The sequence below is a fragment of the Catenulispora sp. GP43 genome (assembly GCF_041260665.1).
In the GTDB taxonomy this organism is placed as follows: domain Bacteria; phylum Actinomycetota; class Actinomycetes; order Streptomycetales; family Catenulisporaceae; genus Catenulispora.
The window spans coordinates 114,040-171,413 of the sequence record NZ_JBGCCT010000022.1 but is presented as its reverse complement, the minus strand read 5'-3'; the positions used below and the strand labels follow the sequence as shown (position 1 = coordinate 171,413).

Genomic DNA, 57,374 nt, shown 5'->3' with positions numbered 1-57,374 from the left:
AGCTGCTGCCATCGGACCTGTATAGGTGATAGCCCATACTGACCGTGTTCGCAGCCCAGGTGAAGTTCCCGGTGTTGGTCACCGTCACCCACATCTCACCGGGCGTGTCGTACCGCGGATTCACATCGAAACCGGACGCCGGCGCGTACGTCGCGCCGTAGACCGCACCCGCCGGCGCCGCCTTCGAATCCCCGATGTTGTCCGGCCCGACCTTGAACCGCGGAGCCTTGATACGACCGTTCGCCGGCCCGTTGCCGACAAGCCAACCCTTCGCACGCGCCGCCGCCAGTTTCGCGTTCTGCGCCGCGATGTCCGCTCGCGGCGGAGTGCCGGCGGCGTTGACCGGCACGTGGTTCTGCGCCTCCTTGATCTTCTGCACCGCGTCGTGCATCGGCCCGCTGGACGGCGCCGGCGGCTGCGTAGGCGGCAGCTGTGGCGTTTTATGTGCCGCCGACACGATGCCCGGCGGCAACGGCGCGGAGTTCACCCAGTGCGCCTTCGACGCTTGCTTCGCACGCGCCGGACCGTCCGGCAGCGCGGTGGCCGCCAGTGCGAGTACCAGGATGAATGAGACCAACGACCAGCCACGCCACCTAGTCATCGATGCCCCTTGTCAACGAACTGGCGCGAGCGAATCAGCACACGTATTCGATGACAGTGACGCGCGACCTTGAACTGCGGCCGAATGCGACGTATAGGGTCAGCGAGCAAGGCGATAACGCCAACTACGCGGAGGATGTACTGCTTGACCGATTCAGGTCGTCACCGCCATCACCAGGCTTAGGTGCGCACGTCGCGATCGGCGTGGGAGCCGTTGGGGGATTGACGCTGTTACGTCGCGGTCTCCCCCACCGGCGCACCGCCTTCTTAGCGCCTTGCCTCATTGATGATGTTGAGAACCTCGTCGACAATTCGCTCGCGAGCGCTGGCGTCTGTCAGCAGAGTTGCAACGCGCACAGCATGCTGCTCAACTTCGGAGCTGGTGGTTTGCGTTGGATCGTCGCTGTGGAAGATGGCTGTAAGCACCTCGAATACGGCGGCTCGCGGATCCTCGCCCAGCGCGACGCGCGCTTCAACCCCGGCGATAGCTTCTTCTGCCAGCGACAGCAGTGCGGCATCTCCGGCATCGGTGATCACCAAAGGTGCACCGGCGTCAAGATGCGCCACGACCGGCGTGGATTTTCGACCAAGCGGCCGCTCAACATACATCTCGTACCAAACCGGGTTCGTCCGCATCGCCGTGAGCACCCGCTCGACGTCCTCGGCGACCCGGGACTGGCTGACATCGTGGCCGCCGGCGACCTTGGCACGTCGGTCAGCCCAGGCGCCGAGCGGCCACAGCCCACCAACCATTCCGGCCGGCACACCCGCCCAGGTCAAAATCTGCAGCGCGAGCTCAATCAACCACGGATCGCCGCCGAGCTCGTCGCGAAGCCAACCGGGCACGCGTGGACGCTGCTGCGCGCCCCGCTCCCCGCGACGCCTCCGGTTGGCGTCGACGGTTACCGGCACCAGGCGCGCCGCCAGCCATCCCCGCACATTCTCGATCGGCCGGTGGGCGTGTCGCAGCAAGTCGGCCCGGACCGCCTCAACGTCGTCCTGGTACCGGTCGTGGCACTCAGGCAGGAGTCGTGTCATCGACGAGGCACAGCCGAGGTGCCCCCGTCTCCGTTCAACGTGCCGGGTGAACCGTTCGTAGACGAGATCCGCGACGCATCGGTAGAGCACCGCATTCCCCGTGACAGGATTCGCTGTCAGATACTCCAACAGCCGGCCTTCCCGAAGCGCTTCGAAGAAGCGCAGTTCGGCCTCGATCTCGGGGTCCTCTCCAAACTCGAGTCCCTCCAGAAAAGTCCGGCCTCTTGTTCCATGGTCGGCGCTGGCAATCATGGCTGACGGCGCGGCCGCCGGCGCCTTAACCCGAGCAAGTGTGGCTGGAACATCTAGAGCCTGAGCAACGGCGGAGTCGAGGTCTTGGCTGGCACGCGTCATCCACTGCCGGAACTGCTTGTTGGTGCCACCGGATGGCTGTGTCACGGCATCTCACCATCCTTCAATGAAGGGTTCTGTTCACATGCGAGCTTCCGCAGTGCCTTAAGGGCGTGGCGGCGGTGAGACCTGACCGTTGACGGATCGACGTCCAGAATTTCGGCGATCGTGGTGACGTCGAGATCCGCCAGATCCAACGCGAGTACCTTCCGCTGGTTCGGCGGCAGCCTCCGCAGCAGATCCAGCAGGAGAATGTGGTCGTCCTTGTACGCCACGCCGTCGAAGAGGTGACGGGGATCACCTGACACCGCCCGACTCGCCGCGTCAAGGCCTCGGTCGCTGCGTCGCCGCTCAGCCACGGCCTGGTTGAGCACGGTTCTGTAGACATACGCGATGGGGTTGGTCACCTGGCTCCAGCGCCTGTACACCTCGGTCATCGCCTCGTTGGTCGCGTCTTCCGCCTCCTGCCGGGTAAAACCGAGTTTGATCAGATACGCGACATAGCGACTGTAGTGCTGTCGGAAGAACCCGTCGAAGCCCATCTCGGTGCTGTCCAATCCGCCGGCACCCCGTTCTTCACGTACGGTCCCAACGGCGCACGACGGCAAGCACCGCGACTGCCACCGCACCGACCACGGCTACCACCGGCGTGGACCGTGTCGCGACGTACAGGCCGCCCAACCCGGCAACCACAGCGTTGAAGACAAGCACCACGATCGCCGAACCCGCCTCGGCCGGGCCGGGCTCCGTGTTCCGTTTCCTCGTCATGCAACGTAGAGCACTGCCGAGTCCCAAGCGTGCAAAGCCATGCTGAAACTTCTCGCGAAGCATCGAAGATCTGCGGCTGGGTGGCTGCCGACGCGGGCCAAACATCACATTGACCGACGCGGTCCTCTGACGGGTTGCAGCGAGGGAGCCAGCGACCGAAGTCGCATCAGCTGATCTTCCTGATCACGCGCGACGTTGACGCCGTGAGTGCCGCGCGGAACGGCACCGTCCGCCCTCGCCTCCTGACCCTGCCTGGCCCGGGCGAGTCGGGCTACCTCGTGTGCTCTTGCCTGAAGTGCGGACGCGTCCATGCTCTGAGGCGCCACGAGGCCGGTGGCAAGCTTGCCGGCCGAGACCTCTGCGGCCGGTACAACATCTGGTCCAGCGCTCAACGCTTGGTTGGTGCTCGCGCGAAGCGCGGAGGCATGATGTTCAGCCGCTCGGGCGAGATCGGTGATCGTGCGCGTGGCGCCGGCTTGACCGGCCTGGTGGAGCCGACGGCTAAGCGCGTCCGCGTGGTCGGAGATGGCGTCGGCAGTTCGCGCGACCACCGCGCGGATTCCCGGATCTCCGACCTGCCGGGCAAGCGTGTTGACCGTGCCCCACAGAGCCGCGATGCGTTGCCATTCGTGGGTGGCGGCGTGAGCCCGGACCTGGCTTCGCGCGTTGATGTACGCCCCACGCAAGCTCGCCAACGAGTCGACGCCAGGCTGCCGCAGTGCGCCGCGCAGCTCGAGGCGGTTCACCGCGCGGCCGGCAATGGTCGCAATACCGCGGGCAGCTCGGGTGGCGAGGGTGTTCAGAGGACCCATTACGCGAATGTCTACGAACAGCTCGGCCCAACGTCGGCCAGAGACGGCTCGGATGGTGTCCCACAGGTTGCGGATCGCGCCGCGGATGGTGCTCACGCCCGTCCACTCCAGGCTATCGGTGGCGAGGCCCGCTGCCTGCGCGTCTGCGTACGCATCGTCCACTGATTGCACGAAGGCGGGAGACTCGTCGCGAACGGCTTGGTCGACAGAGGCGGTGTTGCGCGAGTCGCCAACCACCAGTCCGCCGTCGTCTCGACCGCTCGCGACAGCGGCTTCTGCGATAACCCTGGACGCCTCGTCCAGCGCAGGTTTGAGATCGTCGGCAGAACCATCGTCGGTCCAGTCGAGCAAGACCTGATGGGCGTGGTGGAAGCTGGAGCGAAGATCGCCCCAGACGCCCTCGTCGCGTTCCATAACTGGCTCTGGTTCGCTGACCGACTCTGCCGGAACGTCCGGAGAAATCTCGACAGCGGAGGCAGCCGGTTCTGCCGAAGGAAGCGTCGTGGTCTGATCGACTGGTTCGGGGTTTTGGGATGTCGTAGTGGTCATGTCGCTGTCCTTCAACGGTCGGGGGGTCGAGGAAGGGGATCGCGGTCTGGAACGGAGCGCGGGCGGCTGGTGCCGGCGGACAGGCCGGACGCGATGGTGTTCGCCGCTTCGCCGGTCGGAAGTCCGGCGTGATGCGCTGCGCGGCCCAGCTCACTCTCGACGTCGTCTCGCTGCAGGACACCCCCACCGACGAGACGGCCCATGCGGAACGCCTCCCGGTTGAGCGTGTCGTTGCGCACCCCTTCCGGTGCGGTCGCTACAGCGTCTGCAGAGCGGTTGAGGGCTGTGTTGGCGTAGGCGCTACGACGACGATCAGTGATGGGCGCACGCGGAAGCGCTGGCGCCGGAGCGGGCTCAGCAATGCTCTTTCTGCTGCCAAGCTCCTCGATGATCCAGTCGGGTACCTCCGCAATGGGCGCCTCGTGTTCGATGCCGTAGCTTCCGCCTTCGAAGACGGAGCCCGGTGCGACGATGGAGCCGCCGTGGCCGCGGGTGTCGATCAGCGGTCCGAGGCCGGCGGTGTCGCTGCCGACGGTGTTCCGCAGCGCGACGCCTTCGGGCTGGCGGAAGTAGAGATGCCTGCCACCGCGGGCGCTGGCGACGGTGAAAGTGCTGGGCAGCTCACGGCCGGCCGCCAACGCCGTGAGCGTTTGCTGGCCGTGCTGCGGTCCACCGGGCTTCTTGGCTTTGTCCAAATCAATGACGAGTAGGTTCGACGGCCCGCAAGCGATGGCGATGTTCGCGTTCGGCGTGGCGTTCCACCAGCGGGTGATCAGCTTGGGGTCGGTGGTCGCCAGGCTTTCCCACGCCTTGAACATCGGCCTCTTGGTGCCTGGCTTGAGCGGGAAGACGTGGAATCCCTGATTGGCCAGTGCGATTGCTCGCTCCAACATCTGCGGTGGCTCCTTTGCTCTGGGCTCCTGGACGGCCGGATGCACTGTCGGAGGCGAGGGCCGCAGGTCCGGACCTGAAGGAACGGTGCGCGGCTCGCGCGCCAGCTGGGGTTCAGACTCGGGCCGTGTCGGTGTCGAGGCGGTGGCCTGCTCTGGCTGGGCCGGCGATACCTCACCTGCTGCAGGCGGCGTTTCCACCAACGCGGCTTCGTGCGCGACCGACTCACCGCTGTCAACGTGTGCGGGCACGTCAACGACGCCAGCTGGGACGAGCGCGCGAGCGGCTTCGGCGCCGTTGAGCACCACCTGCTCGTGTTCAGCCTCCGCGCGCGAGGCGACGGTGGATATCGCTGCAAGCATGCGGGTAAGCAGCGCAGCCCGCTCATCGTCCACGTCGGCAACCGTGGACTTCTCCTCTGTACGCGCGGTCCGATTGCGGCGTGCTTCTTCATCCTTGGCGGCCTGTTCGCGGATCGCCGCGTCGAGTGCGGCACGCCGTCCGCGGGCCTCGTCCAGAGCGGCTTGGTCGGCGAACGGCTGGCCCATGGCGGCTTCGTTCTCAGTGATCCGCTGCTGAAGCACTTCGATGTTGGCCCGCGTCTCAGCCGCTACTTCGTGCGCTCCGTCGACTGCGGCTGCGATAGCGTCCCGGATGCGCCAGTGCTGGCCCTTCGCCGTCCAGGCAGCATTGAGCGGGACATCGACCCGATGCCGGTTGTCGCCGGTGATGACGCGCGCAGAGAGCAGTTCCTCCCGCCCCTTCCTCGCGCATGTGAAGTCGATGGTCATCCCGCGCCAGACCACTTCACGGTCGCAGTAGCCGTTGGCGATGGTGGACTCGGCCAGACCCCCGAGAAGCGCGGGGACGTCTTCCGAGGAGACCACGTTTCCATCGGGGTCTCGCCATGGCGAGTCGACGCTGTGGGCAGCGGCAAACTGGGCAACGCTGTCCAACGCCTGACAGGTGGTCGCCGCCGCGGCAGCCTGCATGGTGAAGGTGTGGATGTCGGCACGCAGGCGGCGTTGGTTGCGCTGGTGGCTGGCCGCCAGGCTCGCGAGGCTCTTGACCTTGACGTTCAGTTCGTTCAGCTCTGCGAGCATCGGATTGCCCGTGGCGACCGCCTTGATCTGGCCGTAGTCAAGGGCCACATCGCCGATGTCCTCGATGCTGCGCGCTGCGACCTGGCCGGACAGGATCGGGCGCATGGCCTTCTCTTTGCGCTCCAGGGTCTGCCACATGAAGGCGTCGAAGGAGTCCTTGGTGACGTAGCGGTAGATGTTCACGTGCGGGTTCAGGTTCTTCGGCCGCCATACCCGGCCCTCGCGCTGCTCGACCTGATCAGGCCGCCAGGGCGCGTCGATGTGGTGCAGGGCGATCGCGCGCCGCTGGACGTTGACGCCGACTCCGAGCTTGTCGGTGGACCCGAGCAGCACGTTGACTTCGCCCTTGTTGCACTGGTCGAACAGCACCAGGCGCTGAGCATCAGTGGCAGCCTCATGGATGAAGCGGATACCTCGCAGCGGGACGCCGGCGGCGGTCAGCTGCTGGCGGATGATGCCGTAGGCCTGGTTTCCCTTGTCTTTGTTCGGCGTGCCGAGGTCGCAGAACACCAGCTGAAGCCGGCCCGTGATGCCGGCGCTGTCACCGGCGAGTTCGAGGTTCTTGGTCTCGTGGTAGATGCGGGCGACGTTCGCCACGACGGCGCCGATCTTGCCGGGGCCCTCGGATTCGAGGCCGACGAGCGACTCGTGAAGCGCCACCTTGCGGCCGTCCGAGCAGATCTTGAGCATGTTGTCGAAGCTTGGCGACACTCCGCCGGCCCGAATGTCGTCTGCCCGCTCCCCCAGCTCGCGCACGTAGTCGCGCACGGTGTCGGAGGCGTCGACCACCACGATGTGCCGCTGCGCCTCGGGCCGCACCACGGGGAAGGCTTCGGGTGCCCGCAGTTCGGCGAACTCGGCGACGGTGTGCATCAGCTCGGGGATGTTGATGATCTCCACCGGCCGGCGGTTGAGCCGGAACCCGCCGTCCGGGGTGATCTCGACTCCCGTGCCGAAGCGTACGAACAGCGCTGCCCAGGCATCTGCCGAGGCCAGCCCGAGTTCCTCCAGCCGTTGCGGCTGGAGGTAGTGCTGGAGGATGAACATTTCGAGCAGCGTGTTGGAGACCGGGGTGCCGGTGAACCCGGTGACCACGCCTTGGCCCGGATGCTGGCCCCGCTGCCAGCTCAGCTTCATGTCCAGGTCCTGGGCACGCTTGGAGCCGTTGATCGCGAAGCCGTCGGTGTGCACCGGCACACCGAGGTTCTTGAAGTAGTGCATCTCATCGACGAGCAGATAGTCGGTGCCCAGGTGTTCGAAGAAGACCCCGTCGTCGGTGGCGTGGTTCGGCAGCGCCTTGGCTTGGGCGTCGAGGTTGTCGACCATCTTGGCGATCTGCTTGATCTTGCGCGGCTCAGCGCGATCCGCCTTGGCTGCGATGAGCGCGGTTCTGTAGTCGGCAGCGAGCGTCGACAGGTACTCCGCCTTCACCGTCGGATGGACAGGCAGCGAGGTGAAGGAAGGGTGGGACATGACCACCGCGTCCCAGTCCTCCATCGCGCAGCGCGCCGCGAACAGCTTGCGCCCGCGGGCGGTCGCGAGGTCCTCCTTCCCCGCCATGAGAATCCGAGCGTTGGGAAACAGCCGTTTGCCGTCGCGGGCGATCTGCTCCAGGGTCGAGGGCACCACGATCATCAGCGGTTTCGACGCCAGCCCGAGGGCCTTGAGCTTGATGGCGGCCATGAACATGGTCGCCGTCTTGCCGGTGCCGACCGGGTACGGACACAGGGCGTCGTCGCCCGAGATCATGCGGGCGACCATGTCGCGCTGATGAGAGTAGGGCTCAAACTCTGCGTCCAGGCCCGGGAAGGTCAGGTAGCTGCCGTCGTACTTTCTGGGCACGACCGCGTTGAAGGTCTGGTTGTAGTCGTGCGTGAGGCGATCAGCGCGATCGGGGTCTTCCCGCCACCAGTTCGCGAATCGCCCGGCGATGGCGTCGAGGCGGTCGTTCGCGGCGATCGTCTCGTCCTGGTTGCGAACCCGCCTGTCGTCGATGACGTCGTAAACCACAGGCGCCTTGCCGTTGAGACCGTATTCGAGCAGCTGGTAGGCGTTGAGTCGATGGGTGCCCCAATCGGCTGTGGCTGCCGCAGATTCCTCCGCGCGCCGGCTCGCGGTCACGCTCCAGGTGTTGGTCCGTGGCTCATGCCAGATCTTGACTGGGAACCCAAGTAGTTCTCGAGCGAATTCGCTCACGTCAGTGGCCGGTATCCACGGCGCGCCGAGGTTGGCCTCGATCTGCTCAGGTTCGAGGTCCGCAGGGATGACGGCTTCGAGGGCCGGGACGTTGCGTCCGAAGCGGTCGCGGTCAGCAGCGCCCGCGACGCGCGCTCGCGCCAGCTTGGTCCGCACATTCCCGCTCAGGTACTCGTCGGCCGGTGTCCAGGCGTTTGTATCAGGGTCGATGAACGCCACGTCCGCGAGTTGCCGCGCCGCCTCCTCCTCAGCTACTCCCAGTAGCTCGACTACGCGCTCGACGTCGAAGCGGCCCAGCTCGTCGCGGCACAGTGCGACGGCCTCCGCTGGGCTTTCAGCATGGGTAGCGCGGGACCGCGGCCGGTTGACGCGGCGGGTGAGCAGGGCAGCCTTGGTCGCGCTGCGGGTGTCGTCGTCGAAGTCCTCCAGGGCGAGGACCGTGACGAAGTCCGGGTCCCGGCGGAACCCGCCCATCGCAGGTCGGCGCCGTGAGGTGGTCACCGAGCCGTCCTCGTCGGGCTTGCCTTCTACGACCGTGTATCGGTTGAGGTATCCGTGCGCCTTGACGTAGGCGTCATAGCGACGCGCCGCTTCAGCCCGGAGCGGGGCAAGGTCTTCATCGGGGCGGCTGTGGTCGGTCTCGGCGTCCAGCAGGGCCAGTGCCGCGTCGCGGAGGGCCACCAGCTTCGGCAGTTCCTTGCCGGGTCGCCCGACCACGGTGAGCGCGCCGTCGACGACTTCGTGCACGACGCCGTCGACCAGGTGGAACGATCCCTCCTTCTTCCCGTCGGCGCGTAGCTCGAAGGGCGCGGTCTCGACCGTGATCGGCGAGGCGCCGGCGTCTACATCCCATCGCCGACCTGCCTCCGTGGCTCGGCGCACGATCTCACTTCCGGCCGCTGCGATGGCGAGCTCAACCGGCGGGTCGTCCGGCCGGACATCGACACGCAGAGTTCGGCCCCAGCGCGGCGCCTGGTCCTCGGCCAATTCGCCGAGCACCATGTTCGGGTTCGTCAGAAAGTAGTTGTTGACCTGCTGCCCACCGACAGACGCGCCGGTTGTAATCCATTGGTCTTGGTCGGGAAGAGACGCCTCGCCGGTGCGACGTCTGCGCAGCACCAGTACGTCAACAAGGGGCTCTGTGCCGCCCGAGGTAAGAGCTTCGTTCGGTAGACGAATCGCGCCAAGCAACTCGGCCTCAAGCGCTATCAGATACCGGGCCATCTGGCCGGTGCTGCCAGCCGCGTCCATGGTGTACCGCGAGGTGACCAGCACGGCGATGCCTCCGGGGCGCAACGCCTTCACCGAGCGGTAGATGAAGTAGTTGTGCAGGTTCGCAGATACTTCGCGCGGTGTGGTCGGGTCGTAGACCTTGGTGTCGCCGAAGGGCACGTTACCCAGCACCGCGTCCATGCTGTACGACGCGAGCGGGGTCTCCTCCAGCCTCTTGGCGTGGATGGTGGCGTCCGGGTTCAGCATGCGGGCGATGGCGGCCGTGGTGGGATCACGTTCGACGCCGACCCAGGCCGCGGGAATCTCGTCGGGCGTGTTGGCGATGAATGCCCCAGCGCCGCAACCAGGTTCGAGGACCCTTCCACCGGAGAATCCGAGATCGGCGAGGATCTGCCAGCATGCCGCCGTGATCTGCGGCGGCGTATAGAAGGCGTTGTAGGTCGCCTGGACCCCGTCGTTGTAATGATCGTCTGGCAGCAAGAAGGCGATACGCTCGCCGATCTCCTTCCAGCTTCCGGTTCGTGAGCGTTCCAGAGCCGGGGCGAGCGGTCCCCATCCGGACCAGCCGCGCAGCGTCGTCAGGTCTCCGGGCGCCGGTGGTGTTTGCGGCGCCTGGTGTAGCCGGTCGAGTGTTTCCAGCGCGGCCAGGCTGGCACGGGCGCGGCTGATCGGACCGACGTCCGTGGTCTTCGTGAGAAGGGATTCGGCCATGGTGCGGCCTCCGTGTGGTGCGGGCCGGCGGTGAGCCGGGGCTGTGCGGGCGGCTCAGATCGCGTAGAAGGCCAGGGAGGCTTCGAAGGCGGGATCGTCGGTCTGATGAGAGCGGTACGGGCCGTCGTCCTGGCTCGGAGAGACCCCCGGCATGGTCAGCAGGACGGCGAGCCAGGCGCAGATCTCATTGGCAGGAAGGACCGCCCCGAAGCCGGGCCGCCAGATGGTCGGCAGGCACCTGTCGCCGCTGGTGTGAAGAGCCAACAGGGACCAGCCGTCTTCCTCGGTCCAGCGCAGTTCCACGCGCTCGGCGCTGGCGAAGGTGTGGTGCCAGGGCTCGTCGAAGTCGTCATCGGGCGCGAGCAGCGTCATCGTCGCCGATCGCACGGTGCCGGTGTTGAAGGCCGCGTCGCCTACGCGGATGCCCTCTAGCAGCAGCGCAACCCGCACTGACTCGATGTACGCCCGGTGGTCTGCACGGCAGTCACGGGATTCAGTGATGGTCATGGGAGTTCTCGCTTTCGGTGTTGGTGTCGAGGTCCGCGTCGTCTGCGCGGAACCACATCGCGGTGCCGTCCTCGCCCTCGGGTGGCCCGAAGGCCCACCAGGAGCCGTCGTAGTAGGTGAAGGCGGCGATGGTCTCGTGCTGTGGGTGGGCCAGCCCGGCGTCCGTCAGGGCCCGCATCTGCTCGGTGGTGATGACGTTGAGTTCGGTTGAGATTGGGTGCGGCTGCCGCGGAATACCGACAAGTGGGCTGGCGTACTTCCAGCTGCGGACCTGCTCGGGGCGGAGGTCGGTGTTCGGGCTCGAATGCCCGGCACGGCAGCCACCGGCCCACCAGACGGAGACGTGTCCGAGAAAGGCAACAAGGGCCTGGTGCCAGTAGACGGCTGACTGTCCGGCGCCCTCGGGACCGTAGGCCTCCATCCGCCAAGCACGTAGCGCCCAGAGCTCCTCGATCAGTTCCGGATGCTCGGGCCAGCAGGCCGGCAGCCGGTCTTCAAGGACCAGGCGGTAGCGGCCAACGAGCCACACGGTCCAGTCGCGAAGCTGCTCCCAGGCGAGCGTGTACTCCGGTTCGGTCATCGAGTGCCACTCGGCAAGCGGCACAGGAGCGTCACCGGTCGCCGGCCGACCCCGGCCGTACCCCACGGGCTCCGGCGTCGGCCGCGGCCTACGCGTGAGCCGACTGGCGGTCTGCCGCGGACGTCCGCGGATCCGTCGCCCGGCGCTCGGGCCTATGGTCGGTGGTCTCGCATGGCGTTCCTCGAAGGCGCTCACGGAATCTGCTCCTCCAGGATCGCGTACGCAGCCTTTTCCGCACGGGCGTAAAGCGCCGCGTCAGGGCCTTCGTAGTGGCGCGTCATGCGGATCTTCACGGCGGGAGTGGTGGCGTGGATGACCAGCGCTTCGCGCTCGGCAGAGCTGAGTGTGCGGATGTCCTCGGCGGTCATGGTCTTGTGTTGCTGAACCGAGGTTCCGGTGGTGATCGAACCATCGTCCGAGCGCTGGTAGGTGGTCATGTGCCGGTCGTATTCGCCGACCAGGTTCTCCGATAGGTCTCGCAGCTCGGCGCCGGACAGACCACCGAGGATGAGCTTGACGGTGGCAGCTCCCCAGAGCATCGCGGCCTGTTCCGAGCCCCAACGCGCCTCGGCCTGCGCCCGGGACTGGAGGATGGCGGCGATGAAGATGCCGGAGCCGCCGGCGAACGACATCAGGTCGGGCAACGACGGGAGCGGGACAACGTTCGCGATCTCGTCGAGGAACAGCGCGAGCGGCGGATCGAGCCGCCCTCCCGGCATCGTGTCGGCGATACGCTTCGCGGTTTCTATCAGCTCGTCGACGAACACTGCGATCAGCGGTGCCAGAGCGCTGGCCTGCTTCCGCTCAACCAGCAGATAGACGGTCCCCTTCGACCGTAGGAAGGACTCCAGATCGAAGACGTCGGACTCGTCTTCGGGGCAAAACGTGGCCTGCGCAGTCGGCGAGAGCAGCGGCGCCAACGCGGTCTGGACGGTGGTCCACAAGCCGGACTTCGTCTCCGGTGGCGTCCGGTAGAGACCGTCCAGCAACTGAGCACTGCCGGGCGCAGCCGCCGGGTGATCGCGCAGGAGTTTGACTGGGGTGTCGTCGCGGTCGTTCAGAGACCACGTGAGAACGTCGATCATCGAGCGCCCGGCGAGCGCCGCGGCGTGCAGCCACAGGGTGAGCAGGTTGGTGGCGTTGGCGCCGAAGTACCCGGCGTTCGACGAATCCTGCTTCTCACTACGGCCGACGGTGACCATCACCTCGGCACGCTCGCGGGCTTTGTCGAGGTTCTTGCAGCCGGACGTCGGCGACCACCGGACCAACGACGGCCACGACGTCATCCCCGTCGGTGCCATGACCGCGACCGGGCCTTGCTTCTCGCGAAGGGCCGCGGTGGCCAGCAGCACGTCCATCCGCATCGACGTGACCAGCGCAGAGCCGGGCCAGCGGTGTACCCACGGAATCACGACCTGCGAGGACTTACCCTGACGAGGAGCGGCGATCACGACGACGGAGTCCTCCGTCGACACCGCCAGCCTCACCTTGTCCGGGACGGAGCGGCCAAGCGGCAGGCCGACGTCGGCAAGGCCGAACGATGCCTCCTTCAGGCTCGGGCGCACCACCGGCCCACGCTTCATGACCGCCGACTCAGCCAGGTGGACCGTGAGGTCAGAGCGGGCAGCGAACCCGTCATCGCGCCGCTTGAAGCGCACCCAAAGCCGTAGCCCGACGAAGCTCACCGCAGCGCAGCCAGCGAGCAGAAGACATCCCGCGCAGTAGAACGACACCGGCCCCGGTAGCACGGCGGCCGCGTCGGCCGGCCAGGCCATGCGGGGATCGCCCAGATGTCCCAGCAGGCGCGTGGCGATCGACAGACTCCGTGAAGGCGAAACGCCCGGGAGACCGCCGCGCGCCAACAGTCCCGCCAGTTCGCCCCACGCCCAGGTGCCGATCCCTGCCACGGCGAAGAGGCCGACGGCGAGCGTGAGGACCAGGTCCTTGGCGTCGTGCACCAGGTACCGGGCCGGCGAAGGGCCCGCAGAACGGGTAGCCATCACGCCGACATCCGCTGGTTGGTGTAGAACCACTCACGTTCGAGCGGCGTCAGCTCCAGACGAACCGCGGCTGAGTGGTGCCGACCGACCTTCCACAGGGCGTGGCCGATGTGCGCGGCTCCCCAGGAGGCTATGTGGGCGCATTCGGCACCCGTGAGCCCGATGGCGTCGCGGGTCATCGCAAGCGGAGCGACGTCCTGGGCCAGGCAGACTCGCACGTCGCAGCTGGCGATGAGGTTCGCCGCGATCGCCGCTTCCGGAGTCCCGGCCGCGCCAACCGTCTCGAAGTCAGCCAACCTGTGCGTGGCGAGAACCTGGATCGTGCCGGTGGCTCGGGACAGGCGCAGGTCGCCGTCGAGCTTGCGCACCATCGCGGGGATCCTCATTGCGCGCCACAGTTCATCTCGTACGACAAGGCGCACCGGGCCGGCCGGGTCGTCGATCGCGGACTGGCCCCAGGAGGAGACGCACGCAAGGGTCATCGCGATCGTCTCGTCGCCCCGGCCGTCGAGCCGGGACAGGTCGACGGTTTGGATCGGCGCGGTGAAGTCGAGGGCGACGGTGGTCGGGCCGTCGAACAGACCGGAGAGCGAGCCGCGGACCATCGCGCGTAGAGCGTCGGTGACGTCGCGCACGAGGTCGCGGAGTTCCTCGGCGTCCCCGCCGCGGACCCGGAGGTCTCGGGCCATCTCGTCGGTCGGGTCCCGAAGTACGCCCCACACCTGCGGCAACGTCGGATCGACCAAGGTGGTGGCCCCGCCTGCCTGTCCCGTCGCCTCGTGGATGGCCAGAGAGACGGCGGCCTCCTCAGTCGGCGAGAGCGGACGCCCGAGTTTCGTGGCCAGCAGGGCGTTGAGCAGGGTAAGCCGTCTCCGGTGGATCTCGGCCAGGCGCTCCTCCAGCTCGACGGGGTCGCTGGGCAGGTCCTCACCGAGAGGGCCGGCATCGAGGGGGTTGAGCCGGGCCGGGAGTCCTGGGCCCAGCTGCACGGGCTCGACGCCGAGCCCGTGCGCGAGCTCCTTGTACTCGTTCTTCAGGTCGCCGAGGACGAGAGTCTTGACGCCGTACGACATCAGCCGCAGTGAGAGAGCCTTGATGTGCGCGGACTTGCCAGCCCCGGGGATACCGGTGAACAGCACGTTGGGATTGGTGATCAGCCCGTTGTTGAGCCACGCGATCGGATGGCAGGAGAACGCCGCGCCGCTGAGCAGGTTCGTGCCGATGCAGGGTCCGATCGCGGGTACGCCGCCGCCGTACAGGAACGGATAGAGCCCGGCGAGCTGCGACGTCGCGGCCCGGTAGACCCGAGGCTGCGGAGCACGGACCGCACGGCCGGCATATGGCCTGTTGATCCCCCGCCGCGGAGCGCTGCTCGGGGAGCGCAGCTCAGCACGACCGGTCACGGCAGATGCGACGGGAGGATGAGCAGCGGGGACCGGCGGTCGGAGCGTAGTGATCGCGACGGCCGGAAGGCTGGTAGAGGCTACGAGCTCGCGCCGCCTGTTCAAAGGGCTACGCATCCCGCTCACCACCGCTTCGCCGGAAGGCCGAGACCCACGGGAAGGGTCATGGCGAAGCCTGTGTCTTGGGCGCCGTACATCCGCCGCAGCTCAATCCCGATGAGAGCTGCGCCGGCCTCTGCCTGCGCGCAGGCGTCCGGCAGCTCGTTCGGGTCGTCGACCGTCACTGTGAGGTAGCCGGTGAAGCGACACAGGCCAGACCCGTGTGCGTGCTCTGCCTCTTGCGCCGCAGCGCGGTCGAGCGCGACCTGCTCGAAGGCGGAGACCGCTTGGCCGGTGCGGGCTCGCAGCCTGATGCCGACCTCGCGCTTCGTCCGTTCGACCATCACCGCTTTCTGCGCCGCACGCGGCCCGAGCGGCTCGACGACGAATGAGAACGAGCGTCTGTGGGTCGCATCGGCCAGCACCGATGCCAGCGCGGTCGCGTAAACGGGCGAGATCGGCCAGGCGTGGATCGCGTAGGTCACCGATACGGCGCCGTCGTGCCGGTACGACGACCACGAGTTCTCGGCCGCGGCCGGGCCGGCGGCAGACGGGTCGAGACCGGCCTGGACCACAGGCATCGCGCCCTGGCCGATCTGATCGTCAGCCTCCGCACGACGCTGATCCAGCAAGGCCGCAGCGTGGGGGTCGAAGCCAGTACGGATGGCTTCCGACATCTCCGGGGTGTCCAGCCAATGGGTGACCTTGATACCTGCACCCACGAGCTGAGGGCTCAGTGCCCGTACCTGCTGCCCGAGGATCCGGAAGGCTCCCTTGTCGCCGCCACCCGCCCCACGTATCGCGGCCAGGGCACGGCGGGCGTCCAGGGATATCGCCAGCCACATCTGGCGGCGGCACGTGGCCGACGTAGCGGCCAGCAGTGCCTCATTCGCCATGACCGAAGCAAGCGGAGCAGCGGGGTCGAGGTGAGCGGTGTGCCAGGTGCGCAGCGCTCCCCCGGACTCCGGCACGGTGCGCGAGACGAACTGGAGCCGGGCAATCGGCTGCTCCTCGGTGCACAGCGAGGCAAGCACCTCACCCCAGGCCTGCACCATCGCCTCAGCCCGATCGGCATCGAGCAGACCCAGCCCGGCCGGGTCGACCACCGCTACCGCCGTATACGTGCAGGCGTGCGGGTGATGTAGTACCGCGATCTCTCGGCCCACACCGTCATGGGATGCGAGGATGCGCAGGGGTGCCAGCACTCCGGGCAGGTCCAGCCGGGAAGGCTCAACACCGCGCTCCGGAGCGAAGGCTCCAGACAGGAAGACCGTCTTGTTCCGAAGCTTCAGAAGGCTGTAAGAGACCACGGTGGTTGTCCATTCATCAAGGGTTCGGCCCGCTATGCGCACGTAGGCACATCCGGCCAAAAGCAGGGCCAGTGGCCAGAACAAGACGGCGCCAGCGAGGTGGCCGGAAGCGAGCGGTTGCAGGCCCAGGAAGACTGCGAGACCGGCAAGGGCGGCTCGGCGGCCAGAGAGTCCGAGCAGGAAGTGCACCTTCTCGTACTGCCAGCCGGCATAGGTTCGGGCAGGAACTCGGGTGGTCACGGTGATGACGCCTCCTTACTCTTCGGAGCAGATGAGATGGCACCGCGTGGCATGCGGACAGCGCCGTACATCGGATATCCAGCGGGGTACGCCGAGGGATTCGCGCCTTCCAGCCCGGCGTGCCCGGCTTGCTGCTCCATGCGCGAGCCGACCGCGTTGATGGTCTTGTGCAGCGCCTGGAGCGCGGCGACCGCAACTCCGGCGGGCCCCGCGGACGCCGCCCCGATTCCCGCAGCGCCACCCGCGCTGGCCCCGGCGCCCCGTGCCGCGTTGGCCGACATGGCCTGGCGCTCGGAGAACTGCCCGAACGCCGCCGGATCGGGGCCCGGCCCGCCGGAAGCAGTCCGGTTAGCGACGGCACCGACCAGTGCACCGGCGCCCATCGCTCCGCCCATCGACACCGATGTGAAGGTGAAGAAGCGTCCGATGGCCGGCCAGGCGAACACGGCCATGAACAGCACAGCCATCCCGGAGATCACCCCGGTGATGCCGGTCGCGTTCCCGGCCGTGTCGAAGCCGATGACGAAGACGAGCGCGATGACCGGCTTGACCAAGGCCAGCTGGACACCGGCCTTGACGAGCTTGCGCCACCACTCCGTCGTCGCTGAGCCGATCTGGCCTGCCGCGGCTATCGGTGCGGTCGCCACGAGGACGCAGAACACGGCGTTGCGCAGCACGAGTTCCGACCACAACACCAGCACCAAGCCGATGCCAATCAGGCCGAACAGCAGAAGCAACACGGACGGAATCGCAGGCCCGGCAGGCGTACTCAACGCGAGCAAGACCGTCAGCCGTTGGGAGAACCCGTCCATGCTGCTGCCGCTGGACGACACGATCCACTTCGCCACGTCGTCCGAGGCAGCCATGATCTGTCCCGAGACGGCGAGAGTCAGCAGCGAGGCGAGCGCCGCTTTTGGCAAGCCGGTCAATGCTTGGGCCAGCGGTGCACCCGAACGTGTCCACATCACGGAACCGGCCTGCAGCATCAGCAGGAACATCGCGACGATCATGCCGAGCGTCAGGCTGATCGCGTACACGCCATGGATGGAACCCAGGTCCGGATCGGGCATCGAGGCGAACACTCCGCCGAACCACTTCAGCACCGAGGTGAAGGCGTCGGCGAAGGAATGGCAGATCGAGTCCCAGGCCGAGCTGGCGACGTCACCCACCGCGCCACCGACCGCGGACTCAGCACCGGATACGACTGCGTCGGCCGCCTTGCCCGGCAGCGCGGTCACATCGGTCAGGCACTTGCCTATGTCTCCGTCCAGGCATCCCGTGCCCGATCCGGACGGCTCGAAGACCGCTCCGGCGAGGATCATGACGCACCGCCGCTGGCGGCGACCAGGGCCTGCCACCCCTGATTCACAGCAGCCTGAGTGTCAGGGGTAGCCGCCAGCGCGGAGTAGTCCTGACCGCCGCGGCCGATGGCCCCGATCTTCCAGTCACCGGCGATCCATCGCATCTGTACCGGAAAGACTCCGGTGGTCCGGGCCATGCCGCCGCGCGAGTTGATAAACGTACTGTCGGTCAGCAAGAGGACCAGGACGTCGTCCGGCGCGATGTTTCTCAGCTGGTACATCTGCGCCGTGGTCTGGAATGTCGTCGGCGGATCCAGTGGCCCGTCGGACCGCAGCTGCAACTCCGCCCGCAGCTTGACGATGCTCGCTGCGAGATTCGCCGGCAGCGCCGTGTTGCCCGGATCGCCGGCCACGCGCATCACCGACGCGGCGTAGTCGGGATCGAGCGTGGATGCCGCGGCGTCGACGTACTCTGACGCCGCGCTGACCGCGCCGGCGGTCGTGTGCGGGAAGCCGACTTGGATGCCGTCGGCCGTACGAGCACCCGGGACCACACGAAGCGGGTCCGAGGGGACTGCGACAGGCGGCGCTGCCGCGGATTTCTTGCCGGCGTGCCGACCGTCGTGGCCGCCGAGCAAGGGAACGGTGATCACCCCGATGACCAGCACGACACCGGCAGCGAGAGCTCCCGGAAATAGGCGCTTTGCGCCGATAAGGTTGCGCATTGTGACTCCTGGTGGTGGCGATACGTGCGGGATCGGTGGCGGCCCTAACTCAAGCCGTACGAAGCGGTGATCAGCGTGACCGCTACGCCGACAATGACCGCTCCGATGACGGAGCTGAACAGGGTGACCTTCCCGCGCTCGGCCATCTCCGCCCGGCGCGAGGTGTTGCCGAGGGCGATCATGCAGCCGCCGGTGACAGCCGCCCCTCCACAGCAGGTCAGGGCTCCCCACTTGAGCCAGGAGAACAGGGTGGCGATCGCACCGGATCCGACCGGCGCGGCCGGCGGCGGGTCAGGGATGACGCCGGCGGCGTGAGTGAGCACCTGACCTGCGGCCTGCTGGATGAACATCGCGATCATGTCTTTCACCTGCTCCTTAGCTGGTTGGCGAGGGTCCAGCTGTTCATCTCTGCGAACAGCATGAAACCACCATAAGCTGTGCCATATCGGACACGTCAACCGGAGCGAACGAGGTACCCTGAAATGACCCAGCGGTGTTCACCACAGCAGACAGCGATCGAGCAGCAGCCACGCCGAGAAGGGACCGTCGATGAGCAAGCAGGGCAAGGGAGCGGGCGAGGAGCCGGCGACACCTGCTGCGCCCGACGAACCCACTTCACCGCGGGCCGGCACAGCCGACCCGGGCGTCATCGCCGAGCGTCTGCAGTACCTGTTCGAGAACAAGCGCAAGCCCGACGGCAAGAAGTACTCCTACCGGGAAGCCATCCGAGCGATCGAGGACTCCGGCGGAGCCTCGATCTCGGTCGGCTACCTGTCGCAGCTGGTCAACGGGGTCAGAACGAACCCGATGATGGATGCGATCCAGGGCCTTGCGAAGTTCTTCGGTGTCCCGCTGTCGTACTTCGACGAACACGAGGACACCGAGGAGACGAACGAGCAGCTCAAGCTGGTCGCCGCGCTCCAGCACGCCGGAGTCCAGGACGTGGCCATGCGCACGGTCGGCCTGCCGCCGGAGAGCGTAAAGCTGGTCTTGAGCATGATCGACCGAGTCCGCGAGGTCGAGGGGCTACCTCCGGCCGAGTCGCATACCGACGCGGACGAGTAGCTATCGAACATAGGTTCGTGCCGCTTCGAGCCCCTGGTGCACTCCGGTGAACCGGGACCAGGCGCGCCGCGAGTGCTCCGCGCTGGTCGCCGACCTCGACCTGCCCGACCCGTTCGACCTCGAAGACTTCTGCACGCGGCTCGGCCGGCACATCGGCCGAAGTCTCGTCCTGATGTCGCACTCGATGGCGATCGGCGGGCTGTGCGGCGCCTGGATGAGAACGGCCAAGGCCGACTACGTCTTCTACGAAGAGGACACCTCACAGCTGCACCAGCAGCACATCGTCTTTCACGAGATCGGGCACATCCTCCGTGCTCACGTGCCCGGCAAGGAACTCAGCAAAGACCTGGCGCGGACCATCGCCGCCGGCATGAAGATCACCGATGTCTTCCGGGTACTCGGCCGCGACTCCTACGCCGAGGACGACGAGTTCGAGGCCGAGCTCATCGCCACGCTGATCCTGCGCCGGATCGGACGCCAACCGCTTCGAGAATTGCCGCGGGCCACTGATCCCGGCGCTCATGACGTCATCGCGCGCATCGCGACCTCCCTGTCGCGAGGTGAGCGGTGAACGCCACCTTGTATCCGCTGGCCGCGCTGTTCGCCTGGATGGTCGTGCTCTCGAGTGCCAAGCACCTCGCCGCCATTCGCAAAGAGCCGACACGCCTGGCCACCTGGTACCTCTACTTGTGCTTCGCGTTGATCTTCACGGTCAGTTGGGCAGGGGTCTGGGACCGGATCGATGCCTGGACCGGCCTGCGCGGCTCGAACGCACTCATCTCGATGTGCTTCGTCATGTGCTACACCGCGAGCCAGCTTGCCCTTCTGCAGGTATGGTCCTACGCCCCGGATCGGGCGCGGCGCCGTGTCAGGGTCACGATCGCAGCCGTCGCTGTGGTCGTCGCCGTGATGATCGCACTGTTCATTCGCAGCGACTCCATGCACGCACTCCAGCAGTCGTTCAAGGCGCACCACCTCCAGCATTCGTTCTCCGAGTGGTACGGCGCATCGGCCGCGTACGAGGCCTACCTACTCATCTACCTGCTGACCTTCACGATCGGCGAGGTCGAGGTCATCCGTCTGTGCCGCCGGTACGCGAAGGTGGTCAGCCCAAGCTGGCTTCGGACCGGCCTGATCACCACGAGCATCGGTGCGACGTTCGGGCTGCTCTACAGCATCACCCGGCTGGCAGACATCGTCGTCGCTCGCGTCAAGGTGGACATCGGCCCGTGGGAGAACGTCGCCGAAGTCAGCGCTGGGTCGGGCGCGTTGCTCGTCATGGGCGGCCTGACCCTGCACTGGTGGGGGCCACGTATCTCCGGACTCGCGCAACGGCTGCGGCGATTGGTCGCCTACATCAGGCTGCACGCACTGTGGATGAGCTTCTACGAGTTGGACGCCTCCATCGCGTTCGATGACCAACTGGCCACTGGGTCCGGGAGCGTCTTGGGCAGGATTCGCGCCGCGGCACGTGTGCTGAGCGATGTGGAGTACTACGTCGCGCGCCGCGTCGTGGAGATCCGGGATGGGATTCTGACGCTTCGGCAATATCTGGACCCTGTGAACGCGGAACGCCTCAGGGCGCACTTCGTCGGCCGCGGTTTCGTGGGCGACGACCTCGACGCAGCTGTCACCGCCGCACAGATCCGTGCCGCGCTCGAAGCCGGTGAAGCCGCGACACACAACGACAATCCCTTGCCACGAACAGCCGGGAACATCCCCGCAAACCTCGACGCCGAACTGGCATGGCTGCTGAGAGTGACAAAGTACTTCACCGAGCAGTCGACAGCCCCCGCCCACGAGCTCGCCGAAGCCGACCCGACACCGACCGGAGGAATCGCGTGAACCCCAGCCAGCCCTTCACCGAGCCGATCGAGATGGTCCCCCATCTCTCCGGATGCCCGTACGACGCGTATGCACAGCTGCGCGAGGCCGGCGGCGTCCACCAGGCGATCCAGGCCAGCGGCGGGCCGGTCTGGGTGATCAGCCGTCATGCCGACGTCAAGGCGCTGCTGTCCGATCCGCGCATGTCCATCGAGGCACGCAACTCCCAACACGGGTACCAGGGCTTCGGCCTGCCACCGGCCCTGGACGAGAATCTGCTGAACATCGGCGACGAGGCGCATGCCAGGCTTCGCCGACTGGTCTCCTCCGCCTTCACCCCGCGCCGCGTCGAGGCCCAACGCGAGCGCGTCCAGGCCACCGTCGACCGGTTCATCAGCACCATCGCCCCGAACGGCCACGCCGACCTCGTCGCCGACCTCGCCGGCCCGGTCCCCATGGTCGTCATCTGCGATCTGCTCGGAATCCCGGAGTCGGACGGCGCGATCTTTCAGGCCTTCACCCGATCGCTGCTGACACCCAACGATCCGAATCGGCCCTCCGGCCGCGAACTCGTCGCCGGCATGCACGCCTGCCTGGTGAAAGTGATCAAGCGCAAGCGCGCCGAGCCGGCCGACGACCTGCTCTCCGCGATGATCGCAGCGCGAGACGGTGACGACCGGCTGACCGAGAACGAACTGACCTCACTGGCCTTCCTCATCCTGTGGGCCGGCTTCGAGACCACGGTGCACCTGATCTCCAACGGCATCGCCGCCCTTCTCCGCGAACCCAACCTGGCAGACCTCGTCCGGGAAGAGACCGATCCGCACACGTCCCGAATGGCCGCCCTCGTCGAGGAACTGCTGCGACGCGACGGCCCCATGCTTACCGCGATCCGGCGCTTCCCCCTCGACGACCTCCGCATCGGCGAGCGAACCATTCCCGCCGGCGACACAGTCCTGCTGGCACTCGCCTCGGCCAACCGCGATCTCGAGTTCGTCACCAACCCCGACGCCATCGACCTCGAACGCCCCAGCAACGGCCACCTCGGCTTCGGCCAGGGACCGCACTACTGCCTCGGCGCCCCGCTCGCGCGTATGGAGGTGCGGACCGCCCTGTGGACCGCTCTTCACCGGCTGCCCAATCTCAGGCTCGCCATGCCGGAACAAGAGCTCGCCTGGAACCCCGACCACCGTCACCACGGTCTGACCACGCTACCCGTCACCTTCACGGCACAGCCCGCCTGATGAGGAGAGCACCATGCCTATCAAGCTCGCCATAGGCACCGCCATATCCGCGCCCTTGTTCGTCGTCGCCGCGATCGCAGCCATAGCGGGAGCCATCGCCGCCACACCCGACTCGACCACGACATCCATATGCGCGGCCGGCTTTGGCCGGGGCTCGGCCCACATCGGAAGCCTGAGCGCCGCTCAGCTCGGAAACGCCCAGGTCATCACTGAAGTCGGCATCAGCATGGGTGTCCCGGCGCCGGGCGAATCGATCGCCATCGCGACCGCCCTCCAAGAATCCGGCCTCCAGAACCTCAACTACGGCGACCGGGACAGCCTGGGGCTGTTCCAGCAACGGCCATCGCAGGGCTGGGGCAGCCCCGCGCAGATCCTGACTCCGGCCTACGCCGCCAGGCAGTTCTACAGCAGACTGCTCCAGGTCCCGGGCTGGCGGTCGATGTCCACCACCGACGCCGCCCAGGCCGTCCAGCGAAGCGGCTTCCCCGACGCCTACGCCAAATGGCGGGACGAGGCCCAAGCCCTCGCCACCGCCTTCATCGGTGGAGTGAACTGCACGCCAGGTCCAGGCGATCTGACAATCACCGCAGCAGCGGCCAACGTCACCGGCTACCACATCCCGGCCGGCATCCCCGCACCCATAGCGACAGCCATCAGCTTCGCGCTCGCGCAAATCGGCAAGCCGTACGTCTGGGGCGGAACCGGCCCCGATGGCTGGGACTGCTCCGGCCTGATGATGATGGCCTACCGCGCCGCCGGCATCGCGATACCCCGCGGCAGCATCGCGCAGTCCACCGTCGGCCTACCCGTCTACCACACGAACCAACTGCGCCCCGGCGACCTGCTGTTCGTTCCCGGATCGGACGGGACCGTGACCGCACCGGGGCACGTCGGGATGTACCTGGGCCAAGGAATGTTGGTGGAGGCGCCACATACCGGGCTCACCGTCCAGCTGAGCTCATTGGCCGGTTACTGGAGGGAGAACCTCGTCGCGATCCGGCGTGAGATCTATTGACTGTAGGTTCCCGTTGAATCTTTCGCTTTCCCACGGAGTTTGCGCCTGAGTTGCGCCTGTACAAGATCGGCGGGACTGCTGTTCGGCGGGGCCTGAGTAACGTGACCCTATGATCTCTCGCGAGTGGGCGGTTGAACTGGTCGAGCGGCGACTACTCGCCGAGTGGGAGTCCAGCGGGTCGGCGGCTTACGATGAGCCGTTTGTCATAGCCCACGTCAAGCAGCATGAGCTGTGCTGGTACATCGTCTACAACACGTGGCAGTTCGTGGAGACCGGCGACCGCACGTACGCGCTAGGTGGCAATGCGCCGTACGTTGTCGACGGGTTGGATGGCAGCCTGCATCGGGTGTTTCCGTGGATGTGTGAAGGCTTCCAGTGGGCTGACCAGTACCACGAAAAGGTCCGGGGCGAGGTTCCGCCTCGCGCCTTGGATGTGGAGATCGGACGCCTGGTGGAGCTGGGCCGGCGGGCCGAGGCGTTAAAGGCTGTCTGTGTGGCCGGGGATTTCGGGCCCGTCAATGCTCAGCGTTACGTCGATGCCGTGGCTGCCGGGGCCGAGCCAGACCCGGGGTTGCTGGCGCGGCTGCCGCGGGCTGAACTGTCCCGCGTCAAGCTTGTGGCACAAGATCTCCGGTTTGATTCTTGTGGATCGGGTGTAGCAGCGGGTCGGCCAGGACCTCGACCGGGCGGTGGAAGCCCAGGGCCTCGTGCGGCCGGATCTGGTTGAACACGACTCGGTAGGCCTCGGCCTCGCGGTAGAGGTCTTCGACGGTGGCTATCTGCTCGTGGACGCGGTAGAGGTGCTCGTACTTCAGCGAGCCGAAGCTGCGCTCGCGCACCCCGTTCTGGCCGGGTGACTTCGCGCGAGTGCGGATGTGCAGCAGCTCGGGGCGGGAGGCGATGAACTTCGCGAACGCGACGCCCTTAAAGGCGCCGCCGTTGTCGGTGACCAACTTGATCCGATGTGTCTGGCCGGTGTCCGGATCGGTTAGCAGCAGCTGGGCCAGCGGTGCCCCGCCGAGGCGTTCGGCCTCGGCGATAGCGATCCGGACGGCTTCGATCGCGTCGGTGCCGGTGCAGGTCGGCGCGATATGCCAGCCGTGCTCGTACTTCGTGAAGTAATCGGTGACGCCGGCCAGCCGCCAGATCCCACCGGTGGTGGTCTCGTATTCGGAGAAGTCCAGCTGCCACACCTCGTTGGGCCTGGTCGGAGGCTGTGCGAACGCCGCTTTACGGGCCTTGGCCAGCTCGCGACGCTCGCCCTGGTAGTCCACCGGCTGCAGCAGGCTGCGGCGGCGCAGTGCCCGCTCGACGGTGGAGGCCGAAGCGGCGTGCCCGTCGACCATCATCAGGGCGTGGATCTTCCGGTGGCCCCAGGCCGGCCAGTCCGCGGCGTACTTAGCCGCGATCGGCTCCACGGCCTCGACCGCCGGCGCCGGCCACGGACCCTTGACGCCCTCCTCACCGGCGCGGTGCCGCGCCAACTGCCGGTGATAGGTGCGGCGCGGGATGCCGATCAGGGTGCAGAACCTCGAGACCGGCATCGCCGCGTCTTGGCGGATCACCTCGAGGTCCTGGAAGGGGCCAGACGCTCAGCGGACTTCTTCCACACCCGCAGCTCGACCGTGGCCTCGCCCAGGGCCGCCTTGAGCTCCTCGACCTCGGCCTCCAGCTCGGCCTCGCGGCTGGGTGCCCCGGAGGCCTTCGACTCCAGCCCGGCACGGCCGCCCTCCATGAACTGCCGCTTCCAGGTCTCGATGCTCTGCTCGGACACCTTGAGCTGCCGGGCCGCGTCAGCGGCGGTGATCTCCCCGGCCAGGATCGACAGCACGATCCGCATCTTCTGCTCCGCCGGGAACACCGGTGGACGACTCATCATCAGCTCCTTGCGTCAGGGCTCAACTTTGCCCTGTGCCACAAAGTCTGACGCGCGACAGACGACGGTGCAGTGGCCACCCTCAGTGGGCCGAACCCGGAGCCCGAGGGCTGGCCCGTTGGCTCTGGTGATTGAGGGGCTGAGCGCTCAACGCTGAGGAAAATGAAGAGTCGGTGGAACAACCCGGACGAAGAACCGATGGGAATCAGCCGACGCCACGCAGGTCAACGCCGCCTCGGGCGAAAGATCGACCGGGAACCTACATTGAGGTGATCTCAGCAGGCATCTCGGGCTGATCGGATGAACCATGATCTTCGGGACGCGAGACGCACAGACGTAGAGCCCCGCGGTAGAAGAGGACTGATTCAAGGTTCACTTCATCGAAGGGCTCCACGTGACCGCCTATTGTGTCAGCCTCGGCGTGCCCCGCGCCATGATCTGGTTTGTCGCCGGCCTGCTGCGGGACCAGCTCCGCGAGATCGGGACCCGCAAGGGCACCCGCATCCTGACCTGTTTCCGTCAGGCCGTTTTCATCCTGGCGTGGCTGCGGGACGGCGGGGACATCGAACGACTTGGCGCCGGCTTCGGAATGTCCCGCGCCACCGCCTACCGCCGGCACCGCGAGGCCCTGGACGCGATCGCCGCGCAGGCCCCGACGCTTGCCGAGGTGCTCGCCCAGGCCGTCCGTGAAAAATTGCCGTACCTCATCCTGGACGGCACCCTCGTTCCGATCGACCGGATCGCCGAGACCAAGACGTCCGTGAAAGGGAAAGACATCGACGCCTGGTACTCCGGAAAGGCACGCGAACAGTGCGCCAACATCCAGGCTCTGGCCTATCCCGACGGGATCCCCGCGTGGACTTCCGACGCCCATCCCGGTAGCGAACACGACCTCACCGTCGCCCGAGCCGAAGTCCTTCAGATCGCATACCCGTATCTCGGCGACCTGGTATTGCTGGCCGACGGCGGGTACGTCGGCACACCTCACGACGTCAAGACCCCCGTGCCCCAGCCCGAAGCCGGCCGGCCGGAACTGTCCGAAGACATCCGCACCTACAACAGGATCCTGCGCGGGCTGCGGTTCCAAGGTGAACGCGGATTCGCGCTGCTGTTCGGCCTGTGGAAGGCGCTACGGCACGTCACGATGAGCCCGCGCCGGATCGGCGACCTGATGCGCGCCACCCTCGTCCTCACGCAATTCGAGCACAAGATCATCTGGCGATAGTCGGTGAGATCACCTCATTGACCTTTATTGCGTCGAATGCGGAGGGTCGGCGGCCCGCTTTGACCTTCCCATTCAAGGGACCCGCCAGGCAAAGGATCAACACGAAACCTCAATTTCGCTTCAGCGTCTCAGCAGCTCCCAGGCCGCAGCTGGGAGCCGAAGCCGAGGTCCGAACCAGTGCTGCGGCGCGTCGTGAAACCATTCGAGTTCTCGTTCGACCGCAATTGCCAGCAGCCTGAACCCAGCAAAGGCGTTGCCGGAGGTCTTCCCCGAGACACGGGAACAGCGCTGCTGGGTGCAGAAAACCACGAACGTCTTGGATGCGCTTCCGAAGTCAGCGCACCCAGCGGCCAAGGCGGCCGTCGTCGAGATCTACAACGCGGAGGACAAGGAAACGCGCTCGCGCGGAGGCCGTGGCCGGCGACACGCCCAAGCGGCGGTTAAGGCGTTCGCGCGGTCTCACGGTGCGAAATTTCCCAAGGCCGTCGCGAAGATCGCCGATGATGAGGGCGTGCTGCTGACCTTCTTCGACTACCCGGCCGAGCACTGGATCCACCTGCGCACCACCAACCCGATCGAGTCCACGTGCGCCACCGTCCGGCTGCGCACCCGCGTCACCCGCGGCGCCGGATCCCGCACCGCCGCGCTGGCGATGACGTTCAAACTGATCGAATCCACGCAGGTCCGCTGGCGCGCCGTCAACGCCCCGCACCTGGTCGCACTCGTCCGCGCCGGTGCCCGCTTCGAACGCGGCGTGCTCGTCGAACGTGCCGAAGGGCAGGTCGCGTGATGGCCAAGAACCTGCTGCGACGCATCATTCGCTGGGCGGCCGAGATGCCGCACCCGGCCGAGCAGTACTACAGCCCGAAACTGAGCCTGTCCGAGGAACGCGCGCTCCTGCGCCGCAACTACCTGCTGCTCATGACAGGCCATGCCGCCCTCGGGCTGATCGGACCCGAGATCCGCGGCATCGCCATCGAGACCAGGCCCGACGACATCATCCTCCACATCGCCGCGACCGCCGACACCGAGACGCTCCGCGAGGATATCAATGTCATCACCGACGATCTCGATGCCTACCTCGTCAGCGGACCCGAACATCTCACACCGATCAGCACCCAGATCCACGTCGGCCAAGCCGACACCAGCTGGTCCGGTCGCGCCCACGATCTTCTCTACCTGGCCAAGACCGAGCCGCCTAACCACAACTCTTGACAATTACGCTTCATGCGAGCGCGGATGACGTATCGCCGCCTTCGCCACCCCCGGCGACATCGTCGAGAACAACTGCCGGCAAAGCACGCGCGGGGTTCGCCGAGTCGACCAGGTCCACGACCTCTGCCAACCCCATATAGACGCGACGAGCAAGGGCCCTGTTGAACCCGCTGAAGCCGATCGCGTGGGTGCGCATGCCGAACAACATGGCGATGACCTTGGGCCCGGACAACCGAGCCTCGACCAGACCGCTCGGCGAGCTGAGGACCGTTTCTGGCACGCTCCAGCCCTTAAAATGCCGCATAAGCTTACATATCTCGTTCCAGGTGTCCTCGTGACAGCGAAGTATTACCGTAGAGATGCCTGCAGCGGTTGTCAGACGCGTAGCGTGTCCCGTCCATATCGACGGCCTCCTGCCCTTGACCGGACGTTCGTAAGCGCGTTTCGAACGCAGCAAAGCCATGCCCCTTTCGGATCTCCTCGACGCGACCTGCAGCTGTCGCTACAGACGAGAAACCGTTCGACTTCCCCGTGCCGTCACGCCTGCGGCCTATGAACCTCGTCGAACCTCTTGAGCAGGTCAGAGTTCTCGTGATCACGGATACTGTCCCGGAGAGTCGAGATCAATGCCTGGACAGCGCGAGGCGGGAGGCTGTCAAAGTGGTCGTGCAGAATCTCCGCAGTCGCGACCCACTTGTTGACCGATGACCATTGCCGAACTTTCTCGGCAACAGATTCCAGGTCCTTGAGACCAACACCAAGGACCTCTCTACCGCGTTCGATTTGCTCTGCGAGCAGATAGAGCCGGACGGTCGCCGCGTCGCGGACCACTTCCCTTTCAAGGAACGTCATTCGGGCACGTAGTCTGTCCTGCTCGATAGCTTGCACCTTCATACGCTGTCGTTCGGCGGCCAGACGCCTGGCCAGTTCGGCTGTCTCGCGGTCGACTCGGACGGCGACCCGAGAACCCGTGACAACGACTCCTGTATCGCCCCTCGGCAACACACGTGACAGGTGGCCGTTGATGTCCTGCTCCGCCGCCCGCGGACGCAGAATGTCGCAGCCGGCCAGCGCGGGCTCGACTATCGAACGCACGACGGCGCAGGCACTCTGGTGCTTGCACGATGAGCCGGCATCCGTACGGCGAACCGCGACGTGGTATTCGACATCGAAGGCGAAGCCGTCCTGCCCACAGACTCGATCGCTGAAGGAATCGAGCCAGACCTGGCGGCCTCTCCCCCGCCACCTCATCCGGCACGGACTTCCTCGCTGGGGCTTGTTGGGATGCCGACATCCGAGCCACGCTCCGCGAGCCGCTCGACTTGACGGACGAAGCGGCCGGCCGGGCTCTCGTCGGCAACTCCGGTAGACCCGAGCCAAAGGTAGACGCTTTTCTCAAGACGTCCGTGGGCCCGCCGCCCGTCAGCCGTGGCCCGTCCGAGTACAGACACCACGTCAGCGGCGATACCCGGAGCCCTCCCCGCGGCCTCGAACCACGGGCGCAGCGCCGCCATCAGATCTTCGCTCGCCATCTCGGCATCGAGCAGGCAGCGCCACCCAGTGGCGACGAGATTCAGAATCTCCTCATCCGCCGTCGCCCGAGCAAGCAGGTCCGGCCGGTCAGGATCCGTGGGCGAGGGCAGCGCGGCGATCTTGGTGAAGATGCCACGGGCAGCCCTGATCCGGTTTGGCAAGCCATCCGATTCCCAGGCGACCAGCTTCTCAAGGAGTTCCCGGCCGATCGCCGGCTGCGTCCAGAGGGCAATCACTGCGCGCTCGGCTTCGGCGACCACCTCCGGCTCTCCGCTGTCGATGAGGTGGCTGAGCCGTACCAGCGCCTTGTCCGTACTGAGCCGACCGAAATCGCTACCACAAACAGCCGCGACTGCTCTGCGCCGCTGGACGTCCTGTGCCTTCGACCACCGGAGCATCATCTGGGCGACATCACGACCCAGCTTCGGGTGCAACGAGGCAGCGTCGAGAAAACTCCACGCCACCGGCATCGATTCCTTCTGCGCGCTCCACAGGTCGATGACGTGCCCGAGTTGACCCATCCGCTCCGGCGTCACGATCAGGTCGAACATGACTTCGGAAACGCGTGCGGCCACCGTTGCCCGGACCTGCGGCGCGAACGTGTCGCTGCGCGGCAGGCTCAACAGCCAGCCGATGAAGGCGTCGTGGTCGTCGGGCCGGTCCAGCCAGTAGTAGTCGAGTACCGCCTCGGCCCAGCGCGGACGAGGGAACCGAACGCTGCCGTCGCCAGCCGTGTCGGCACGGATCGTGTTCAGTAGCTCAATGACTCCCGGGCCGCCGTGGCCCCGCACATGCTCGGCCTCATCACCGAATGCCCCGCACAGCCGCTTCGCCTCCCGGTATGCGGCGCCCACCGGAAACCCGCGCAGCACGGCGTTCGCGAGCAAGAAATTGCGTTCGAAGGCCGTCCGACCCGGCGTCATGTGCCATTTCAGAAGCTGCGGACGCCATTGCCCCCTGGTCGCCACCACGCTTTCGACCCGTAGCTGGAGGTCGGTTTTCTCGGTGCTCGTATCCGAAGCCGAACCAACAGTGTCGGGCGAGGGAGTGAAGTCGGGAGAGACCGCCGTTCGCATCAACTTGGCGATTTCGACAGCCTCCCGCGGAGTCGCCGCGTCCAGCAGCCTCGCGATCTGCGGGTCAGCGAACCAGTCCACGAAGTCGTGCTCCGGTACGCGGTACTTCAGCCATTTCAGGGCAACCAGCTCCGGCCTCGGCGGCTGCAGATCGTGCACCAGGACGCCCGGCGCGTACCTGCCGATCCGGTCCCACTCCGTGGCATCGGTGATCACGATCAGGAAGGAGCCCGCGCTCTTCAGGACAGTCGATACGGCCTTGAGTTCGAGACCGAAGTCAGGGGACAGATCCGACTCCTCACCGTGAACGGTGAGGTCCATCAGATACGCCTGGTACTTCTCAGCAGCCAGCGCGGCCGTGGGCAGCCCCGTCGGCCCGCCCACGCGCAGATAGTGCGGCTGTACGCACTGTCCCTTCGCCAACCGGTCGATCATGGCGACGGCTGCGGTTCTCGTTCCGCTGTCCGGGCTGGCCCTCAGAACGACAAGTCGCTGATCGCTCCGCAGCGTGCTGAACGCCGAGTCGAACTTCTTGCCGGGTTCGGCGAATGTCCGTCGGACCTCGGTGAGGAAGCCCGGTTCGAGCTTCGACCGCCTCAGGGCCTCCAGCACCACCACCTTCACCAGGTTCGTCTCGCCCACGTTGTACTCGACGTGTTGCTGTATCGGGGGCAATTCGGGGATCCCCAACGCCTCGATCATCTCAGCGGCTGGTGCGGCGTCCTGCGCCACCACGTCTGTCTCGCCCTGAATTACCTCGTCAAAGGTGTGCAGTAGGTCCACCGTCGCCCCAATCCGGATTGGTCGTGAAGTCGTGACGTGGTGCCTGACCGATCAGGCACGGAGATCGATGTCGATACCTGTCAGTTCGCCGCTCTCGTGGACGGTCTTGACGCGCTGTACGACGTCGCCGGCAGCCTTGACGTTGGTGCCACGGAGCTTCATCCCCGTGGTCCGGCCACGAACGTCGTCAACGGCTTGGCGAACCCGTTGTGTCGACCGCTGTTCACCCACGAACGTGAACTGCACGTCATAGATGTCTTCCAACACTTCGCGTAGGTGGCCGAAGCAGGTTCGCAGCGTTTCGTCGGTGCCATCGAGGTCTGCCGGCGGACAGGTCGCGAACGGCTTGGCGATCTGGAGAAGCATCACGAGGTCGCGAGCACGTGCGGCGAGGGCTGCCGGGTTGGGCTGCAGGGCGATGTTCTTCGGCTCGAAGGCTCCGGGGACCGTGAGGGTCGTCTGTGGTGCGGCTTTGCCCTCTCGCTTGATGCGAAGCACCTCGGCGGCCTGGCCGTACAAGAACGTGATTCCCTGGGCGAGCGCTGCTCCCGCGAGCACCGGGATCGCCACCGTGTCCGGATCAGGCATGTGTCCCCCAGATCTTCAACAGCGTCGGCCGGCTGTGTCTGTCTCACGCAGGCAGCACAACGTAAATAGTTGTCATTGCGAGAAGCCGATGCGAGACCTGCTGCAGGTCAACGGGCCCGCAGCCTCATACGAAGGGCCGGCGATCAATGAAACTAGCAAGGCAGACACGGCCTGGGAACTGTTGCCTGTTCACTCTCGGCCTCTTGATTGCTCCGGAGCGTTGCGCAGAGAACCCCCATCGGGCCGATCTCTCAGTACTTTGGGACTTATGGCGACATCGAGCAGGGACGGCCAGACGCTGCGAGCGCTCCGCGAGGGAGCAGGCGTGAGCCTGGGACAGGTCGTGAAACTCACCGACTACAGCCGAGGTCATCTGAGCAAGGTCGAGAACGGGCTCAGGCCGGCTTCACCACGCCTGGTGCGGGTTTACGAGACCTTACGAGGCGGACCGACCGAGCTCCCCGCTCAACAACGCTCACGACAAACAACCAAGCCGCCGCGGCCGGTCGCCGTCAGCTACGGCGGTGAGATCCTCCGCGCCAGAAACAACCTCAGCCTTTCGCAACGAAGCCTGGCCAAGCTGGCAGGGCTTTCACACGTCTACATCAGCAACCTTGAGAACGGGAAGTCGCTCGGGTCGCCGTACGTGGCGCGGCTGCTGGACAAAAGGCTTGGACAGGACGGCGCGCTGATCGCGCTGTTCACCGCAGAATCAAGGCACTCCCCCGGATCGCCGACAATCCCCAGCACCGCCTGCCTCTCGGGGATAGAAGGATGCCGCCCGTCTGAGGATGCAGAGACAGTTGCCGCCGAAGCAGCCGCGCAACTGGAGCAGGTCCGGGTGCGACGGCACCTCTTCGGGCCGGCCACGGTGGTAAATGACGTTGTCGCGCAGATCAACGCCCTACACGCTGCAGCGGCTTCGGTATCCGCCGGCCAGGCCCGCATGTTCCGCTACTTGGAAGCGCGCTACGCGGAGTACTTGAGCTGGCTCGCGGAGGAGATGGCCGATCAAAGGGCCATGCATGAATGGTTGGCCCTCGCTGTAGACCTCGGATCCGACAGCGGCGACCCCGCCATCGCGGGATATGCCGCGATCCGCCGAGCGGCGACAGCGTTACGAGCCGACGACCCCGACGCCGCACTCCGCCACGTCCGATGCGCGCTGTCGAATCCGGAGCTGCCACCGCGGCTCCGAAGCATTGCCTTGCAACGTGAGTCCAGAGCCAGAGCACGCCACGGCGACCGCGAGGGGTTCAAGCGAGCGATTGACGCCTTCTACGAGCTCTCCGACGACACATCCGCGCCGGTGACGGAGGACTGGGAATGGGGCCCGAAGTGGGACCCCCTGCTCGGTTCGTCGCGCCTGACCGAGGCCACGGGACTCATGGAACTGGAAGAGTTCCGCACGGCGGCTGAGGTATTTGCCAGCACCATGCCACACACGTTTCCAGAGGGGCAGGAGGCAAGCCCGTCGCTTCGGCACGCACGAGTCTGTTTCGCGATCCGCGAAGCAACCGCCTACGCGCACGTCCACGAAAGTGATCGCGCAGCGGATGTCATCGAGTCCTTCCTCCCCAGTCTGCCAGATGCATCGGTGACAGTACGCCACGATCTGCGACGACTCGCATCGATCTTGTCGCGACGGCGCGCGTCCCGACTGCGTGCCCTGACCCCTGACATCCTCACGTTGGCGCAGTCCGCGCTCCCGAATCCCCGCGTCAAGCTGCTGGAGGCCCGCCATGCCTGAGCACGGACCATATGTCTTCATCAGCTATCGCGGTGGCGATGCCGCATGGGCGCCTGATCTCGTCTACACGGCGCTGAAAGCCGAATTCGGCGAGGAAGCCGTGTTCAAGGCCGGGTTCAACCTGCGTGCCGGGGATGAGTATCCGCCGGTCCTGGAGGACAGGGCCGCTTCATGTCCCGTAATGCTTGTCTGTATCGGACCTCGCTGGGTCGCGGCACAGAATGCTGACGGCACGCGACGCTTGGACGACTCCAACGACTGGGTCCGCCGGGAAATCGAACTGGCGCTGCGGAACGGCAACGTGGTAATCCCGCTGCTGCTGGGAAACCCCGACGAGATCTCCATCCCGGCACCGCAGAACCTACCGCCGGACCTCGCGCCGCTGGTCAACCGCCAGGCGTTCCGGCTGGAGCCCGGCGGCCGGCTGCGGATGACCTTGCCCGATCTCATCGCCCAGCTGGTCAAGCTGGTCCCCGAGCTGGGAAGGCGCTCAACCGATACCAGAGGCGGCACAATCACCGCCAAGATGCAGATCGGCAACCTGCGAGGCAAAGCGGCCGCTGTGCGCGCACACGAAGGCATATCGCATCAGATCGACGCCGAGATGAAGGTTGACGACCTTGCCGAGACCGGCGACGCGACAGTTGTGGACCTGCTCGCGCGGGGCCACGCCCCCGCGCGATGAGGTTGTGGATCGAAGCCACGCGCTCACGGTCTACTGCCGTCGCCCAGTTCCGGGGCGACAATTCTGCTCAGAGCACGAAGAGCACGGTGGCTCAGGACTCGAACGACGTCTTCGCTCTCACCCATGATCTCCGCGGTCTCCTCGGCAGAAAGGCCCCGGAGAAAGCGAAGTGCAACGCACTCGCGCTGCTGGTCGTCAAGGCGATGGACGGCTTCCAGCAGCGTCTCGTTGGAAAGTCGGTTCAGCACCGAGTCCTCCGGGGACGCCTCGACCTCGTTGGAGTCGAGCATCTCGCCGGTGGAGACCTCCATGCGGTGCCGGCTGGACCTGAGGTGGTCGGCGACCAGGTTGCGGGCGATGGCAACCAGCCAGGCCCCGAAGTCCCGGCCCCGCCAGCTGAAGGTGGTGATGCGGCGCAGCGCGCGCACGAAGGTCTCGCTGGTGAGGTCCTCGGCCAGGGCGCGGGTCGACACGCGGTAGTAGATGTACCGGAAGACCGTGTCGCAGTAGATGCGGTAGAGCTCGCCGAAAGCGTCCGCATCACCCTCTTTGGCCTTGGCCACCAAACCAACAACGACGTCGGATTCGTCCACGGGAACGTCAAAGCGCTGGTCCCGGTCATCGGAGCTGCTCGCGGATCCGCTCTCGACGTCGGCGTCGGGGCCCGTCCAGGCGTAGTCAGAGATCGTTACAGCTCGAACCGCCTTATGCAGGAGAAGCAGGCCAGCCGGCGCGGCAGGCTCTGGCCCCGACACGCCGCTGTAGACCTGGTCGAAGCTCCAGGCCTCGGACGGAACAGACTCGGACTCGGCCCTGTCGTCAGCCTCCAACAAGGTCAACAACAGTCGAGCCTGATCTGTCTTCGCCGCGGCATACCTCAGAAGGTCGGCGTCGGTGACGGCCAGCAGAGCGTCAAGCTCAGAATCGGACAGCGCCCCGCGCTGGTTGGGACTGGGCAGGTCAGTCATCACGCAGTCCTCCCTTCGACACTCTCCGCCAATGCCGAGCGAAGCACCGAACGCGTCTTCTTCAGCATGTCGGTGACCTTCTGAGCGTCCGTGTCCAGCCATTGCGCGATCTCGACGTTGGTGAAGCCGTCGCGATGGTAGGCCCAGACGACTCGAGCGATCTCGTCGATCTCCGCGAGAACGTGCTGGACAGTGAGCGTCAGCGCGGTCAGCTCACCGACTTCGTTACCGGGATTCGAGCGATCTGGAAGCTCGCCGACTGGTGATTCGGAAACTCGCCTTCTCGGTCCAGGAGGACGTCTCCATCGTTTGATCGCGACGACTCGAATCCACCCGCCGGGCTTGTCGACCGACTGCCATCGCTCAGGGTGGGTCGTGAGCTCGGACCACGCGGCGCAGAACGCCTCCTGGGTGGCATCCTGGGCATCGGCCAGCGTGGCTCCGCACCGCATCATGAACGCCACCACCTGGGCATGCTGCTGCTCGCAGAGTTCGAGGAAAGCCTCACGCATCCTGACCAGAGTGGCACAGGGGAGCGGAACGGAGCCAGGGGCGCCGGTACTCGCTTCGTCCACGCTGAAGCCGGGTTCATCAGGCCCCGTCGACACGGTCGCCCCAAATGCTGGACGGTTCGGCACCGAACTCAATGAGGATTCCGTTCTCACCGAGGTCGACCAATCGACTCCCCGGCCCCAGATTGCGAACGTGGTCAGCCCTGGCCTCCTCCCGGGCTCGGTGCCGCTGTATACGCGCCCTGAACCAACTGCCGGCCAAGGCCAAAACGGCGCCGGTGACGGCAGTCACGGTCGAGGCAAAATCCATGGTGTCCTTCACAGTCCCAGCCACGGCTCCCGGGGACGGTCCCCGGATTCACCGCTGCTGTCTCACTGGGAAGTGGCCATGGATCGCATGATCGGGAAACCGGGTTTTACCGCGGCCACGAAGTCTCCGTGGCGCCCTAAAGATCCTGCTGCCGCCGACGCCGACACTCCCTGAGGGACTCTGTTGTCCGTTGTGATGACTTTCTCCCGTTTCAGAGAGACGCTGTCGAGGTGGATGAAGACCTCTGATACGGGGTGAAGGAGCTGGTCATCGTGTCGATGCGTCCGCTTCCGTCCCCGCCGGTCCCGGTGGCGACGGCGGCCTTGGCCCGGGCGGTGTTCCCAGCGGGGTGTCTGGCGATGCGGCTACGTGATGAGCTGGGCGAGGTTTTCAGCAACGCCGACTTCACCGGTGCCTATCCCCGCCAGGGTGGGCCGGCCCTGTCGCCGGCGATGCTGGCGCTGGTCAGCGTGCTGCAGTACGCGGAGCGGTTGACCGACCGGCAGGCCGCGCACGCTGCGGCGGCCCGGATCGATTGGAAGTATGCCGTGGGCCTCGAGCTGGCCGATCCGGGGTTCGATCACAGTGTGTTGTCGCAGTTCCGGGACCGGTTGATCGGTAACGGCTTGGAGGCGCGGGTGCTGGAGTTGGTGCTGGACCGCTGCGCCGAGCTGGGGTTGTTGCGGGTCGGCGGCCGGGTGCGCACCGATGCCACGCACGTGGTGGCCTGTGTTCGGGCGTTGAACCGGTTGGAGTTCGTCACTGAGACGCTCCGGGCGGCGCTGGAGGCCCTGGCGGTCGCCGCTCCAGGCTGGCTGGCCGAGCACGATCTGGTGTCCGAGGCGTGGGTTGGGCGTTACGGGGCCCGTGCGGACTACTGGCGGCTGCCCAAGGGCGAGGCGGAGCGGACCGCGTTCGCAGTCACCGTCGGCACCGACGGCTTCCGGGTGCTGGACGCGGTGGCCATCGAAGCTGGCCAGGACAACGGCTTCACGTGGCTGGCCAAGGTGCCCGCGGTGGCGCTGCTCGCCCGCGTCTGGGAGCAGCAGTACGTCCGGGACCGGCGGCGCACGGTGCGTCAGCGCACCGGCAAGGAGTTGCCGCCGGGCGCGCAGCGGATCATCTCGCCCTATGATCCGGACGCCCGGGTCGGGATCAAACGCTCGACCCGCTGGGACGGATACAAGCTGCACTTGACCGAGACCTGTGATGCCGATGGCGCCACACCACACCTGATCACGCACGTCGTCACCACCGCTGCGCCGGTCGATGACGCCGCGCAGACACTGACCGTCGAGCACGATCTGATCGCCGCCGGCCGCGGCCCAGCCGAGCACCTGGTCGACGCCGGCTACATGGGCGCCGAGCTGATCGTGGAGGCCGCGCACCTGGGCATCGACCTTCTCGGGCCGGTCCCGATCGCCGGTGGCCGCCAGGAACGCGAGGGGCGCGGCTATGGGTTGGGCGACTTCACCATCGACTTCGATGCGCATACCGCGACCTGCCCGCAGGGCAAGACCAGCACCCGCTGGATCGACACGAAGATCGACGGCCACCCCCGGATCCACGTCGACTTCTACAATGCCGGCTGCCCGGCCTGCCCGGCCAAACCCGACTGCACCAAAGCCCGCTACCGCGGCCTAACCCTGCACCCGCGTGAGCAGCACGAGGCCCTGCAACGACGCCGCCGCGAACAAGACACCGACCCCTGGCGCGAACGCTACGCCACCCGCGCCGGCGTCGAGGGCACCATCGCCCAGGCCGTGAACGCCTGCCACGCCCGCCGCGCCAGATACAAAGGCCTTCCCAAAGTCCGGCTCGAACACATCCTGCTCGCGGCAGCGATCAACCTCATTCGGCTCGACGCCTGGTGGACCGGCACACCACTGGGGCCCACCAGAACCAGCCACTACGCACGCCTCGAACTCGACCTCGCCGCATAACACATCACAACCGGCAACAGAGTCCCTCAGGTTCGGCCGGCGGACGGCTGGCGTGGTTTCGTGAGCTTGGGATGTTCGTGCCGTCCGCCTGTTCCGCCTGGTGACCGGGCGGAACAGGTGCGCTCGTTGGCCGGTGTCCCGACGCCGGGCCGGTAGCGAGCAAAGGCCGGGGTGAGGACTGCCGCCGAAGGCGTTCTTTACCCCCGGCCCCATGATCACGCTGGGAGATCCGCGACGACATCTCCAGGCCCTCTTTGCCCTGGCTGCGCCATCATCTGGTGGCGACGACTCTGTACCCAGTGTCCATTGCTTCGCGCCCTGAGCTGGTACGGGCCTGGGCGGCTTCACAGGCGTCGTAGGCATCGTCTGCTTCAACGCCAGCAACCACCAGGGATGTATAGCAAGTACGAATATTGGGCGAGTGGCAACCCTCGATGATTCGGCCCCTATCGGCGTTTGGAGCGGCCGCCACAGCAATGGCAACGCATTGCTGCGGCGTTGCGTTCGCGACCGGAGCTAAGAAAATGGCACCCCCGAGGGAAAATGCGAACACGCATGTGGCGACGACAAGCCGCCTTACCAAGGTCGCCGGAATGGTCGCGATCGCCATTTACGCTCCTCGTCAAGTAAAGAGGTTGTGCTGCTCGGGATGTCACCCGAATCTTGTCATGAGGGCAACTGACAAGCATGCTGTCAGCGGACACGGCAAGATCCCCAGTGGCGGACGTGAGGGCTGGTTCTGGCGCTGATCTTGTGATCCGCCGCGTTCGTGATCTTGGTTGGTCTCTGCGAGGATCGCGTGGTGCTTATCACAGTGTTCTGATGAACTTCTGCCGCACCTTGCAGGTGTTGTCGTGGAGCAGATCGAGCGCGGCGTCGGGTCGGTGGTGCTGGGTGCTCGTGCTCGCGGCGACTCGGCGGCCTGTCCGAACTGCGGCGATGCCACGGGGCGCGTCCATGGCCGGTACGTGCGCAAGCTGCGGGACGTCGCGCTCGGCGGCGTCGGCGTTGTGATCCATCTGACGGTCCGGCGGTTCCGCTGCGGGAACCCGGATTGTCCGGCCGTTACGTTCGCCGAGCAGATACCGGGGCTGACCAGCCCGCACTCCCGGTTCACGCCGCTGCTACTGGGCGAGTTCGACGCGATCGGCTTGGCGCTGGCCGGCCGGGCCGGAGCGCGGCTGTCCGCAAAGCTCGGCATCGCGGTGAGCAGGCACACCCTGCTGCGGCGGATCCGCGCGCTGCCCGAGAGCCAGTCGGCGACCGGCCCGCAGGTTCTGGGGATCGACGACTTCGCCCTGCGCAAGGGCCACGTCTACGGCACGGTGCTGATAGACATGACGACGCGTCGGCCGGTCGAGCTGCTGCCCGAGCGCACCGCGGACCCGGTTGCGGGGTGGCTGCTGGCGCATCCCGGCGTCGAGGTCATCTGCCGCGACCGGGCTGGCGCCTACGCCGAGGCTGCCCGACTCGGCGCCCCCAACGCACTTCAAGTGGCTGATCGCTGGCACTTGTGGAACAACTTGTGCGAGGCCGTGGAGAAGACGGTCGCCCGGCACCGCGGCTGCCTGCGCGAACCGGTCGCGGAGCCCGCTGCGGCGGCGCTGGACCTGGCCGCGACCGAAGCGACCACCTCGCCGCTGGCCATCCGCACCATCGAACGGCACCGCATGGTCCACGAGCTGCTGGAACAGGGCGCGACCCTGACGAAAATCCAGCGCAGGCTCGGCTGGGACGCCAAGACCGTGCGCCGCTACGCCGACGCCGACGACCCGTCCCAGCTCATGGGCGGGGTCACCCGGCCCAGCGTGCTGGACGGCTTCAAGCCCTACGTTATCGAGCGCTGGAACGCCGGGATCACCGATGCCGTCGTCATCACCGCCGAGCTGCGCGACCTGGGCTATGAGGCCACCGACCGCACGGTGCGCCGGTTCCTGGCGCCCTACCGCAAGCAGGCCGCGAAGATCCCGGCGGTCCCGGTGCCGCCGACGGTACGGGACGCCACCGGCTGGCTGACCCGCCACCCCGAGGGCCTGTCCGCCGACGAACAGCAACGGCTCAAAGGCGTCCTGGCTCGCTGCCCGGAACTGGACGACCTGTCCGGGCTGGTCACAGACTTCGCCAAGATGATGGTCAACCTCGACGGACACCTGCTCGACGCCTGGATCGCCGAGGTCCGCATCGCCGAGCTGCCCGACCTGATCCCGTTCACCAGGGGTATCGCCCAAGACCACGCCGCTGTCACCGCCGGCCTGACGCTGCCTTTCAGCTCCGGCGTCGTCGAAGGCCACGTCAACCGCATCAAGATGCTGAAACGCCAGATGTATGGCCGGGCGAAGTTCGACCTGCTGCGTAAGCGAGTGATCTGCGCCTGAAGATCACGAACGCGGCGGATCACAAGATCAGCGCCAGAACCAGCTCATCTGTCCGCCGTTGGGGATCTTGAACTGTCCATTGACACTGGCGGGTATGGAAAACGGCCGTGTCATCGCCAAGCTCCGGATAGCGCAGATTCGGCCCCTCGAAAACGACCGCTTTCTGGCGTCGGGTCACCGGTTCGAAGCAGAAGTGGCAGCAGCCCGGAAGTGGAAGTGCGTCACTCACACCGATGCCCTGCCCGCTAGCTCGCCAGCTACACGGCACTTCACACCAACGTGGTGCAGCAGCTCGACGACAGTCAACCGCACCTGCGGATCGCCTAGCGCCGACGATCGAGTCCTACGGCGGGTGGCAGCGTTGACGGTGATTGAGACACCTGCGTCTGCGCCGGAGCTCGCCGCTCCGGGCTGAAGAGGCGCCGCCCACCAGCGGGTGATTAGAACGATCTCCACGCCACTTGATGCATATATGCATCACACTTGAGGTCATCTCGCATCTTGCCGGACCGATACGGAATCATGTCGAGGAGGAGACAGTGGGCGAACGGATTCCTGGGAGCGACGTGCGCGGCGACAAGGGGCCCATGACCTACACCGAAGGAGCCTGGCCGCATAGCGCGGTGCCGGCTCCTGAGGCACCGGTCGGCGTCCACTACGCCCTGGCCCTGGCCCGCGTGTTGGACAACACCGCCGCTGCCCGCGGCCTGTCCCACCGGGCCGTCTCCGCTGAGGCGGGCCTGAACGCGACGGCGGTCGGTCGGATTGTCCGGGGCGAGGTCTACCCGGACCTGGCAACCATCGCACGCCTGGAGAGGGCGCTCGGCACGCTGCTGCTGCCGAACGATCGGCTGCGCCTGGCGGGGTCCCCCGCAGCGTCTTAACTCTCGACGCCTTCGCCCGCCTTCCAACGGGGCTGTGGCAGCGTCGTGCCTTGCCTGCGGGCCCCGAGGACTTCCATGGATCAGGAATCGCCATGAATTCTCCTTTTGGACCACCTATTGATCTGTCGGACCTGCCCGGCTACAGCAAGGCCGACTCCCGTCCCCGACGTTCAGCGTTCGTCGAGCGCGTGTCCACCAAGGACAACCAGAACCCCACGACGTCCATCCCCGGCAGGTCCGCCTACACGGAGAGCACACCTCGCTGGGCAACCCAAGGACGGCGTCCGACGAACCACCTCCGCCTGCACGGAGAGCACGCAACGGCGCCGGCCGCGCGCACGTCCTTTCGCGAACCACCTCCGCCCGCGCGGAGAGCACGCCGCGCACTCCGGGCAGGAAAGCACGGACGGCGAACCACCTCCGCCTGCGCGGAGAGCACACCACGGCCTACGCCAACGCCTACGGCAAGTACGAACCACCTCCGCCTACGCGGAGAGCACTGCTCGCCCTTGATGTGGAACCAGACACCGGTCGAACCACCTCCGCCTGCGCGGAGAGCACCTCGGCGACGACAGCCCGGCGCCCTACGCCGCCGAACCACCTCCGCCTGCGCGGAGAGCACTGGGTCTGGGCGACGCCGTCGTGCGCGGCGTGCGAACCACCTCCGCCTGCGCGGAGAGCACCGCCGCTCGACCTCGGCGGCGAACTTCGACATCGAACCACCTCCGCCTGCGCGGAGAGCACGTGGGTACGGTGCGCGCGGTCAAAGCAGCCTCCGAACCACCTCCGCCTGCACGGAGAGCACCGCACAGCATCAACGAGACCTCCGGCATCGCGCGAACCACCTCCGCCTGCGCGGAGAGCACGCAATCCTGCTGATCACGTCGCCATGAGAGACCGAACCACCTCCGCCGGCGCGGAGAGCACCGGCGAAGCCGTCTCCGACGAAGAAGGGGGTTCGAACCACCTCCGCCGGCGCGGAGAGCACTGGAAGCCGGCCATCCCGTGATCGGCGGCTTCCGAACCACCTCCGCCTGCGCGGAGAGCACGTGTCCACGGTGGTCCCCGGCCCGCTGCACTGCGAACCGCCTCCGCCTGCGCGGAGAGCACGGTCGGCCCGCTCGGGCAGGATCCGCGTCACCGAACCACCTCCGCCTGCGCGGAGAGCACGCGATCGCCGCCGGCGCCGACCCGGTCCCGTACGAACCACCTCCGCGCAGGCGGAGGTGGTGCGCGCGGCCTGCTGGGCCGGATGTTCGGACGCAAGTTCTCTCCGCGCAGGCGGAGGTGGTGCGATCTGGATCCCGCGATCGCACGACGCGTCGCGATTCTCTCCGCGCAGGCGGAGGTGGTGCGACGATGACCTCGTGGACGAAGCGGCTCGGGTAGTTCTCTCCGCTCAGGCGGAGGTGGCGCGGAAAACGCGCTGGCCGACGCGCGCAAGATCAAGTTCTCTCCGCGCAGGCAGAGGTGGTGCGGGCATGGGGCTGACCTGGCGGCTGAACCCCCCGTTTTCTCCGCGCAGGCGGAGGTGGTGCGCCCCAGTGGACGCGGGCAACGTCCCGCAGGTCGTCCTCACCGCATAGGCGGAGGTGGTGCGCCAAGCGGTCGGTCGCCCGCGGCTGGTCTACGCGTTGTAGTTCGGTAGACGGCGGTCGCTGCGCATGCATATATGCAGCGCGGCACATACGCGGCACAACCCATCCGCATGCCGCCCGCGAGGCCACTTAGCTGCAGCTCGAAGGCTGCCTGAAACCAGAATATACAGGGGACTCATAATCCCTTGGTCGTGAGCTTGAGTCAGAACGGGGAATAGTCTAGGTCGGCGAGCCGGTCACGTGCCTTCTCCACCTCAGCTTCGAACTGGGGTGCTCTGAACTTTCTGGACAGATCGTGATGTAAGGTCTGTTTCGGAAGGTGAGGCAGTACAGGTGGCGAAGGGTTACAGGCACTTCACGCAGGAGTTCAAGGACTCGGCGGTGCGCGAGGTGGTGGAGCGGTCCCGGCGGGTCGACGAGGTTGCGAACCAGGTCGGGATCTATGAGGGCACGCTGCGGCGCTGGGTGAAGGCGTGGCGCGAGCAGTACGGGGACGAGCGTGCGGCGGCGGCCGGTACCGAGCAGACAGGCCCGGCGGCTGCGGATCTGGCAGCCCGGGTGGCCGAGTTGGAGAAGGAGAACCGGCGCCTGCGCGAGCGCGAGCTGATCTTGAAAAAAGCGGCGGCCTTCTTCGCGCAGGATCACCTGTAGCCCGCTACGAGTTCATCGACGCGGAGAAGACCAACCATGCCATCGACCTGCTGTGTGACGTCATGCAGGTCTCGCGCTCCGGCTTCTACCACTGGCGGGTGCGGCCGGCCTCGGCTACCGCACAGCGGCGCCAGGAACTGGCGGTCCTGATATACGAGGCCTTCCACATCGCCGGAGACGGCGCCTACGGCTACCGGCGGGTGCACGCCCACCTGGCCAGGCAGGACATCGAAGCCTCGCCGGAGTTGGTCCGGCAGATCATGCGGGACCTGGGTCTGATGCCATGCCAGCCCCGGCCGTGGCGCACCACCACCATCGCCGACCCAGACGCGGTGCACACCCCGGATTTGGTCGGGCGGGACTTCGACGCCGACGGCGCGGCGCCGGGGGCGGTGATGGTCGGCGACATCACCTACATCCGCACCTGGGCCGGCTGGGTCTACCTGGCCACCGTCTTGGACTGCGCCACCAAGATGGTGCTCGGCTACGCGATGGCCGACCACATGCGCGCCTCGCTGGTCATCGAGGCGATCGACATGGCCGCGGCCCGACACCGTCTGCCCGACCAGGCGGTCTTCCACGCCGACCGCGGGGCCCAGTACAGCAGCGCCGAGTTCCGTGCTCGGCTGCGGCAACTACGGATCCGGCCGTCCGCCGGGCGGACCGGGGTGTGCTGGGACAACGCCATGGCCGAGTCGTTCAACGGTGCACTGAAGAATGAATGCGTCTATCGCACCGTCTACCCGACCCGAAAGCATGCGGAGCGTGACATTGTCCGATACATCGAACTCTTCTACAATCAACGCAGGCTGCACTCGAAGCTGGGATACCGGCCACCGATCGAGGTATACCGGGAACGGCTCGAGCTGACCGCAGCATAGGCTCCGACCAGCGGATCGACTGTCCGAAATTCGTAGAGCCCCTCAGTGGAAGAAGTCGGTGGCCAACAAGGTATCGGCCTGGGCCCGCAGGAATATGCGCCAGGAGTCGTCGCGGTGTTTCGGCGGCGGGATCCGGTGGGCGCGTAGGACCTTGCGGATCGTGGCCGCGGCCACGCGGTGTCCGAGGCGGCGCAGCTCGCCTTGGATCCGCACCACACCCCAGGTTCGGTTCTCCCGTGCCATGGTGACGATCAACTGGACGAGTTCATCGCTGATCGGCGGCCGGCCCGGCGACCTCGGCTGGCGCCACTTCTTCGCGACCAGGCGGCGGTGCCAGCGCAACAGCGTGCCCGGGGTGACGATCCGGTGGCCGCGCAGTGTCTTGGGCAGAAGCTTGGACAGCGCAGCAAGCACGGCCCGGTCGGTCCAGGAGATCCTCGGCTTCGGATTCGTGCGGCGCAGCACCGCTACCTCCTGCCGCAACACCAGTATCTCGGCATTCTTCGACGCCTGCGAACGGGCCAGCAACGCCAGCCAGGACAGCAGGTTCACCAAGATCCGGTAGAGCAGACCGACGGCCACAGACCCCGATCATGCCACGGGATCACCCCAGGTTAGGCCGGTTAGCCGAGTTTCTGACCAGGACAAGGATCACGGCTCGTCGGCCATCGAACACAGCCGGAGGGCACGCGCGCTACTGCCCTCCGACAGCCTCAACGGCGGGCCGAACTCATCCATGAAAAGCGATCAGGCCCGGACCTCCGCGACTTACGTCACTGCGAACCGGGCCCTTTCGTCGGTAACCCTCCTACCGCGAGGCTTCGCATGGACACCGTCGTGACCTACACCGCCGTGCTCGACGTCAGGGAGGACACCGTGTTCTTCCTCGCCCGGTTACTGATGCTGCGCCGGATCGAACTTGGCACCCGGAAGGGCCGGCGGGCGCTGGGCTGCTACCGCCAGGCCGTGCTGGTGATCCGGTGGTTCCTGGACGGCACCCGGGTGGCGCAACTCGCCGTCGACAACAGGATCGGGAAGTCCACCGCCTACGACTACCTGCACGAGGGCATCGCTGCCCTGGCCGCCTGCGCCCCGGACCTGTCCGAGGCGATGGCTGCGGCCAAAGCCGCCGGTCACGGGCACCTGAACCTGGACGGAACCGTCGTACTCACCGACCGCTGCTCGCACCCCGGACCCAACGGTGCCGATCTGTGGTGGTCCGGGAAACACAAGCACCACGGCGGCAACGTCCAGGTGCTGTCGGACCCGACCGGGTGGCCGATCTGGGTGTCCGGCGTCCGACCCGGACGGGAACACGACACCACCTGCGCGAAAGCCGCCGCCGGGCTGATGCCGGCGCTGGAGCAGGCCGCATCCGAGGACATGCTCATCTGACGGATCTCGGCTACGAAGGCCTGGCCGGCCCCGCGTTGCGGATGCCGGTCAAGAAGACCAAGGACGTCGAGCTGTCCGAGGCGCACAAACAGTACAACTTGATCGTCCGAGGCGTTCACGGCGTCGCCGAACGCGCGAACTCACTACTGAAGACCACCTTCAAAGCCCTGCGACGAGTCCGCGTATGCCCCTGGCGGATCGGCGCGATCGCCAAGGCCGCCCTCGTCCTGCTCCACCTCGAACACGACCGCCCCCTGCCCGCCCGTCACACAACGTAATGCAGAGTTACGCGGAATGGCTCCATGTCTACACCGTTGACACCAGGGTGCGAAGATCTTCGGCACGGGACCCGGCACGCCGCCGCCCCGCCACTCTCGAAGAATGCGAGATCCCGTCCGGGTCCCGGCGCGCTACGACCCGGGCTCGGTGTCCACCACGTCCAGCGACCATGCCCCCTCGATATCCACGACGATCACACCGGGTTTGTCGGGCAGAAACCCGTTTTCGCGATACTCCTTGGTAACGGTGCTGAAGAAAGACCGTCCGCCCGAGGCGAAACCGCGATGCATCGAGTCGTCTTCACAGATGTCCCCCCGGCAATCGCAGTCCGCGTAGAAATCGACCCTTCCGCCTCCGCCCCGCACCTGGAGCACGACGGAAACGGCGTCCCCTCGGTGATGAAACGCCATGGCCCCCTTTCCACGCATGACGCTGTCGGTCGTCGGCAGCAGATCACGCGGGAGAGCAGTGACAACCCACGTCGTGGAGTTCATCGGCTCGACGCGCAGATGAGTGACGGCCACGGGGACCACAGCGAAAGCAGGGCCATGGGCATCGGCATAGAACATTGAGTGGTCCCTGACACGCTCAGCTGTACGCTCCACCGCTGCGGCCGTCGCGAAAACGTAGCCAGCCCCGCTGGCAGAGAGCCGCACCAGGGTTGGGCGCCCGGCCTCGGGACGGTCGAGAACGAACTCGGCCTGCCTGCTCTTGCCTTTCCAAGTGAATCGCGCATCGGTCGCCGCTAAAGCTGTCTGCTTCCCGAAGCCTCCAAGTTCGGCCCGGGAGAGATTCTCCAGCGGTACCGGACGACCGTTGCGCATCGCTTCCAGGCGCACGAACGCGTCCCGCCCCCGGCCCAGCGCCGGGAGCACGTACTTGCGGTTCGGCATCGCGTTCACGGCATCGCTGCAGGCTGCGCGGGCTCTGGCATACTGCGCGCGCATGTCGGCCGTCACGCCTTCGGCCTCCGGGTTGAACTCCAGACCGTCCAGCTGGCGTTCGAAGTCGGCGACGGCGGTGGCGAGCTCACCGGTCACGCTTGGAGCGAGGCCGCGAGGCCGCACCAGAACGCGGTAGACCAAGATCGAACCGAGAGCGCCCGACAGGAAACCTGTCACCGCGGACACCAATATCGACACGCATGCGATCTTAGTGTCCTGCGATCGGGCACGGCATTTGCGCGGCGTGCGGATTGGCCCCTGCGCGGCCGGGATGACGATGTCCCAGCAGCGTGCCGACCGCCCAAGAGGGAACCAGCACACGGCATCCAGCACCGTGACCAGGCCCGTGCAGCAGCATCGATCAACCTTGCCGCCGAGCTCCCGCCTCCGGTGCCGGCCGATCTCCTGGGACTGCACATCTCCACTGCGCAACACTGGGCGAACCGGACCCAGGCAGCCTGGATCGCCTACCTGCAAGCGCGCTCGGTGATCCCGGCTACCTCAGTCGCGTCGCGCGGCTAAATCCAGTCCTTGCGGCGGAAGACGAAGAAAAAAATGATGGACAGACCGATGGTGACGCCTGTAGAGGTCCAAAAGCCGATGTGGGTGCCGAAGCCAAGGTAGGGGACGTTCTGGCCGTAGAAGCCGGTGACGAGCCGTCAGGAAGAACCGCCCCGCCGAAGGACATCGTGGCGATCCTCTGCCCGTGGCGGCTGCGGGGCCGCGGCCCCATGGACCCTGGCCCGCGAAGTCAAGCAGGCTCGCCATGAAGACAGCGGGGACAAGGGCGGCGGCGAATAGGCGCCGGATGTGTACGAGGCCGTCGACAGTCGTCGGCCTCGTACAGGTGCGCGCGTCGCAGGCTGCTACTTCGCTGCCAGGACAGCCAGCAGGTAATCAGCTCGACGCCCATTCCGTTTCGGCTCCAATCCGCGAGCACCTCTGCGACGTCCTCATACAATGCCGCCCAGTGGCCGTCGGCTTCCAATCACAACCGCTGGAATCTGGATGTGACCGGCGGTCCGGATCCAGGACGCGGCGCCCTCGGTCGGCGAGGCGCCCACCGGTCGCGCCCTGGCCGCGCGGCGAAGGCCCGGGCCAGGTGACTCTGGTCCGTGCCGTCCGGCGCCGACGGTCAGACCGACGCCTTCCCACGCTGTAGTGGGCGCCGCCGCAGGTCTCGTACCATCGCGGACGGAGGTACCACCAGCACCGGGCACGCCGCCCGCATCGAGCAGTGCCGAACCACCGGTGGCTGCAGGCCGAATGCTCTGCGCAGCACACCTATCCGGCCGCTTCCGACCACGAGCAGGTCGTCGGGACGGGCGGCCAGCGAGACGAGGACCGGACCGGGCGGTCCGCACACCACCGGTGTTTCGACGGGCAGGCCGGTGGGGATCCCGCCCAGCGCCGCGTCGAAGGCGTCGGTCAGCCGCTGTTCGGCCAGCTCTCGCTGCACCTTGTGCAGCGGAGGGCAGGGTGCGCGCCGGTACGCCGCCTCCCCACCCGGCGGCGTCCAGGCCAGCACAGCCACCAGTACCGCCCGCCGCTCCCGGGCTTCGGCCACCGCGCGGCGCAATGCCTGCAAGCTGCCCAGCGAACCGTGAACCCCGACGAAGACACGCGCGCTCATAGCCGCCTCCTCTGTTCCTCAAATTCCCCTTGACCCGGTGCATCACAGTCGATCACACCGGATGCCGGATCTAGCCGAAACTCACGCGGTGCACATGAAATCCTGGCAAAACGCCAAGGTCGGTCGGACCGATGCGCACGATGTCCGAGCTCAGCCGTGACTGGAATTGCTCGCCGACGAGGTCGCCCCGCAGGCCGTCAAGTCCACCGCGTTCAGCCAGGTGATATGGGCGTCGCTGTAGCTCGACCGGCCAGAGGACCGCGTCGTCCTCGATCTGGAAAACGACGGACAGGGCGGCTGCCTGCTGAGATGGACGCCCGCCGCCGCGCCGGACGCGAGCAAGCTCGGTCACCTGCATCCGTCGTATCAATATTCTGCTTAACGAGCGGCTGCGACTCTCGCGCGGCGGTCTTCGACGTGCTCGACTACGACGGCTTCGTGGCCCTGTCGCCCTTGGCCGGTGCCCGCACAGCCACGACGAGGTCAGTGTGGACGGTGGGGGATCAAGGGGTGGCGCAGGCCGGCGTCGAAGAGGCTGTGCCCCCGGCCGCCGTCGAACAGCACGCCAGCGTGATGAGCGCTTTCCGGTGTTCGAGAGGAGTCCGCCGAGCATGCACCGCACGGCTCTACTGTCCACGGGGCGCGGTTTCGAGGGAGCGGATGGCCGCCGGGGGGTGCTGGTGGCGCGGATCGGCGGCCTGTTCACCTCGGTCACCGCCTCGCTGCTGCTCAACTGCTACTTCATCCCGCCCTTCTACCGACTCACCATCGCCGCGGGCAACAACCTCATCGCCCTAGTGGTCCTCGTCGTGGTGGGTCTGACCGTCGCCTCGGTCGTGGATCTGGCGGCCAGGCAGTCCCGCCGGGCCGCCTAGGCTTCCGCCGAGGCCGAGCCCTTTCCCGAGTTCGCGGTGGCGGTCCCGCGCGGGGACGAGGCGATCGGTGCGCTGTCGAGGCGGTTCCGCGAGACGTTCGGGATGGAGTCGGCGGCGCTGCTGGAGTGCGCCGACCCGGGCGCGTGGCGCCTGGTCGCGGCGACCTCGACGACCGGCGCCATGCTGTGCGCCAGCGCTCACGGCGACACCGTCGATCTGCGCGTCATCGACCGCGGGCCGGGCATCCCGCCCCAGGACTTCGGACGGATCTTCCCCCGTTCCAGCGCCTCGGCGACCGGGACAACACCACCGGGGTCGGCCTCGGCCCGGCCCTGTCCCGCGGGCTGGTCGAGGCGATGTCGGGGACACTCGTCCCGGAGGAGACGCCCGGTCGCGGACTGACCATGGTGACCACGCTGCCGAGATGGACCGACAGCGCACCAAGCGCACCGGGCGCGACGTAGCCGCCGGCCGGATCGACCCGCGCCGCGCGATCCGAGCGATCAGATCAGCGCGGCGTGGGGACGCGGTCCAAGCCGTCAGCTCACCAGGCGCATCCGGTCGGCCAGCCCGGTCGCGGCGGTCACCGCCTGGACGAGGGCGTCCGGCGAAGACCAGCCGTCGCGGTGCCACACCAGCAGCAGGCGATCCTCCACACGCAGGCTCAGATGCTCCAGGAGGCGCAGCAGCGCACTGACGCCGTCCACGCTGAACACGCCGTCGGTCTTCCCGCCCCGGTCCGGCTGGTACAACGGCTCACCACGATCAGCGTGGCCAGACACAGCCAGGCGAAATCGCGCCTGAAATGGACATGCAAGCCGCCGTGTGGCGAAAGGCGATGAACTCTCGCCACACGGCCGCCCTTGCGTTAGTGCATTCCGTCGGCGAGCGGCCCCAGGGAGAGCGCCGGCAGGAAGTTGAGCAGCGCCAGCAGCATCGCCGCGCCTGTGGCGAGCGCGACGAAGTTGAGCCCGGAGGCGCGCAGCGTCCCGGTGGTGACGGCGACCGGCTTCTGCTCGGCCAGCCGGCCGGCCAGCGCCAGGACGAACACCATCGGCAGATAGCGGCCGACGAACATGGTCACGCACATCCCCAGGTTGTAGAACGGCGTGTTGCCGGACAAGCCGCCGAACGCGCTGCCGTTGCTCTGCGTGGTGCTGGTGGCGGCGTACACGATCTCCGACAGGCCGTGCGCTCCAGAGTTGCCCATAGCGGCCCGGCCGGCCGGCAGTGCGATCGCCACGGCCGAGGCCGCGAGGATCAGAGTGGGGGCGACCAGCGCGTAGCACACGACGTACCGCATCTCGCCGACGCCGATCCGCTTGCTGAGGTACTCCGGCGTGCGGCCGATCATCAGGCCGCCGATGAACACCGCGATCAGCACGATCATGATCAGGCCGTACAGCCCCGAGCCGGTGCCGCCGGGCGCGATCTCGCCGAGCATCATCGCGGCCATCAGCGCCCCGCCGCCGATCGAGGAGAAGCTGTCGTACGAGGCGTTCGCCGCGCCGTCGGCCGATCCGGTGGCCGCCACCCCGAACAGCGTCGAGCCCGGGGTGCCGAAGCGGACCTCGGTGCCCTCGACGTTGCCACCGACTGCCTGCGCCACGGTGCCGGTGTGCACGCTCTGCGCCAGGTTCGCGCCGAGCACCAGCAGGCCGAACAGGATCCCGACCACGGTCAGCAGCGTCCAGCTGTGCTTCAGCGAGCCGATCATGCGACCGAAGGTGCGGATGAAAGCTGTCGGGATCAGCAGCATCAGCAGGATCTCGATCGTGTTGCTCCAGGCGCTCGGGTTCTCGAACGGGTGCGCGGAGTTGGCGTTGAAGAACCCGCCGCCGTCGCCGGACATCAGCTTGATCGGCTCCCACGAGCCGATCGGGCCACCGATGATCTTCTGCGAGCCCGCGCCGCCGGTGAGGGTGTTCGACAGCTGCGTCCCGTTGAGGTTCTGCTCGACGCCGAGCCCGATCAGGACCAGGCCCGCGACGATCGACAGCGGGAGCAGGATCCGGACGATCGAGCGGATCAGGTCCACCCAGAAGTTGCCGAGGTCGCGGGTGCCGTGCCGGGTCAGACCGCGGATCAGCGCCAGCCCGACGCACAGACCGACCGCCGCCGAGGCGAAGGCCTGCACGCCCAGGCCGGCCATCACCGACAGGTGGCCCATCGTGGACTCGCCGGCGTAGTTCTGCCAGCTGGTGTTGGTGGTGAAGCTGACCGCGGTGTTCAGCGCCAGCTGCCAGGGCAGTCCGGGGTGGCCGTGGTCCCACGGCAGCCGGTTCTGCAGCATGAACAGAGTGAACAGCGCTGCGATCCCGATGAGGGTGAACGCCATCAGGGCGCCGAAGTACCTGCGCCCGTCCTGCTCACCGTCCGGGTTGACGCCGCAGATCCGGTAGATCGCCTTCTCCACGCGCCAGTGCTTCGTGCCGGTGTAGGCGCGGGCCATGTAGTCGCCGAGCGGCACGTGGACCGCCACCAGCACCGTGATCAGGAAGACGATTTGGAGCCAGCCGTAGACGGTCATGTCAGCTCGCCTTCACCGGGTAGTGACGGTCCAGGTCGACGTTGAGCTCCAGAACGTTGACCGCCGGGTTGCCCAGGAAGCCCAAGTCCCTGCCTGTCGTATGGGTCTTGACCAGGTCCAGAACCGTGGCCAGCGGGAGGTGCCGCGCGTTCGCGACCCGAGGCGCCTGCAGCCGTGCGTAGGCGGGGCTGATGTCCGGGTCCAGGCCGCTGCCGCTGGCCGTCACGGCGTCGGCGGGGACGGCGGGATCGGCCGGGGCGCCGCCGCGGATCGGCGTCACCACTGCCGCGCTGTAGTCCTCGCCGGGCTTGGCGCACTCGACCTTGACGCCTTGGTACGCCGCCAGGAACGGGGTGGCCGGGCACGCCTGATTCAGGCTGACGACCCTGGTCACCGTGCCGGTGTCGCCGCCGGTGTAGTAGACCCCGAGAACGGCGCCGACGCCGTCGGGCGTGCAATACGGCCGTGCCCCGGACACTCCCTCCAGCGCTCCGACCTTGAGGCTGCGGGTGCACACCGTCGTCAACAGGCTCGGCTTGCCGGTGTCCGGCTGTCCGGGCGTCGGCGGGGTGTCGACGATGCTCCCAGGGCCCTGATTGCTCGCGCCGGAGGCGGTCGGGTCCTCACCGTCGGGGCGGGTTTGGAAGTACTGCTTCAGGGCGTTGCCCTGAGCGTCGGTGAAGCTCTGGCCGATCAGCGAGCTCCCGACCTCGTTGCCCTTGGAATCGGCGATCCGCGATCCCTCGGCCGGATGGTGCAGCCCCGGCGCGTGCGCGAACGCCGTCATGCCCAGCGGGTAGAGCAGCCCGACCACCAAAGTGAGTACTGCGACCACGCGCAGTGCCGCAAAGTATGTACGCACCGTTCTCACATCCCGGGGAGGAACTGGACGAGGCCGAGATCGATCAGTTTGATCGCCAGGAACGGAGCCACCAGGCCGCCGAGCCCGTAGACCCACAGGTTCCGCGACAGCAGGGCCGACGGGGACGATGGCCGGTAGCGCACTCCGCGCAGGGCGAGCGGGATCAGGGCCACGATGATCAGGGCGTTGAACACCACCGCCGACATGATCGCCGACAGCGGCGAGTGCAGCCCCATGATGTTCAGGGCTTTCAGGCCCGGATACACGCCGCCGAACATGGCTGGCAGGATCGCGAAGTACTTGGCGACGTCGTTGGCGATGGAGAAGGCGGTCAATGCGCCCCGGGTGATGAGCAGCTGCTTGCCGATCTCCACGATCTCGATGATCTTCGTGGGGTCGGAGTCCAGGTCCACCATGTTCCCGGCCTCCTTGGCGGCCGAGGTGCCGGTGTTCATGGCCACGCCGACATCGGCCTGCGCCAGCGCCGGGGCGTCGTTGGTCCCGTCGCCGGTCATCGCGACCAGCTTGCCACCGGCCTGCTCAGCCCTGATCAGCGCGAGCTTGTCCTCGGGGGTGGCCTCGGCCAGGAAGTCGTCGACCCCGGCCTCGGCGGCGATGGCCCGGGCCGTCACCGGGTTGTCGCCGGTGATCATGACGGTCTTGATGCCCATCGTGCGCAGCTCGGCGAACCGGGCGGCCAGGCCCGGCTTCACCACGTCCTTGAGCTCGATGACGCCGAGGACGCGAGCCGTGCCGTCCACCGCCTCGGCCACGGCCAGCGGGGTGGATCCGTTGGCGGAGACGGCGTCGACCACCGTCTCCAGATCGCGGGGGATCTCCCCTCCGTTCTGGCGTACCCATGCCGCGATCGAACGGGCCGCGCCTTTGCGCAGCTTGCGCTCCTGCGGGTGTTCCAGATCGACCCCTGACATCCGCGTGGTCGCCGAGAACGGGACCAGGATTCCGCCGCTGCGATCCGAGGTGGTCCCGGCGAAGTCGTGTCCCTCGCGGGCGTATTCGACGATGGACCGGCCCTCGGGCGTCTCGTCGGCGAGCGAGGCCAGCAACGAGGCTTCGGCCAGGTCACGCTCGCTGGTACCGCCCAGCAGGTGGAAGGCCGAGGCACGGCGATTGCCGAAGGTGATGGTGCCGGTCTTGTCCAACAGCAGGGTGTGCACGTCACCGGCCGCTTCGACAGCCCGTCCGGACATCGCCAGCACATTGCGCTGCACCATACGGTCCATGCCGGCGATGCCGATCGCGGACAGCAGCGCGCCGATGGTCGTCGGGATCAGGCAGACCAGCAGGCCCACCAGGACGACGCCGGTGACGCCGTTCGCGCTCAGCGCCGCGGAGTCCGGGGTGGAGCCGACGGCCTGCTTGGAGAAGATCGCCAATGGCTGCAAGGTGATCACGGCGACCAGGAAGACGAAGGTCAGCGCGACCAGCAGCAGGTTCAGCGCCAGCTCGTTCGGGGTCTTCTGCCGCTTGGCGCCCTCGACCAGGGCGATCATCCGATCCAGAAAGCTCTGGCCGGGATCGGAGGTGACGCGCACGACGATCCGGTCGGACAGGACCCTGGTACCGCCGGTGACCGCCGACCGGTCCCCGCCGGACTCCCGGATCACCGGGGCCGACTCGCCGGTGATCGCCGACTCGTCCACGCTGGCCACGCCCTCAACCACGTCGCCGTCGCCCGGGATCAGCTCGCCGACGTCGCAGACCACGTGGTCGCCGCGGCGCAGGTGCTCAGCGAACACCTCCTCGGTGACCGGGTCAGTACCGGGCCGCCAGTCGACCAGCCGCCGCGCCGTGGTCTGCGTGCGGGTCCGGCGCAGGCTGTCGGCCTGGGCCCGGCCCCGGCTCTCGGCCACCGCCTCGGCCAGGTTGGCGAACACCACGGTCAGCCACAGCCACGCGGTGATCAGGGCCGCGAACCACGACGGGTGCCAGATCGCCAGGCCCGTGGTCAGCGCCGCGCCGACCTCGGTGACGAACATGACGGGGTTTCGGACCTGGACCCTCGGATCCAGTTTGCGCAGCGCCTCCGGCAGCGCGGTGACAAGCTGTTCGGGGCGCAGAGCCCCAGCCCCGACCCGATGAGACCGCCCGGTATCAGGCGGTGCGCCGAGAGCCGCAGCCCCGGGTCTGTCAGTGGTCTGGAGGGTCATCAGAACTTCTCCGGATATCGGACGGCCAAGACGAGATAGACGAGCAGGCCGACCCCGACGATCAGCCCCACGACGGTGCCGGCGCTCACCGCGCAGCCCGCCGGAACATGTGTCCGCTCATGTGCTCAGCACAGCACCGCGCGACGGTTCCGGACCCGTCCCCAACGCGATCCAAGCGTGACCCGGGCAATCGCCAACAGGTCACAAACGCATATCGACGACCCCGTGACCTGCGTCGTGACAGCGTTCACAAGCAACGCTTGCGAGCCGTGCGGATTCGGGCGCCGATGCTCGCCTCGCGGGTCGTCCGCACAGCGCCGATGGTGTTCCCCGGTCGGCCGTCACCGGCTCCCGGGCGTCGGTGTGCAGCTGGACGTCAAGCAATCTTCAGACGGATCTGCACTCCGAGTTCGGCGAACCCCAAGGCGCGAGCCACCTGCTGCGACGCCGGCACGCGCGCGCCACTGCGGCAGCATCCGGGCTGCGACGGCATGCGCGACGGCGCTGGAGGCGGTCACTTTGGCCAGGCCTCGTCCTCGGGCCCTGGGCGCGGTGAGGATGGCCATGTGGGCGGTGGCGCGCGGCCAGGCCACGTAGCCTGCGGCGGCGATGATGTCGCGGCCCTCGCGGATGGCGAACACCGGCGAGGTGAGTTCGCCGATGCTCGCCTCGTGGCGTTCCTCGGGGCCGCACTGGTTTTCCAGAGCCTTGAGGTCGGGGTGGTCGGCGGGAAGCTGTTCGACAGCAGGACCGGATGAGGGGCGGAACGAGTCCGATGCGAGATAAGCCAGGGTCACGGGCCCAAGCATCTCGCCCGCAGGAAGCACCTTGGCGGCCTCCGACGGATCACGGAGCCGCTCCGGCGGGCAGTCGGCGAGTGCCGTGCGGACTGCGTCGGCGGTCGCGTCATCCGGGGCCGTTCCGATTCCGGCGCCGGCCAGCAGCACGAGGCCGACCCATCCCGGCGGGCACATCCGCGACCGAGGGGAGGTCACGATGCTGATTCCGTTGTCCGGGAAGACGACAGGGGATGCGGCGATCTGGGCCCACATTTCCCGTACGCTCGGGAGGATCTGCGAATCCGGCATGGATCGATCTTGGCGAAGCGGCTCCACGGGGGAAAGCGGCGACTCGTGAGCGGTGGGTTTGCGATGCCTTGGCCGACCGCGGGCCGCCGCTGGGACGTCGTCATCCCGGCCGCACGCTGAGCTGCTCGCCGGCCCCGCCCCGGCGCCGGGTTAGGCTGACGCCCATGTCGCGCACCCGTCTGTACCGCAATGGCGTGCTGGAAGCCGAGAACTTCGACCCCGCGCAGATCTCCGAGCACCTGGCCGATCCATCCTCCGTGGTGTGGTTCGACTTGTGCGAGCCCACTGAAGAAGACCTGGCCGCGGTCAGCGAGGAACTCGGCCTGCACCCGCTGGCGGTGGAGGACGCCGTCCACGAGCACCAGCGGCCCAAACTCGACCGCTACGCCAGCCACCTGTTCCTGACCGCGTACGCCGTCGACCTGGACGAGGTGTCCGGGCAGCTGGTCAAGCACGAGGTCGCCGCGTTCATCACCACCGGTGCCCTGGTCACCGTCCGCAAGACCGAGGGCTTCCGGATCGACAAGGTCGTCGAGCGCTGGGATTCCTCCCCGGACCTGGTCAAGTACGGCGTCGGATTCCTGCTGTACGGGCTGCTGGACTTCGTCGTCGACACGCACTTCGACGCCGTGCAGACCCTCGACACTCAGATCGAGGCGCTGGAGGAGCAGCTGTTCGACGGCGAGCCGAAGGACAGCGAGATGCAGCGGCGCACCTTCGAGCTGCGCAAGTCGCTGGTCACCCTGCGCCGGGTCGTCATGCCGATGCGCGAGGTCGTCAACGCCGTCCTGCGCCGCGACCTGCACATCGTCGACCCCGAGATAGTGCCGTACTTCCAGGACGTCTACGACCACGTCCTGCGCGCCACCGAGTGGACCGAGTCGCTGCGGGACCTGATCACCGCGATCTTCGAAACGCACCTGACGATCCGCTCCAACCGGCTGAACGTCATCATGAAACAGGTCACCAGCTGGGCCGCAATCATCGCGGTGCCGACCGCCGTCACCGGCTTCTACGGCCAGAACGTCCCCTACCCCGGCTTCGGCACGCACACCGGGTTCTGGACCTCCACCGGTGTCACCATCGGACTGTCCGTGATCCTGTTCACCGTGTTCCGCCGCAAGGACTGGATCTGAGGCGCGGCCCGGTCCCGGTGTCCCGCGTCCCGGCGTCAGGCGA

50 protein-coding genes, 5 pseudogenes and 1 CRISPR repeat array (2 of these 56 only partly in view) are annotated in these 57,374 nt (G+C 67.0%); of the genes and pseudogenes, 19 read left to right on the top strand and 36 right to left on the bottom strand.

The annotated features are described in order from the left end of the window. From ABH926_RS36005 to ABH926_RS35940, 14 genes are all read right to left on the bottom strand, one after another. On the bottom strand, positions 1-601 hold the 5' portion of the coding sequence (locus ABH926_RS36005) for a hypothetical protein (protein ID WP_370370426.1). The gene continues 146 nt to the left of window position 1, outside the view; only the first 601 of its 747 coding nucleotides appear in the window; the start codon lies at positions 599-601; its stop codon lies off the left edge, out of view. A 266-nt stretch (positions 602-867) separates the two neighbouring features. Beyond that, the gene (locus ABH926_RS36000) at positions 868-2,037 is read right to left on the bottom strand and encodes a hypothetical protein (protein ID WP_370370425.1); all 1,170 of its coding nucleotides are present in this window, start codon (positions 2,035-2,037) and stop codon (positions 868-870) included. Further along, on the bottom strand, positions 2,034-2,546 hold the full coding sequence (locus tag ABH926_RS35995; protein WP_370370424.1) for an RNA polymerase sigma factor: 513 nt from the start codon (positions 2,544-2,546) through the stop codon (positions 2,034-2,036). Before ABH926_RS35995 ends, ABH926_RS36000 begins: the two co-directional genes overlap by 4 nt. Positions 2,547-2,565: 19 nt before the next feature. Further along, positions 2,566-2,757 carry a hypothetical protein gene (locus tag ABH926_RS35990; RefSeq protein WP_370370423.1) on the bottom strand — a complete coding sequence of 64 codons (192 nt, stop codon included), beginning with the start codon at positions 2,755-2,757 and terminating at the stop codon, positions 2,566-2,568. Between the two features lie 104 nt (positions 2,758-2,861). Then, positions 2,862-4,118 (bottom strand): hypothetical protein, encoded by a 1,257-nt coding sequence (locus tag ABH926_RS35985; protein ID WP_370370422.1) that lies wholly within the window; start codon positions 4,116-4,118, stop codon positions 2,862-2,864. A gap of 11 nt (positions 4,119-4,129) precedes the next feature. Next, on the bottom strand, positions 4,130-10,252 hold the full coding sequence (locus ABH926_RS35980) for a bifunctional DNA primase/polymerase (RefSeq protein ID WP_370370421.1): 6,123 nt from the start codon (positions 10,250-10,252) through the stop codon (positions 4,130-4,132). A 54-nt stretch (positions 10,253-10,306) separates the two neighbouring features. Continuing rightward, positions 10,307-10,759 (bottom strand): hypothetical protein, encoded by a 453-nt coding sequence (locus tag ABH926_RS35975; protein ID WP_370370420.1) that lies wholly within the window; start codon positions 10,757-10,759, stop codon positions 10,307-10,309. Then, complete coding sequence (locus ABH926_RS35970) at positions 10,746-11,339, bottom strand: hypothetical protein (protein WP_370370419.1); 594 nt, start codon at positions 11,337-11,339, stop codon at positions 10,746-10,748. Before ABH926_RS35970 ends, ABH926_RS35975 begins: the two co-directional genes overlap by 14 nt. 191 nt (positions 11,340-11,530) lie before the next feature. Then, positions 11,531-13,297 (bottom strand): type IV secretory system conjugative DNA transfer family protein, encoded by a 1,767-nt coding sequence (locus ABH926_RS35965; RefSeq protein ID WP_370370418.1) that lies wholly within the window; start codon positions 13,295-13,297, stop codon positions 11,531-11,533. 41 nt (positions 13,298-13,338) lie between these two features. After that, a complete protein-coding gene (locus ABH926_RS35960) occupies positions 13,339-14,742 on the bottom strand; it encodes a type VI secretion protein (protein ID WP_370370417.1) in 1,404 nt (467 codons plus the stop codon). 122 nt (positions 14,743-14,864) lie between these two features. Continuing rightward, entirely contained in the window at positions 14,865-16,391 is a 1,527-nt protein-coding gene (locus tag ABH926_RS35955) for an SCO6880 family protein (protein WP_370370416.1), read from the bottom strand. Next, positions 16,388-17,713, bottom strand: a complete 1,326-nt coding sequence (locus tag ABH926_RS35950) for a hypothetical protein (RefSeq protein ID WP_370370415.1) — start codon at positions 17,711-17,713, stop codon at positions 16,388-16,390. Before ABH926_RS35950 ends, ABH926_RS35955 begins: the two co-directional genes overlap by 4 nt. Beyond that, the gene (locus ABH926_RS35945) at positions 17,710-18,417 is read right to left on the bottom strand and encodes a hypothetical protein (RefSeq protein ID WP_370370414.1); all 708 of its coding nucleotides are present in this window, start codon (positions 18,415-18,417) and stop codon (positions 17,710-17,712) included. The genes ABH926_RS35950 and ABH926_RS35945 overlap by 4 nt, the downstream gene beginning before the upstream one ends. A gap of 44 nt (positions 18,418-18,461) precedes the next feature. Beyond that, on the bottom strand, positions 18,462-18,785 hold the full coding sequence (locus ABH926_RS35940; RefSeq protein WP_370370413.1) for a hypothetical protein: 324 nt from the start codon (positions 18,783-18,785) through the stop codon (positions 18,462-18,464). Positions 18,786-18,966: 181 nt separating this feature from the next. Here ABH926_RS35940 and ABH926_RS35935 point away from each other — a divergent pair, with 181 nt between their 5' ends. The 6 genes from ABH926_RS35935 to ABH926_RS35910 all read left to right on the top strand — a co-directional run bounded on the left by ABH926_RS35935 (position 18,967) and on the right by ABH926_RS35910 (position 24,292). Continuing rightward, positions 18,967-19,482, top strand: coding sequence for a helix-turn-helix domain-containing protein (locus ABH926_RS35935; protein WP_370370412.1), 516 nt, complete (start codon positions 18,967-18,969; stop codon positions 19,480-19,482). A 46-nt stretch (positions 19,483-19,528) separates the two neighbouring features. Further along, the gene (locus ABH926_RS35930; protein WP_370370411.1) at positions 19,529-20,053 is read left to right on the top strand and encodes a hypothetical protein; all 525 of its coding nucleotides are present in this window, start codon (positions 19,529-19,531) and stop codon (positions 20,051-20,053) included. Next, complete coding sequence (locus ABH926_RS35925; protein ID WP_370370410.1) at positions 20,050-21,327, top strand: MAB_1171c family putative transporter; 1,278 nt, start codon at positions 20,050-20,052, stop codon at positions 21,325-21,327. Before ABH926_RS35930 ends, ABH926_RS35925 begins: the two co-directional genes overlap by 4 nt. Then, positions 21,324-22,550, top strand: coding sequence for a cytochrome P450 (locus ABH926_RS35920; RefSeq protein ID WP_370370409.1), 1,227 nt, complete (start codon positions 21,324-21,326; stop codon positions 22,548-22,550). The genes ABH926_RS35925 and ABH926_RS35920 overlap by 4 nt, the downstream gene beginning before the upstream one ends. A gap of 13 nt (positions 22,551-22,563) precedes the next feature. Next, positions 22,564-23,565, top strand: coding sequence for a C40 family peptidase (locus ABH926_RS35915; protein ID WP_370370408.1), 1,002 nt, complete (start codon positions 22,564-22,566; stop codon positions 23,563-23,565). Between the two features lie 109 nt (positions 23,566-23,674). Beyond that, entirely contained in the window at positions 23,675-24,292 is a 618-nt protein-coding gene (locus ABH926_RS35910) for a YrhB domain-containing protein (protein WP_370370407.1), read from the top strand. Here ABH926_RS35910 and ABH926_RS35905 read toward each other — a convergent pair. Both ABH926_RS35905 and ABH926_RS35900 read right to left on the bottom strand, forming a co-directional pair. After that, the gene (locus ABH926_RS35905; protein ID WP_370370406.1) at positions 24,174-25,130 is read right to left on the bottom strand and encodes a transposase; all 957 of its coding nucleotides are present in this window, start codon (positions 25,128-25,130) and stop codon (positions 24,174-24,176) included. The two genes, ABH926_RS35910 and ABH926_RS35905, sit on opposite strands and share 119 nt — an antisense overlap. Continuing rightward, complete coding sequence (locus ABH926_RS35900; protein ID WP_370370405.1) at positions 25,127-25,444, bottom strand: transposase; 318 nt, start codon at positions 25,442-25,444, stop codon at positions 25,127-25,129. The genes ABH926_RS35905 and ABH926_RS35900 overlap by 4 nt, the downstream gene beginning before the upstream one ends. A 418-nt stretch (positions 25,445-25,862) precedes the next feature. Here ABH926_RS35900 and ABH926_RS35895 point away from each other — a divergent pair, with 418 nt between their 5' ends. From ABH926_RS35895 to ABH926_RS35885, 3 genes and pseudogenes are all read left to right on the top strand, one after another. Beyond that, positions 25,863-26,666 carry a transposase family protein gene (locus ABH926_RS35895; protein ID WP_370370404.1) on the top strand — a complete coding sequence of 268 codons (804 nt, stop codon included), beginning with the start codon at positions 25,863-25,865 and terminating at the stop codon, positions 26,664-26,666. Between the two features lie 247 nt (positions 26,667-26,913). Further along, positions 26,914-27,456 (top strand): annotated as a pseudogene (locus ABH926_RS35890) (transposase); the annotation flags it as partial. Further along, positions 27,456-27,881: a hypothetical protein gene (locus tag ABH926_RS35885; protein ID WP_370370403.1), complete on the top strand. Its 426-nt coding sequence runs from the start codon at positions 27,456-27,458 to the stop codon at positions 27,879-27,881. The pseudogene ABH926_RS35890 and the gene ABH926_RS35885, both read left to right, overlap by 1 nt. 10 nt (positions 27,882-27,891) lie before the next feature. Here the strand turns inward: ABH926_RS35885 and ABH926_RS35880 are convergent, their stop codons facing one another. The 4 genes from ABH926_RS35880 to ABH926_RS35865 all read right to left on the bottom strand — a co-directional run bounded on the left by ABH926_RS35880 (position 27,892) and on the right by ABH926_RS35865 (position 31,861). Continuing rightward, positions 27,892-28,161 carry a hypothetical protein gene (locus ABH926_RS35880; RefSeq protein WP_370370402.1) on the bottom strand — a complete coding sequence of 90 codons (270 nt, stop codon included), beginning with the start codon at positions 28,159-28,161 and terminating at the stop codon, positions 27,892-27,894. Positions 28,162-28,418: 257 nt separating this feature from the next. After that, on the bottom strand, positions 28,419-28,976 hold the full coding sequence (locus ABH926_RS35875; protein WP_370370401.1) for a hypothetical protein: 558 nt from the start codon (positions 28,974-28,976) through the stop codon (positions 28,419-28,421). Between the two features lie 152 nt (positions 28,977-29,128). Then, positions 29,129-31,273 (bottom strand): hypothetical protein, encoded by a 2,145-nt coding sequence (locus ABH926_RS35870; RefSeq protein ID WP_370370400.1) that lies wholly within the window; start codon positions 31,271-31,273, stop codon positions 29,129-29,131. Between the two features lie 51 nt (positions 31,274-31,324). Then, positions 31,325-31,861: a hypothetical protein gene (locus ABH926_RS35865; protein ID WP_370370451.1), complete on the bottom strand. Its 537-nt coding sequence runs from the start codon at positions 31,859-31,861 to the stop codon at positions 31,325-31,327. On the opposite strand from ABH926_RS35865, the gene ABH926_RS35860 reads away from it, so the two are divergent. Next, complete coding sequence (locus ABH926_RS35860) at positions 31,761-33,611, top strand: helix-turn-helix domain-containing protein (protein WP_370370399.1); 1,851 nt, start codon at positions 31,761-31,763, stop codon at positions 33,609-33,611. The two genes, ABH926_RS35865 and ABH926_RS35860, sit on opposite strands and share 101 nt — an antisense overlap. After that, positions 33,604-34,296, top strand: a complete 693-nt coding sequence (locus ABH926_RS35855; RefSeq protein ID WP_370370398.1) for a toll/interleukin-1 receptor domain-containing protein — start codon at positions 33,604-33,606, stop codon at positions 34,294-34,296. The genes ABH926_RS35860 and ABH926_RS35855 overlap by 8 nt, the downstream gene beginning before the upstream one ends. A 23-nt stretch (positions 34,297-34,319) precedes the next feature. Here the strand turns inward: ABH926_RS35855 and ABH926_RS35850 are convergent, their stop codons facing one another. Together ABH926_RS35850 and ABH926_RS35845 are read right to left on the bottom strand one after the other, a co-directional pair. After that, the gene (locus ABH926_RS35850) at positions 34,320-35,264 is read right to left on the bottom strand and encodes a sigma-70 family RNA polymerase sigma factor (protein WP_370370397.1); all 945 of its coding nucleotides are present in this window, start codon (positions 35,262-35,264) and stop codon (positions 34,320-34,322) included. Then, the gene (locus tag ABH926_RS35845) at positions 35,264-35,776 is read right to left on the bottom strand and encodes an RNA polymerase sigma factor (RefSeq protein ID WP_370370396.1); all 513 of its coding nucleotides are present in this window, start codon (positions 35,774-35,776) and stop codon (positions 35,264-35,266) included. The genes ABH926_RS35850 and ABH926_RS35845 overlap by 1 nt, the downstream gene beginning before the upstream one ends. Positions 35,777-36,394: 618 nt before the next feature. Here ABH926_RS35845 and ABH926_RS35840 point away from each other — a divergent pair. Beyond that, entirely contained in the window at positions 36,395-38,029 is a 1,635-nt protein-coding gene (locus ABH926_RS35840; RefSeq protein ID WP_370370395.1) for an IS1182 family transposase, read from the top strand. A 271-nt stretch (positions 38,030-38,300) separates the two neighbouring features. Here the strand turns inward: ABH926_RS35840 and ABH926_RS35835 are convergent, their stop codons facing one another. Then, entirely contained in the window at positions 38,301-38,639 is a 339-nt protein-coding gene (locus tag ABH926_RS35835; RefSeq protein ID WP_370370394.1) for a hypothetical protein, read from the bottom strand. 244 nt (positions 38,640-38,883) lie between these two features. Between ABH926_RS35835 and ABH926_RS35830 the strand changes: the two genes are divergently transcribed. The 3 genes from ABH926_RS35830 to ABH926_RS35820 all read left to right on the top strand — a co-directional run bounded on the left by ABH926_RS35830 (position 38,884) and on the right by ABH926_RS35820 (position 44,418). Then, positions 38,884-40,404, top strand: coding sequence for an ISL3 family transposase (locus tag ABH926_RS35830; RefSeq protein ID WP_370370393.1), 1,521 nt, complete (start codon positions 38,884-38,886; stop codon positions 40,402-40,404). Between the two features lie 587 nt (positions 40,405-40,991). Further along, positions 40,992-41,288, top strand: coding sequence for a multiprotein-bridging factor 1 family protein (locus tag ABH926_RS35825; protein ID WP_370370392.1), 297 nt, complete (start codon positions 40,992-40,994; stop codon positions 41,286-41,288). A 232-nt stretch (positions 41,289-41,520) separates the two neighbouring features. Further along, positions 41,521-42,880: direct repeats of the CRISPR family, unit length 29 nt; unit sequence CGAACCACCTCCGCCTGCGCGGAGAGCAC. A gap of 339 nt (positions 42,881-43,219) precedes the next feature. After that, positions 43,220-44,418 (top strand): IS3 family transposase gene (locus ABH926_RS35820; protein ID WP_370370391.1). Its coding sequence is split into 2 segments (ribosomal slippage): positions 43,220-43,487 and positions 43,487-44,418, totalling 1,200 coding nucleotides; the frame shifts between segments, so codons are not numbered across the junction. A gap of 45 nt (positions 44,419-44,463) precedes the next feature. On the opposite strand, the pseudogene ABH926_RS35815 reads toward ABH926_RS35820, so the two are convergent. Further along, positions 44,464-45,000: pseudogene (locus ABH926_RS35815) on the bottom strand (helix-turn-helix domain-containing protein); the annotation flags it as partial. 243 nt (positions 45,001-45,243) lie between these two features. Between ABH926_RS35815 and ABH926_RS35810 the strand changes: the two are divergent. Further along, a pseudogene (locus tag ABH926_RS35810) lies at positions 45,244-46,091 on the top strand (transposase family protein). Between the two features lie 132 nt (positions 46,092-46,223). On the opposite strand, the gene ABH926_RS35805 reads toward ABH926_RS35810, so the two are convergent. From ABH926_RS35805 to ABH926_RS35790, 4 genes and pseudogenes are all read right to left on the bottom strand, one after another. Next, positions 46,224-47,453 carry a hypothetical protein gene (locus ABH926_RS35805; protein ID WP_370370390.1) on the bottom strand — a complete coding sequence of 410 codons (1,230 nt, stop codon included), beginning with the start codon at positions 47,451-47,453 and terminating at the stop codon, positions 46,224-46,226. 101 nt (positions 47,454-47,554) lie between these two features. Beyond that, positions 47,555-47,680, bottom strand: a pseudogene (locus tag ABH926_RS35800) (magnesium transporter); the annotation flags it as partial. Positions 47,681-48,171: 491 nt separating this feature from the next. Then, positions 48,172-48,669, bottom strand: a complete 498-nt coding sequence (locus ABH926_RS35795; RefSeq protein ID WP_370370389.1) for a universal stress protein — start codon at positions 48,667-48,669, stop codon at positions 48,172-48,174. A 70-nt stretch (positions 48,670-48,739) separates the two neighbouring features. Further along, positions 48,740-49,027, bottom strand: a complete 288-nt coding sequence (locus ABH926_RS35790) for a hypothetical protein (RefSeq protein ID WP_370370388.1) — start codon at positions 49,025-49,027, stop codon at positions 48,740-48,742. Between the two features lie 253 nt (positions 49,028-49,280). Here ABH926_RS35790 and ABH926_RS35785 point away from each other — a divergent pair, with 253 nt between their 5' ends. Next, positions 49,281-49,544, top strand: coding sequence for a DUF4118 domain-containing protein (locus ABH926_RS35785; RefSeq protein ID WP_370370387.1), 264 nt, complete (start codon positions 49,281-49,283; stop codon positions 49,542-49,544). Here the strand turns inward: ABH926_RS35785 and ABH926_RS35780 are convergent. Next, a complete protein-coding gene (locus tag ABH926_RS35780; RefSeq protein ID WP_370361035.1) occupies positions 49,541-49,726 on the bottom strand; it encodes a hypothetical protein in 186 nt (61 codons plus the stop codon). The two genes, ABH926_RS35785 and ABH926_RS35780, sit on opposite strands and share 4 nt — an antisense overlap. Position 49,727: 1 nt before the next feature. Between ABH926_RS35780 and ABH926_RS35775 the strand changes: the two are divergent. Continuing rightward, positions 49,728-50,008, top strand: a pseudogene (locus ABH926_RS35775) (sensor histidine kinase); the annotation flags it as partial. 75 nt (positions 50,009-50,083) lie between these two features. Here the strand turns inward: ABH926_RS35775 and ABH926_RS35770 are convergent. From ABH926_RS35770 to ABH926_RS35745, 6 genes are all read right to left on the bottom strand, one after another. Continuing rightward, positions 50,084-50,296, bottom strand: a complete 213-nt coding sequence (locus tag ABH926_RS35770) for a hypothetical protein (RefSeq protein ID WP_370370386.1) — start codon at positions 50,294-50,296, stop codon at positions 50,084-50,086. Positions 50,297-50,412: 116 nt separating this feature from the next. Continuing rightward, positions 50,413-52,074 carry a potassium-transporting ATPase subunit KdpA gene (gene kdpA / locus ABH926_RS35765; RefSeq protein WP_370370385.1) on the bottom strand — a complete coding sequence of 554 codons (1,662 nt, stop codon included), beginning with the start codon at positions 52,072-52,074 and terminating at the stop codon, positions 50,413-50,415. Between the two features lies 1 nt (position 52,075). Continuing rightward, positions 52,076-52,945 (bottom strand): potassium-transporting ATPase subunit C, encoded by an 870-nt coding sequence (locus tag ABH926_RS35760; protein ID WP_370370384.1) that lies wholly within the window; start codon positions 52,943-52,945, stop codon positions 52,076-52,078. Beyond that, complete coding sequence (gene kdpB / locus ABH926_RS35755; RefSeq protein ID WP_370370383.1) at positions 52,942-55,107, bottom strand: potassium-transporting ATPase subunit KdpB; 2,166 nt, start codon at positions 55,105-55,107, stop codon at positions 52,942-52,944. Before kdpB ends, ABH926_RS35760 begins: the two co-directional genes overlap by 4 nt. Next, complete coding sequence (gene kdpF, locus ABH926_RS35750; protein WP_370370447.1) at positions 55,107-55,178, bottom strand: K(+)-transporting ATPase subunit F; 72 nt, start codon at positions 55,176-55,178, stop codon at positions 55,107-55,109. The genes kdpB and kdpF overlap by 1 nt, the downstream gene beginning before the upstream one ends. Before the next feature lie 270 nt (positions 55,179-55,448). Next, entirely contained in the window at positions 55,449-56,195 is a 747-nt protein-coding gene (locus tag ABH926_RS35745; protein WP_370370382.1) for a GNAT family N-acetyltransferase, read from the bottom strand. Between the two features lie 164 nt (positions 56,196-56,359). On the opposite strand from ABH926_RS35745, the gene ABH926_RS35740 reads away from it, so the two are divergent. Continuing rightward, entirely contained in the window at positions 56,360-57,331 is a 972-nt protein-coding gene (locus tag ABH926_RS35740; RefSeq protein ID WP_370344815.1) for a magnesium transporter CorA family protein, read from the top strand. A 35-nt stretch (positions 57,332-57,366) separates the two neighbouring features. Here the strand turns inward: ABH926_RS35740 and ABH926_RS35735 are convergent, their stop codons facing one another. Continuing rightward, positions 57,367-57,374: the end of a hypothetical protein gene (locus tag ABH926_RS35735; protein WP_370370381.1), read on the bottom strand. Its footprint extends 628 nt past the window's final position; 8 of the gene's 636 nt are visible here — the last part of the coding sequence; its start codon lies off the right edge, out of view; its stop codon occupies positions 57,367-57,369.

Bases quoted from the DNA above. Each gene is read 5' to 3' on its own strand.
- ABH926_RS35990 (WP_370370423.1), bottom strand. From the start codon at position 2,757: ATGACGAGGAAACGGAACACGGAGCCCGGCCCGGCCGAGGCGGGTTCG.
- ABH926_RS35985 (WP_370370422.1), bottom strand. From the start codon at position 4,118: ATGACCACTACGACATCCCAAAACCCCGAACCAGTCGATCAGACCACG.
- ABH926_RS35980 (WP_370370421.1), bottom strand. From the start codon at position 10,252: ATGGCCGAATCCCTTCTCACGAAGACCACGGACGTCGGTCCGATCAGC.
- ABH926_RS35975 (WP_370370420.1), bottom strand. From the start codon at position 10,759: ATGACCATCACTGAATCCCGTGACTGCCGTGCAGACCACCGGGCGTAC.
- ABH926_RS35970 (WP_370370419.1), bottom strand. From the start codon at position 11,339: ATGACCGAACCGGAGTACACGCTCGCCTGGGAGCAGCTTCGCGACTGG.
- ABH926_RS35950 (WP_370370415.1), bottom strand. From the start codon at position 17,713: ATGATCCTCGCCGGAGCGGTCTTCGAGCCGTCCGGATCGGGCACGGGA.
- ABH926_RS35945 (WP_370370414.1), bottom strand. From the start codon at position 18,417: ATGCGCAACCTTATCGGCGCAAAGCGCCTATTTCCGGGAGCTCTCGCT.
- ABH926_RS35935 (WP_370370412.1), top strand. From the start codon at position 18,967: ATGAGCAAGCAGGGCAAGGGAGCGGGCGAGGAGCCGGCGACACCTGCT.
- ABH926_RS35915 (WP_370370408.1), top strand. From the start codon at position 22,564: ATGCCTATCAAGCTCGCCATAGGCACCGCCATATCCGCGCCCTTGTTC.
- ABH926_RS35910 (WP_370370407.1), top strand. From the start codon at position 23,675: ATGATCTCTCGCGAGTGGGCGGTTGAACTGGTCGAGCGGCGACTACTC.
- ABH926_RS35900 (WP_370370405.1), bottom strand. From the start codon at position 25,444: ATGATGAGTCGTCCACCGGTGTTCCCGGCGGAGCAGAAGATGCGGATC.
- ABH926_RS35885 (WP_370370403.1), top strand. From the start codon at position 27,456: ATGGCCAAGAACCTGCTGCGACGCATCATTCGCTGGGCGGCCGAGATG.
- ABH926_RS35860 (WP_370370399.1), top strand. From the start codon at position 31,761: ATGCGAAGCACCTCGGCGGCCTGGCCGTACAAGAACGTGATTCCCTGG.
- ABH926_RS35865 (WP_370370451.1), bottom strand. From the start codon at position 31,861: ATGCCTGATCCGGACACGGTGGCGATCCCGGTGCTCGCGGGAGCAGCG.
- ABH926_RS35855 (WP_370370398.1), top strand. From the start codon at position 33,604: ATGCCTGAGCACGGACCATATGTCTTCATCAGCTATCGCGGTGGCGAT.
- ABH926_RS35850 (WP_370370397.1), bottom strand. From the start codon at position 35,264: ATGACTGACCTGCCCAGTCCCAACCAGCGCGGGGCGCTGTCCGATTCT.
- ABH926_RS35845 (WP_370370396.1), bottom strand. From the start codon at position 35,776: ATGCGTGAGGCTTTCCTCGAACTCTGCGAGCAGCAGCATGCCCAGGTG.
- ABH926_RS35835 (WP_370370394.1), bottom strand. From the start codon at position 38,639: ATGGCGATCGCGACCATTCCGGCGACCTTGGTAAGGCGGCTTGTCGTC.
- ABH926_RS35825 (WP_370370392.1), top strand. From the start codon at position 40,992: ATGACCTACACCGAAGGAGCCTGGCCGCATAGCGCGGTGCCGGCTCCT.
- ABH926_RS35795 (WP_370370389.1), bottom strand. From the start codon at position 48,669: ATGAGCGCGCGTGTCTTCGTCGGGGTTCACGGTTCGCTGGGCAGCTTG.
- ABH926_RS35790 (WP_370370388.1), bottom strand. From the start codon at position 49,027: ATGCAGGTGACCGAGCTTGCTCGCGTCCGGCGCGGCGGCGGGCGTCCA.
- ABH926_RS35785 (WP_370370387.1), top strand. From the start codon at position 49,281: ATGCACCGCACGGCTCTACTGTCCACGGGGCGCGGTTTCGAGGGAGCG.
- ABH926_RS35780 (WP_370361035.1), bottom strand. From the start codon at position 49,726: ATGGCGCCGGTCGTCGAGGTCGCCGCGACCAGGCGCCACGCGCCCGGG.
- kdpA (WP_370370385.1), bottom strand. From the start codon at position 52,074: ATGACCGTCTACGGCTGGCTCCAAATCGTCTTCCTGATCACGGTGCTG.
- kdpB (WP_370370383.1), bottom strand. From the start codon at position 55,107: ATGACCCTCCAGACCACTGACAGACCCGGGGCTGCGGCTCTCGGCGCA.
- ABH926_RS35745 (WP_370370382.1), bottom strand. From the start codon at position 56,195: ATGCCGGATTCGCAGATCCTCCCGAGCGTACGGGAAATGTGGGCCCAG.
- ABH926_RS35740 (WP_370344815.1), top strand. From the start codon at position 56,360: ATGTCGCGCACCCGTCTGTACCGCAATGGCGTGCTGGAAGCCGAGAAC.